At 39.6% G+C, this 44,189-nt stretch carries 41 protein-coding genes and 1 pseudogene; 28 read left to right on the forward strand and 14 right to left on the reverse strand.

What is annotated here, in order from left to right; genetic code table 11:
- The 9 genes from ABJD71_RS09720 to ABJD71_RS09760 form a co-directional block, all read left to right on the forward strand.
- A partial coding sequence (locus tag ABJD71_RS09720) for an IS3 family transposase (protein WP_348165344.1) occupies positions 1–105 on the forward strand: 105 nt, incomplete at its 5' end.
- Positions 106–293: 188 nt separating this feature from the next.
- The gene (locus ABJD71_RS09725; RefSeq protein WP_348168122.1) at positions 294–1,274 is read left to right on the forward strand and encodes a transposase; all 981 of its coding nucleotides are present in this window, start codon (positions 294–296) and stop codon (positions 1,272–1,274) included.
- 574 nt (positions 1,275–1,848) lie between these two features.
- Entirely contained in the window at positions 1,849–2,142 is a 294-nt protein-coding gene (locus ABJD71_RS09730; RefSeq protein WP_348168125.1) for a hypothetical protein, read from the forward strand.
- Between the two features lie 498 nt (positions 2,143–2,640).
- Entirely contained in the window at positions 2,641–2,886 is a 246-nt protein-coding gene (locus ABJD71_RS09735; protein ID WP_348168128.1) for a glutamate synthase-related protein, read from the forward strand.
- 47 nt (positions 2,887–2,933) lie between these two features.
- Entirely contained in the window at positions 2,934–3,845 is a 912-nt protein-coding gene (locus tag ABJD71_RS09740) for a YeeE/YedE thiosulfate transporter family protein (RefSeq protein WP_348168131.1), read from the forward strand.
- A gap of 36 nt (positions 3,846–3,881) precedes the next feature.
- The gene (locus ABJD71_RS09745) at positions 3,882–5,084 is read left to right on the forward strand and encodes a bifunctional alpha/beta hydrolase/OsmC family protein (RefSeq protein WP_348168134.1); all 1,203 of its coding nucleotides are present in this window, start codon (positions 3,882–3,884) and stop codon (positions 5,082–5,084) included.
- A 415-nt stretch (positions 5,085–5,499) separates the two neighbouring features.
- Positions 5,500–6,051 carry an NADPH-dependent FMN reductase gene (locus tag ABJD71_RS09750; RefSeq protein ID WP_348168137.1) on the forward strand — a complete coding sequence of 184 codons (552 nt, stop codon included), beginning with the start codon at positions 5,500–5,502 and terminating at the stop codon, positions 6,049–6,051.
- A 215-nt stretch (positions 6,052–6,266) separates the two neighbouring features.
- Positions 6,267–6,776: an arsinothricin resistance N-acetyltransferase ArsN1 family B gene (locus ABJD71_RS09755; protein ID WP_348168140.1), complete on the forward strand. Its 510-nt coding sequence runs from the start codon at positions 6,267–6,269 to the stop codon at positions 6,774–6,776.
- A gap of 45 nt (positions 6,777–6,821) precedes the next feature.
- A complete protein-coding gene (locus ABJD71_RS09760) occupies positions 6,822–7,226 on the forward strand; it encodes an NUDIX domain-containing protein (protein WP_348168143.1) in 405 nt (134 codons plus the stop codon).
- A 115-nt stretch (positions 7,227–7,341) separates the two neighbouring features.
- Here the strand turns inward: ABJD71_RS09760 and ABJD71_RS09765 are convergent, their stop codons facing one another.
- The 5 genes from ABJD71_RS09765 to ABJD71_RS09785 form a co-directional block, all read right to left on the reverse strand.
- Positions 7,342–9,426 carry a TonB-dependent siderophore receptor gene (locus ABJD71_RS09765; protein ID WP_348168146.1) on the reverse strand — a complete coding sequence of 695 codons (2,085 nt, stop codon included), beginning with the start codon at positions 9,424–9,426 and terminating at the stop codon, positions 7,342–7,344.
- 279 nt (positions 9,427–9,705) lie between these two features.
- On the reverse strand, positions 9,706–10,824 hold the full coding sequence (locus ABJD71_RS09770) for a phosphoserine transaminase (RefSeq protein ID WP_348168149.1): 1,119 nt from the start codon (positions 10,822–10,824) through the stop codon (positions 9,706–9,708).
- Between the two features lie 143 nt (positions 10,825–10,967).
- Positions 10,968–12,035 (reverse strand): transporter, encoded by a 1,068-nt coding sequence (locus ABJD71_RS09775; protein ID WP_348168152.1) that lies wholly within the window; start codon positions 12,033–12,035, stop codon positions 10,968–10,970.
- Between the two features lie 62 nt (positions 12,036–12,097).
- Complete coding sequence (locus tag ABJD71_RS09780) at positions 12,098–12,532, reverse strand: hypothetical protein (protein WP_348168155.1); 435 nt, start codon at positions 12,530–12,532, stop codon at positions 12,098–12,100.
- 115 nt (positions 12,533–12,647) lie between these two features.
- Positions 12,648–13,100 carry an Lrp/AsnC family transcriptional regulator gene (locus ABJD71_RS09785; protein WP_348168230.1) on the reverse strand — a complete coding sequence of 151 codons (453 nt, stop codon included), beginning with the start codon at positions 13,098–13,100 and terminating at the stop codon, positions 12,648–12,650.
- Between the two features lie 104 nt (positions 13,101–13,204).
- Between ABJD71_RS09785 and ABJD71_RS09790 the strand changes: the two genes are divergently transcribed.
- Positions 13,205–13,801, forward strand: a complete 597-nt coding sequence (locus ABJD71_RS09790; protein ID WP_348168158.1) for a LysE family translocator — start codon at positions 13,205–13,207, stop codon at positions 13,799–13,801.
- A gap of 14 nt (positions 13,802–13,815) precedes the next feature.
- On the opposite strand, the gene ABJD71_RS09795 is transcribed toward ABJD71_RS09790, so the two are convergent.
- The 5 genes from ABJD71_RS09795 to ABJD71_RS09815 form a co-directional block, all read right to left on the reverse strand.
- A complete protein-coding gene (locus tag ABJD71_RS09795) occupies positions 13,816–16,512 on the reverse strand; it encodes an ATP-binding protein (RefSeq protein ID WP_348168161.1) in 2,697 nt (898 codons plus the stop codon).
- Positions 16,513–16,676: 164 nt separating this feature from the next.
- A complete protein-coding gene (locus ABJD71_RS09800) occupies positions 16,677–17,096 on the reverse strand; it encodes a DUF4426 domain-containing protein (RefSeq protein ID WP_348168234.1) in 420 nt (139 codons plus the stop codon).
- A 19-nt stretch (positions 17,097–17,115) separates the two neighbouring features.
- Positions 17,116–17,658: a YggT family protein gene (locus tag ABJD71_RS09805; RefSeq protein ID WP_348168164.1), complete on the reverse strand. Its 543-nt coding sequence runs from the start codon at positions 17,656–17,658 to the stop codon at positions 17,116–17,118.
- 23 nt (positions 17,659–17,681) lie between these two features.
- The gene (proC, locus tag ABJD71_RS09810; protein WP_348168167.1) at positions 17,682–18,503 is read right to left on the reverse strand and encodes a pyrroline-5-carboxylate reductase; all 822 of its coding nucleotides are present in this window, start codon (positions 18,501–18,503) and stop codon (positions 17,682–17,684) included.
- A complete protein-coding gene (locus ABJD71_RS09815) occupies positions 18,493–19,200 on the reverse strand; it encodes a YggS family pyridoxal phosphate-dependent enzyme (protein ID WP_348168170.1) in 708 nt (235 codons plus the stop codon). The genes proC and ABJD71_RS09815 overlap by 11 nt, the downstream gene beginning before the upstream one ends.
- Positions 19,201–19,230: 30 nt before the next feature.
- Here ABJD71_RS09815 and ABJD71_RS09820 point away from each other — a divergent pair, with 30 nt between their 5' ends.
- From ABJD71_RS09820 to ABJD71_RS09880, 13 genes are all read left to right on the forward strand, one after another.
- Positions 19,231–20,274 carry a type IV pilus twitching motility protein PilT gene (locus ABJD71_RS09820; protein ID WP_348168173.1) on the forward strand — a complete coding sequence of 348 codons (1,044 nt, stop codon included), beginning with the start codon at positions 19,231–19,233 and terminating at the stop codon, positions 20,272–20,274.
- Positions 20,275–20,283: 9 nt separating this feature from the next.
- On the forward strand, positions 20,284–21,396 hold the full coding sequence (locus tag ABJD71_RS09825; RefSeq protein WP_348168176.1) for a PilT/PilU family type 4a pilus ATPase: 1,113 nt from the start codon (positions 20,284–20,286) through the stop codon (positions 21,394–21,396).
- 31 nt (positions 21,397–21,427) lie between these two features.
- A complete protein-coding gene (locus ABJD71_RS09830; protein WP_348168179.1) occupies positions 21,428–21,742 on the forward strand; it encodes a DUF2007 domain-containing protein in 315 nt (104 codons plus the stop codon).
- Positions 21,732–22,646 (forward strand): site-specific tyrosine recombinase XerD, encoded by a 915-nt coding sequence (gene xerD / locus ABJD71_RS09835; protein ID WP_348168237.1) that lies wholly within the window; start codon positions 21,732–21,734, stop codon positions 22,644–22,646. Before ABJD71_RS09830 ends, xerD begins: the two co-directional genes overlap by 11 nt.
- Before the next feature lie 139 nt (positions 22,647–22,785).
- Positions 22,786–23,517: a bifunctional protein-disulfide isomerase/oxidoreductase DsbC gene (gene dsbC, locus ABJD71_RS09840; RefSeq protein WP_348168182.1), complete on the forward strand. Its 732-nt coding sequence runs from the start codon at positions 22,786–22,788 to the stop codon at positions 23,515–23,517.
- Positions 23,518–23,602: 85 nt separating this feature from the next.
- Positions 23,603–25,321 carry a single-stranded-DNA-specific exonuclease RecJ gene (gene recJ / locus ABJD71_RS09845; RefSeq protein WP_348168240.1) on the forward strand — a complete coding sequence of 573 codons (1,719 nt, stop codon included), beginning with the start codon at positions 23,603–23,605 and terminating at the stop codon, positions 25,319–25,321.
- 80 nt (positions 25,322–25,401) lie between these two features.
- A complete protein-coding gene (locus ABJD71_RS09850) occupies positions 25,402–25,683 on the forward strand; it encodes a hypothetical protein (RefSeq protein WP_348168185.1) in 282 nt (93 codons plus the stop codon).
- 38 nt (positions 25,684–25,721) lie between these two features.
- Positions 25,722–26,459 (forward strand): DNA repair protein RecO, encoded by a 738-nt coding sequence (gene recO, locus ABJD71_RS09855; RefSeq protein ID WP_348168188.1) that lies wholly within the window; start codon positions 25,722–25,724, stop codon positions 26,457–26,459.
- On the forward strand, positions 26,456–27,187 hold the full coding sequence (pdxJ, locus tag ABJD71_RS09860; RefSeq protein WP_348168191.1) for a pyridoxine 5'-phosphate synthase: 732 nt from the start codon (positions 26,456–26,458) through the stop codon (positions 27,185–27,187). The genes recO and pdxJ overlap by 4 nt, the downstream gene beginning before the upstream one ends.
- A gap of 7 nt (positions 27,188–27,194) precedes the next feature.
- Positions 27,195–27,575, forward strand: coding sequence for a holo-ACP synthase (gene acpS, locus ABJD71_RS09865; RefSeq protein WP_348168194.1), 381 nt, complete (start codon positions 27,195–27,197; stop codon positions 27,573–27,575).
- Between the two features lie 168 nt (positions 27,576–27,743).
- Positions 27,744–29,909, forward strand: coding sequence for a GTP diphosphokinase (gene relA / locus ABJD71_RS09870; RefSeq protein WP_348168197.1), 2,166 nt, complete (start codon positions 27,744–27,746; stop codon positions 29,907–29,909).
- A 6-nt stretch (positions 29,910–29,915) separates the two neighbouring features.
- Positions 29,916–30,713 (forward strand): nucleoside triphosphate pyrophosphohydrolase, encoded by a 798-nt coding sequence (gene mazG, locus ABJD71_RS09875; protein ID WP_348168200.1) that lies wholly within the window; start codon positions 29,916–29,918, stop codon positions 30,711–30,713.
- Positions 30,714–30,808: 95 nt separating this feature from the next.
- Positions 30,809–31,903: a methyl-accepting chemotaxis protein gene (locus ABJD71_RS09880; protein ID WP_348168203.1), complete on the forward strand. Its 1,095-nt coding sequence runs from the start codon at positions 30,809–30,811 to the stop codon at positions 31,901–31,903.
- Between the two features lie 339 nt (positions 31,904–32,242).
- On the opposite strand, the gene ABJD71_RS09885 is transcribed toward ABJD71_RS09880, so the two are convergent.
- The gene (locus tag ABJD71_RS09885; protein WP_348168206.1) at positions 32,243–34,345 is read right to left on the reverse strand and encodes a trypsin-like serine protease; all 2,103 of its coding nucleotides are present in this window, start codon (positions 34,343–34,345) and stop codon (positions 32,243–32,245) included.
- A 214-nt stretch (positions 34,346–34,559) separates the two neighbouring features.
- Here ABJD71_RS09885 and ABJD71_RS09890 point away from each other — a divergent pair, with 214 nt between their 5' ends.
- The gene (locus ABJD71_RS09890; RefSeq protein WP_348168209.1) at positions 34,560–35,060 is read left to right on the forward strand and encodes a VC2046/SO_2500 family protein; all 501 of its coding nucleotides are present in this window, start codon (positions 34,560–34,562) and stop codon (positions 35,058–35,060) included.
- A 39-nt stretch (positions 35,061–35,099) separates the two neighbouring features.
- Here ABJD71_RS09890 and ABJD71_RS09895 read toward each other — a convergent pair whose 3' ends face one another.
- Together ABJD71_RS09895 and ABJD71_RS09900 are read right to left on the reverse strand one after the other, a co-directional pair.
- Positions 35,100–35,363: an RNA-binding protein gene (locus ABJD71_RS09895; protein WP_348168212.1), complete on the reverse strand. Its 264-nt coding sequence runs from the start codon at positions 35,361–35,363 to the stop codon at positions 35,100–35,102.
- Between the two features lie 404 nt (positions 35,364–35,767).
- Positions 35,768–37,786 carry a hypothetical protein gene (locus ABJD71_RS09900; RefSeq protein ID WP_348168215.1) on the reverse strand — a complete coding sequence of 673 codons (2,019 nt, stop codon included), beginning with the start codon at positions 37,784–37,786 and terminating at the stop codon, positions 35,768–35,770.
- Between the two features lie 628 nt (positions 37,787–38,414).
- Between ABJD71_RS09900 and ABJD71_RS09905 the strand changes: the two genes are divergently transcribed.
- On the forward strand, positions 38,415–40,127 hold the full coding sequence (locus tag ABJD71_RS09905) for a pseudouridine synthase (protein WP_348168218.1): 1,713 nt from the start codon (positions 38,415–38,417) through the stop codon (positions 40,125–40,127).
- Positions 40,128–40,174: 47 nt separating this feature from the next.
- On the forward strand, positions 40,175–40,909 hold the full coding sequence (locus ABJD71_RS09910) for an HAD family hydrolase (protein ID WP_348168221.1): 735 nt from the start codon (positions 40,175–40,177) through the stop codon (positions 40,907–40,909).
- 65 nt (positions 40,910–40,974) lie between these two features.
- Here ABJD71_RS09910 and ABJD71_RS09915 read toward each other — a convergent pair whose 3' ends face one another.
- Positions 40,975–42,723 carry a CocE/NonD family hydrolase gene (locus tag ABJD71_RS09915; protein WP_348168224.1) on the reverse strand — a complete coding sequence of 583 codons (1,749 nt, stop codon included), beginning with the start codon at positions 42,721–42,723 and terminating at the stop codon, positions 40,975–40,977.
- Between the two features lie 83 nt (positions 42,724–42,806).
- Between ABJD71_RS09915 and ABJD71_RS09920 the strand changes: the two are divergent.
- Together ABJD71_RS09920 and ABJD71_RS09925 are read left to right on the forward strand one after the other, a co-directional pair.
- Positions 42,807–43,037: pseudogene (locus ABJD71_RS09920) on the forward strand (transposase); the annotation flags it as partial.
- A 225-nt stretch (positions 43,038–43,262) separates the two neighbouring features.
- The gene (locus tag ABJD71_RS09925) at positions 43,263–43,952 is read left to right on the forward strand and encodes a hypothetical protein (protein ID WP_348168227.1); all 690 of its coding nucleotides are present in this window, start codon (positions 43,263–43,265) and stop codon (positions 43,950–43,952) included.
- Positions 43,953–44,189 lie beyond the last annotated feature (237 nt).

Consider the following 44,189-nt stretch of genomic DNA (forward strand, 5'->3'; position numbering starts at 1 on the left):
CATTCAAAATTAAAGGGTTACCTAAACTATTTTTACAATAGACAGAGATTGCATTCGAGTTTAGGATATAAATCACCTGCTGAGTTTGAATCGGCAGTTATTTGAAACGTGGAAGGTGTCCATTTTATCGGGTGAAGATCATAAAAACAGTTGGCCATCGCTTCGCGATTATAGCCAACCATTTTTATCCGCTTAACGAGGAAGCAATAACCGAGACACCCATTTTTAAAGTTAGCTAAATCACAGCTTTGTTCTAAGCTTTAGGTTATTCAAACAACCAAGGATGGTGTGTTATGCCTCAGTCCCGTAAAAGCCAAATTAGTCTTGTCGATACCCCTTATTATCATTGTATTTCTCGCTGTGTTCGTCGCTCTTTTTTGTGCGGTGAAGACAAGGTTACAGGCCAAAACTATGAACATAGACGTGGCTGGGTGGAAGATAGACTCTTATTCTTAGCCTCCGTTTTTTCTATAGACATAGCAGCTTATGCGGTGATGAGTAACCACACTCATGTGGTTTTGTATGTGGATAAACCCCAAGCTGAAGGTTGGACGCAAGAAGAGGTCTTAACAAGGTGGTGCAAGCTGCATAAAGGCACGTTAATTACACAAAAACATATGAGAGGCGAGGACTTAACGAACAGTGAGCGTATAGCCTTTGATGAAACGATTCATGTATACCGCCAGCGTTTATATGACATAAGTTGGCTGATGCGAAACCTGAATGAACATATAGCCCGTGAGGCAAACAAGGAAGACGGTTGCACGGGTAGATTCTGGGAAGGGCGTTTTAAGTCCCAAGCCTTGCTGGATGAAAGTGCCGTGTTAGCCTGCATGGCCTATGTTGATTTAAATCCCATTCGAGCGAAAATGGATACGAGGCCCGAAACCTCCAAACACACCAGTATCCAATATCGCATTCAGTCCTTAATCAAAGGTGAGCAACCTAAAAAGCTCATGCCGTTTGTGGGTAATCACAGGCAAGACATGCCCAAAGGCATTGCGTATAACGTAATAGATTATTGTGAATTAGTCGATTGTACAGGTAGATGTCTTCGCGAAGACAAAGCGGGCCATATTTCAAACCAACACAGCCCTATTTTAGAACGACTAGGATTAAACGATGAACAATGGTTAACCCTTACCACTGAGTTCGAACAGCACTTTTCAACCGCAGTAGGCAGCGAACATATGCTGCAACAATTTAAACACCATACAGAGCATCGACGAATAAGAGGTATGGCAAAGTCTAGAGTGTTATTACAACACGGCTAATACAACATAAACTCTTTTCCTCTTTTCCAGTTCATTGGCTAAGTTATGCTGCCCGAAGTTTACCTAATGTCACCAATTTAAGTAAATTTAAACCATACCCGCCAAATTATTCTCAAACCCAAATGTAGAAAACCACGACAGAGCTTACTCAAACCATTTTATGCTTGTTGATTGGAGAGTATTTAAGTAGCTTATTATTTTGGGTGTCTATGTAAATTATACCCGCCAAATTATTCTCAAACCCAAATGTAGAAAATCATCAAAGAACTTATTCAAATCACTTTATGCTTGTTGATTGGAAAGTATTTAAGTAGGTTATTAATTTGGGTGTCTATGTAAGCTATGTAAGCTTATGCAATTCAGACAGGTGACTTTATCAACGATTATGCGGCCATAAGGGGGCGTGAGCAGCAATTGCTAGACTTTTTTGGTGGTATCAACTCCCCTCATGTTGCTAATAGGGTAAATGGAGTGAGTAGGGGTAATACTGCTGGGATTTACTACTATCAGAAAAGAGTCCAATGGTTTGGCCAAATTTCTCCATTTAGACCATTATAGAGATAAGAAATACATTATGAATAGTCAAAATATTGAAGAATTGTATCTACAATCGAAAATAATTGTGGAGCATTTTCATCAATTTAATGTTCAACGCTTTGAATCTGGGAAGTCAAAAGTATTGAGTGATTCGGCAATGGAATTTAAATCTATTATTGAAGAAACTTATGGGAATAAGGACTTTAGAGGTATTAAGCACTTGAGAAAGGATCTGAATCAAATGATTAGTTCATTGCCGAAGGATTCTAAAAATGAACTTAAGAAAAAATTAGACTTGCTCCAACAAGGAGAACTTTCGGGGTCAGATTGAACCTGCTACAGTTTAACGGACACCTAAACTATCGGGGTCAGATGAACATCATAGAATAAACAAGACACCCATTTTTAAAGTTAGCTAAACCACAGCTTTGTTCTAAGCTTTAGGTTATTCAAACCACCTAGGATGGTGTGTTATGACTCAGTCACGAAAACGCTAAATTATTCTCAAACCCAACTTTAGACAACCTCGAAAGAGCTTATCCCAATCATTTTATGCTTGTTGATTGGAAAGTATTTAAGTAGGTTATTATTTTGAGTGTCTATGTAAGTTCTTGCGTTAATGTCTATTTTTTAAAATCTATCAAACTTTCTATTATTCACTAATTTGAAATTTTAATAGCCAATCATCAATCCACTATTATAGAAGACTAAAACAAACTACAGGATTTCATGGTATGACATTGCGTCAGGCTATTACTTTATTCACAGTTGCATCAACTACTTTAATCCCGAGACTTTCAAAGAAAACGCCTCGAAAGATGAAGTGAAGATGATAGAAATTAAACTGTCGCAAGGTGCCAAACTAGGCAATGTTGGAATTTTACCTGCAGCTAAATTAAGAAAAGCAATTGCTACTATTCGCCATGTCCCCATGGGAGCAGATGTTGTTTCACCACTTGCACACAGTGCTTTTTCAACTCCAACTGAATTATTGGGTTTTGTTAAACAGTTAAGAGAATTATCTGGTGGTACACCTATCGGGTTTAAATTTTGTGTAGTTCGCCATGATGAGTGAGAAAACAAACACCTCATGCCATTTTATGTAAATCAGCAGGATAATCTATGTTGTTTGCAAGCGTTTTGATTTGTATTTGTTTTTTGGGTTATTTAGCTCAATCAACGGGTTTGTGCATGGTAAGGGGTGTAAATGAATGGAAAGCGGGTAACAAAGAGTTTTTATTAGCCATTTTATTCAGTGGAATTTTGATTTGGGTGGCCGCCTTATTTTCACATTTAGCAGAGTTTCCCGTTCATTTTAGAACTTACCCCATAAGTATTTGGTTGATCTTTGGTGGGTTTATATTTGGGTTAGGCACAGCCTTTAATGGAAGCTGCGGTGTTTCAACATTAAGTAGGCTAACTCGTGGTGATTCTAAGATGACAGCCACTATTTTAGGTTGGCTAGTGGGTTGGACCTTACTTGCCTATTGCTCCGTTAACCTAAATTTAGTGAGAAGTTCGTCCCCAATCCATATAAATTACTTGTTACTCATCATTGGCTCTTTAGTCATCACAATTTGGGCCCTCTGGGGAGACAAAGAAAGAAAAAAACTGTGGTTTGGAATGATGGGAATCGGACTTCTCTCAGGGTTTATTTATCTATATCAGCCTAAATGGCCACCCAGTGCTTTATTCAATCATCTAAGCAGTGCTTTGATTAACCAACCAAATAATTGGCCTTTGTTAGAACAATATATTTATTTCGTTTCATTACTTATAGGTATGTTTTTGGCTGCATGGCGGTCAAAAAGATTTCTATTTGTACCTGCAAATATAAAACATTGGGTTGCACACTTATTGGCAGGCATTCTTATGGGAACAGGAGCCTCATTGGCAATGGGAGGTAACAGCGTTCAGCTACTATTAGCACTTCCCATACTTTCTCCTGCTGGTTTTGGAGCCATAGCGGGCATGTTGTTGGGAATTTGGTCTGGGCTTTACGCTCGACAATATTTTAAAGCTATTTTTCATTAAGTTAAAAATAAACTAACTAATTTAGGGGGATACACTATGCGTCAAAAAGTAGAGTTTATTAGCGGTAGTCACACGCTCAGCGGACTGTTAGAAACACCAGAATCCAACGTAAAGTTCTACGCGTTGTTTGCCCATTGTTTTACCTGCGGTAAAGACGTAGCAGCTGCATCCCGTATAAGTAGAGCATTAACAGCGAGGGGTATTGCCGTTTTACGTTTTGATTTTACCGGTTTAGGGAATAGCGATGGTGATTTTTCCAACACTAATTTTTCATCAAATATCCAAGATTTAATTGCCGCTGCCAATTTCTTGCGTACAGAACATAGTGCCCCAAAATTGCTTATAGGCCATAGTTTGGGTGGTGCAGCAGTGCTAGGTGTAGCTCAAAAAGTAGCTGAATCTGTAGCAGTCGTAACTATCGGCTCACCTTCAGACGCCGCACATGTGGCCCATAACTTCGCGGCGGAAATTGACGATATCGAATCCAATGGTGAAGCTGAAGTAAACCTCGCTGGACGTAAGTTTAAGATAAAAAAACAGTTCTTAGATGATATCAACAGCTACGATACCAGGCATATCAGTAAACTCAAAAAAGCACTGTTAGTGATGCATTCACCAGTCGATACAATTGTTAAAATTACTGAAGCTGAAAAAATTTACCAAACTGCGTTACACCCCAAAAGCTTTGTAAGCTTAGACAACGCAGATCATTTATTAACAGATAAAAATGACTCTGAATATGCTGCAACTGTCATCGCCGCATGGGCAAGTAGATATGTACCAAGTGAAGCGGCAACCTATCACAGCACGGTTGCTCAAGGGCATGTTTTAGTAGAAGAAAAAGACCATAAGTTCTCTCAGCATGTGAGTACCACAAGTCATTACTGGTTGGCAGATGAGCCCGTCAAAGTTGGCGGCAAAAATACCGGGCCAGACCCTTACGACCATGTACTTGCTGGCTTGGGTGCATGTACCTCTATGACATTGAGAATGTACGCTGAGCGTAAAAAATTACCAATAGAACACATTAAGGTTGAGTTGACCCACACTCGTGATTACAAAGATGATTGCGACAATTGTGAACAACAAAACGGTATGGAAGCAATAGTACGTAACATCAGTTATGTGGGTAATTTGGATCAGCAACAGCAGCAACGCTTTTTGGAAATTGCCGATAAATGCCCAGTTCACAAAACTTTACACAACAATGTAGCTGTAGTGAGCAAACTAGTGGGGTAGACGTCATTAACCTGTCTATTTTTAAGCAGTGTAGTGAAGTCTTGTCTGTCATATTATGACAGCTTGTTGTGGTTGAATTAGCTGGACACTTCAATAAAGGAATATAATCAATGGGGTCAGAGACGTTGATTTTCTGATTTAGCCCTCTCTGCTGGTTTTATTCCAATCCTTTAGACATTCAAACAACCAAGGATGATGCGTTATGCCTCAGTCTCGAAAAAGCTAAATTATTATTCACCCCATATACAGAAACTCACCAAAGAGTTATCCCAATCACTTTATGCTTGTTGATTGGAAAGTATTTAAGTAAATTATTATTTGGGGTGTCTATGTAAGTTGCCGTTAGGTTTAGCTGCATCTAGTAAATAGGTATAAGGTGGTGTTGAGTTTATCCTACTCGGAAGTATCAGACTGAATGAAAAAGTTACAAATTCTGGCTATATCGGGAAGCCTTCGCAAGGCGTCATATAATTCTGCAGCAATAAACGCGCTAAAGATCTTAGCGCCCAGTGATGTCGAAATAGTTATTGGGGAAATTGGAGACTTACCTTTATTTAACCCTGATCGTGAAAGTGAGCATATTCCACCTTTATTAAAACTTAAGAACGCTCTAGATAAATCTTCTGGGTTAATTTTAGCTACGCCTGAATACGCCCATGGCATTAGCGGCCCCCTAAAAAATGCTCTGGATTGGCTTGTCAGTGGGAAAGAGTTTCCTTATAAGCCGATAATGCTAATAAATACGTCACCACGTGCATCTCATGCGCAGGCATCCCTAAAAGAAGTCCTGATAACCATGTCGGGTAACTTAATTGAAAATGCTCATGTTTCTGTTCCGTTGCTGAGCAGTAAACTAGATTCGGACGGCATTATTAAAAGCGAAAAAATCGCCAATATATTGAGTATAGGCCTGAGTGAATTTTGCAGTGAAATTAAAGCTCAAAAACTTAACTCAACAAGCAATTAAAAGCAGCCGGTGTTGGCACTTTAGGAGCTAGATGTTAAGCAAAATCATATGCAATAATGTCAAAACATGAAAAATCGGCACTTGTTAATCAGCTCAATCGGACACACTTTGTTTATCACTTGAATGCATACTAGGGAGCGCCTTGTGTAATTATAACCCTATCTTTTAGCTCAAAACTGAGTGTTATAGATGGTATTCATTATTAGGAATTGATTATGATGATTAGAGATGCGACGTTAGAAGACTCCCCACACCTTGCCAATATTTATAATTTTTATGTGAAAAATAGCTGCGCTACCTTTGAAGAAACGCCAGTTTCAAGCGAAGACATGTCTACTAGGTTGACAAAGGTATCGGATGCGAATTTACCATGGATAGTTGCCGTTAAAAACGGCGCTGTGATTGGGTATGCGTATGCAACAAAATGGAAAGAAAGAACTGCTTACCGGTTTTCGGTAGAGTCAACTATTTACCTCGATAATGACGCTCAAGGAGAAGGAGTGGGCACTCGTTTATACGAGATGCTTTTGAGTAGGCTTAAATCCCTAGATATTAACAATGTAATCGGTGGTATAACGTTACCTAATCCAGCTAGCATTGCCTTACACGAAAAACTGGGTATGAAAAAAGTCGCACACTTCTCTAATGTCGGCTTCAAATTTGATAAATGGTTAGATGTAGGGTATTGGCAATTAAGCCTACGTACTGAAGCTATTACAGAATAGTTGTTTTAAATTTGGCTGATAGTCACAAACAATAGGAGCAAATATTTGGCATACGATGATAAATATCGGTTGAGTAGCCATGGGGTCATTTTGAATGAAATGGGACAGGTGCTATTACTTAAGGCTAATTATGGTAATCGCGCTTGGGGGCTTCCTGGGGGAGCCTTAGATGCTGGTGAAACCATTCACGATGCACTTGTCCGTGAATGCGCTGAGGAGCTGGGCTGTGAAATCGAAATCGAGTATTTGAGCGGTGTGTATTATCACTCGCAGCATGGTTCACAGGCATTTATTTTTAGGTGCAATATAAAAGATAAGGCCAGTATTACCCTGAGTGAAGAGCATTTGGAGTATCATTATTTTAATGTTGATGAGCTGTCAGATATTCAAAAACAAAGAGTTCAGGAGTGTTTGTCTTTTGATAGATACGTGCAAAGCGCTCGTTTTTAAACCTTTAAAAGGCATCTAAGCTGTTTGTGGCTACATGATTATAGAAGCGCCAGCTATACCAATAAAATATCTTGGTTTAGCCGGCGTTTTGCCTAATTTAGACTACCTAGAAAGGTTAAAATTTACCTGATAGAGATAAAGTGGCATTTAATGGTGCACCTACTGTTACTTGATGGGTGGCATGGGCATTAGGGTAGTATTGTGTATCCCCTAAATTTTCAATATTAAGCAAAACTCGCATCTCTGGAGATACTTGATAATACACAGCTGCATCAACGCGGGTGTAGCTGGGTAATACTGCTGTATTGCCATTATCGATATAACTTTCATCTTGGTAGGTTGCTCCAATTGCAACACCTAAAAGTTCAGTGATTTGGATTTTATTCCATACAGAAAAGGTATGAGCTGGTACTTCCCGTGGGGTAAGGTCAGTACTGCCATTCGTTCCATCTAAGTAGCTATAGTTTGTATTCAACGCCCAGCTTTCTGTTAACTGAGTCGTTAACTGTAACTCAACTCCTGAAATCTCTGATTCTGTAACGTCAAAGCGCTCAGCGTCAGTATCTGAAACCGAAAGTGATGTTTGTTCGCTTTCAAATATTGCGGCGGTTAGGCTCATTCCTGATTCTAAATCCCATTTCATTCCTAGTTCGCTATTCTTGTAAGTATCGGGATCTAACTGATTGTTGTCACCGTTGATATTGGCAAATTGCTCACCGCTTCGAGGCAAGAAGGATTCGCTGTAGCTTGCGTAAAATGAAACGTTTTCTTGTGGCTTATATATTGCGCCAAAACGAGGTGATACTTCACTGTCTTTTCTGGTGCGGCGTTCTAATGAATCAGGATCGGCGTTAAATACGTCTATATCAAAACTGTCAAAACGAGCACCAATTACAAGGTCAAAATGCTCAGACAGAGCAATTTCATCTTGAATATAGGCTGAATAAACATCTAAGGTTACGCGAGTGTCGTCATTTAAGTCGGTAAAGGCTGCCGTTGTTAGTTCACCTTCGGCATTTACCCCTTTAAAACCTGAAAAGTCGATTGGACGTTGAACTGTGAATTGTTCTGTGTCGTCGTCAGAAGTAGAAAATACTGGGTTGAAACGGTTTTGATCAGATGATGTGTGGATCCACTCTGCACCAAACATTAACGTGTGAGCAATATTACCAGTGACAAATTCGTTCACTAAATTACTCGTTACAATAACGTTGTCGCGTACTGTGTTATCGATGTAACCATCTAGGGTGACTAAGGCATTTTCTTGGTCATAGTCAGCGGCATAAAAGTTCGAGTACACCTTGTCATAGTTTCCATAGAAAACACTAAAATTACCTTTTAAGTTATCGCTAAACTGATGTTGTACTGCAGTACGAAAAATATGAGCTTCAGTTTCTAGATAATTGTTATCTTTGTCACCAAATACAATGTTTTCTAGGGCTTCATTAGGTTTGCCATTGGTGCCTGTTGGAATACCACGATCTATAAATCTTTGGTGATCAACATATTCATAAGATACGTCTATTGAAGTATCTTCACTAAGTACAGCGTGGAGTGTGGGGTTAATACCAATACGCTCACCGTCGTAAAAGTCTCTATGGTTATCTAGTTGTTCGTACATAGCGTTAACACGGAAGGCGACGTCTTCTGATAATGAAGTGTTACTATCGATCGCGCCACGATAACCACCAAAGGTGTTTAATGATGCGGTATAAGACGCAAAGTCGCTGCTTGTTGTTGCTTTTTTAGTTACACGGTTAAGTACACCGCCAGTACCGCCACGTCCAAATAGTAATGCATTTGGGCCACGTAAAATTTCGACTTGATCAATATTGTAAAGCGCTCTGTAATATTGAACGTCATCTCTTGTGCCGTCTAAATAGAAATCTGCAGTAGAACGCACACCTCGAAAGACCACAGCATCACGGTGACCTTCTCCCTGAGACGTGTTAACGCCTGGAGTATAATCAATGAGTTGCCCAACACTTACAATGTTACGTTGAAGAATTTCTTCAGCACCGAAAATAGATAAACTTTGTGGTACATCGAGAATAGGAGTCGGAGTTTTTATTGAGTTTGATTGATTACTAGACAGGTAATTACCTGTCACTTCAATGGTTTCGATTTCGTCATTGGCATTAGCATGCTGAGTAAATGATAGGGTAACTATTGCAGCTATGGTGGTCATTCTCAGGTTCATTTTGTGTGTCTCCAAAATAGTATTTAATGGTGTAAATGCCTTAAACTTCACAGCACATAATTCCCTGTATGAATGTTTTTATATTAAGTTAAAAGGTAAAGTCGACAGGATGTTAATATTAACGATAATGATTATCAATGAAGAAAAATGGATTGCTTAGATTTTACTTTTATATGGAAGTTACTGCTTAACGACAGTCTTGTAGCACTCATGACTGCAGTTAGTTTTTAAAACTAGCTGCAGTCATGGACCACTCCAAAAGTGGCGACTTTGAGAAGGTTAGGTGTTGTTTACTTCTTTATAAGCCCATTCAAGCCAAGGTAGCAAGGCGACTAAATTACTGTTTTCGATCGTGGCTCCACACCAAATGCGCAAGCCAGCCGGAGCGTCACGATAAGCGCCTATGTCATAAGCAACGGCGTTATCATCAAGTAGTTTGATAACCGATTTAACTTGTTCGGGGGATAAATCAAGGGTTAAGCATACGCTGGTGTTTGAGCGAACAGTTTTGTCTTTGGCTAAAAACTCAATCCATTCATGTTTAGCAACAAAGTCTTCAATTGTGGATAGATTGTTGTTGGCTCGTGCAATGGTTTCGTTAACACCGCCAATAGATTCAACCCAATTTAATGCGTCTAGATAATCTACCACGCATAGCATAGAAGGCGTATTAATTGTGGCCCCTGTGAACAGGCTTTCAAGCAATTTACCGCCTTTGGTCATGCGGAATATTTTAGGCAGTGGCCAACTTGGGGCGTAGCTTTCAAGCCTGGCGACGGCCTTAGGGCTAAGAATTAGCATGCCGTGGCCGCCTTCGCCACCTAAGACTTTCTGCCAGCTGTAGGTGATTACGTCTAGTTTTTGCCATTGTATGTCTTGGGCAAATACGGCTGAGGTTGCATCGCAAAAGGTTAGGCCTTCGCGGTTTGCATCTATCCAATCAGCATTAGGTACGCGGGCACCTGATGTGGTGCCGTTCCATGTGAATACCACATCATGATCACAGTTTACCTTTGAAAAGTCTGGTAATTGACCATAATCAGCACTGTGAATATTGACATCTTTCAGTTGTAATTGCTTAGTTATGTCTGTAGCCCAACCTTGGCCAAATGATTCCCAATAAAGTACGTCAACGGGGCGCTCGCCTAGCATTGACCACATAGCCATTTCCATGGCACCTGTATCAGAGGCAGGGACCACTGCCACGCGATAACCTTCTGGTAGCTCTAATATTCTAGCGGTATCTAAGCAGGCACTTTTAAGGGCTTTTTTTCCTATCGGTGCGCGGTGTGATCGACCTAATACCGTTAAATCTAAGGAGCCAACATCATAACCAGGACGCTTAGCACATGGGCCAGAAGAAAAGTTAGGGTTAGCGGGTTTTTGGCTAGGGAGCATGAGTTTTCCAAGGTTTAGAGCAGTCATAATTAGATGTGTAGAATACAAGTGATTGCTTGGCTCTGCTAGTGTCCAATCGCTATGAAGTATGCCAATACAGCCTTACCAAGGTATTGTTAAGGCTGTGATTGTGGGCTGAGTACCTAAAACGCCAGTTGGTATCCAAGAGTGAGCATGTTATCCATTTCCATTTGTACGCCATTTACGTCTTGGGTGATGGGGATTTGATATTCAAAAGCAACTCTATGCTTGTTTGCAATCACAGAGTTTACGCCAACTGCAGCCAAAAACGTGGTACCACCGTAGTTAGCTGGGTTTGCTGTGGTAACTGGAGCGGTGAGGTTTTCGTCTTCGCCAACAATTTCTTGGCTTTTGATATAGGTTAGCCGTGTGGTTGCGCTAATTTCATCTGAAAAACCATAATTAGCCCATGCAGTGATTTGCAGGGATTTTCCGGTTTCGTAGTCTTCATCATTTTCTGAAAATGCTAGGTTATATAAACCTTGTGCGCCCCAGCTTATGTTTTCGTCATTACCATTGTAGGTTAAACCAAACTCTCCTCTATGGCTGCCACCACCTAATTGCATACTGTAGGGTAAACGGAGGTTACTGGTCATGTTCATGGGGGTAAGCACATCATCGACTTCTTCAATTGAGCCTGTTGGTAACACCCAACCAAGGTTCACATGAAACTTGTGTTCTGGTGTGTCTATTAAGCTGTATAACATGCTTAACTTGGTGTCGCCTAAGCCAGAGCTTGCAGTGTTAAAGTTACTTAATACTGTCGTGCCAGATGAGCCCGAGTATGTGGTGAGCGTCATATCGTTGTCTATGTAGTTCAGCATGGCCATTAGCGTGATTGAATCTGTAGGAGCATACATAAACCCTAGCATATGCATGTTTTTGGTCATGGTTTGAGGTACCACTCTTACATAGTTCATTGAGCTATTGGGGGCGGTAACTGATGTGACGATTTCGTCATTTGATATGCTGTCGCTTCCTTGCAAATTACCCGACATAGACATTTGCATGAATCGATACGAAAACATGAATTCACCTTTATGGTGTAGGTGATCGCCCATCACGCCTATAGGGGCATGATTAATGGCTTTCGCGGTCACTGGGAGGTCCTCATCAGCTATTGCCTGTAAAGGGGTGGTCATTAATGCAGCGCAAAGTGCGCTAAGTTTTAACATATTAGGTTTAAGCATTACAATTTCTCTAAATTTAAATCAATATTTTGAACGTTATGGATAACGTAAGAATGAAGTTTTTAAACAGGCAGACCTACAGGAGGGCCTCGAGTTAGAGAAAGTTGATGCTTTGCATTGGGGTATAATGCTTCGAAATACCTAATGTTGAAGTTTACATCAATAGGGGTGACTAAGTGGCCAACGTTGTTGATAGCTAAGTCGTGGTAATTTGCATCGCTTAGATATCCATAAACACATCTAATATCTTGCGAGTTATGTGGGGTATTCTCTGGTGGCTCAATATATTCGACTTTACCTGTTAGTTCATATACCGAAAGCGACATCCATTTGTAGCTGGTGCCCGTGCAAATTAGCACGCTATCCTCACCTGCAAAATCTTTAGTATGATTAAGTATAGAAGCAGATACATATAGACTGGCTATAGCGTTAAATAACAAAGCAAATATTACTGTTAAGGTGATATCTAAACGGTGTTTTTTAACGATTTGTATCAAAGAGTAAAGCCTTATTTTGGTGGGTGTAATATTCTACGCACCTCGGCTGGCTGGGTGCAAACCTTTTTGCTACTGATGTCATTTTTTTGCTTAATTCGTTTTTTGTTAAAAAGTATTAAGCTCGGTCGTCTTTTGCTGATTCCATCACCACGTGTGTACTGATTGTGCTAACTTGTGGCAAGGTACCGAGTACATCGGTATGAAAGATTTTGTAGGTTTTCAAACTTTGTGTTTCTACTCGTAATATGTATTCAAACGACCCAGTAACATTGTGGCATTCTTTAACTTCAGTGGCTTTGATAATGGCTTGTTCGAAAGCCGACTGAGAGCTTTTTGTATGCTCTCCTAGTCCAACTGTTACATAAGCGACAAATCCGTGCCCTAGTAACTCTTTATCTAGAATGACGCGGTAGCCTTTGATGACTCCGCTATTTTCTAACTCTTGAACACGCCTTAAACAAGCTGAGGGCGAAAGGCCAATGTTATCGGCAAGTTCAGTGTTAGATATTCGGCCGTTGTTTGAAAGCTCTTGCAATATTCTGTTGTTAAGGTTGTCATTTTTGATCATATGTTGTTTGGCTGCTGCTTTTTGTGAATGTATTTGCACGAAATTTAATAATAACATCGTTTATAATTGCAGTGATTAAAACAACTGAGAATTTAAGACTTTACATGACCTACGAGATTTTGACTGCATTATTACTTTTTACTTTGGCTTCGTCAGTCACCCCAGGGCCAAACAACCTTATGTTAATGACCTCTGGTGCTAATTTTGGTTTTAAGCAGACCTTGCCTCATCTGTTCGGAGTGAATCTAGGGTTTACCTTCATGGTGATATTGGTTGGTTTAGGTTTGACCCAAATATTTGATACTTATCCAATAAGCTACAATATTTTAAAAGTGTTGAGTGTGATTTATCTATTGTATTTGGCATGTAAAATAGCTACATCAGACGTGTCTATGGCAAGTAAACAGAGCAAGTCAAAACCTATGACCTTTATGCAGGCGGTTATTTTCCAGTGGGTTAACCCAAAAGCTTGGACAATGGCATTAACTTCTATCAGTGTTTATGCACCATCTAAAGACTTGCATGCAGTATTGTTTGTGGCGTTAGTCTTTGGTTTAGTGAACTTGCCGAGCATTACTGTATGGACAGTACTAGGAAAAAACATTCGTCACTTTTTAACTAGTGCCAAGCGTTTAAAGACGTTTAATTACCTGATGGCGTGCCTGTTAGTGATGTCTTTGTATCCCATTTTTTTTACTTGAAACGCTGCTAGTTGCTATGTATTTACAGATAAGTATTTCGCAATCATATTCTCTAAGGTGACGTGATTAATAGGTTTGGTCAGGTAGTCATTCATACCTGCGGAGTTTGCTTTGTCGTAGTCTTGTTGCATGGCATTAGCTGACAAGCCGCATATAATTAGGTCTTTGTATCCTAGCTCTCTGATTTTTCTAGTCGCCTCGTAACCATCCATTAATGGCATTTGTATGTCCATAAATATCATGTCGTAGTGGCGCGATTTTAGTACTTCTGATACAGCTTGATTGCCGTCATGGGCAATATCGTAGTGGATACCCATAGACGTTAACATTTCACAGGTTACTGCTAGGTTAATCTCATTATCTTCTACTATTAAAACATGCCCAGAGTATTGAGTGGTTGCTTCGCGTTGCCTCTCTAGCATCTTAGGAAAAGAAACAACTTTCCGATGGCAAAATAGTGTCATCAAAAACTGGCTACATTGTTCTGGTACAAATGGGTGATAAAGAAACTCTACATCCCAAAACTGTTTGATTTGATCCGATAAATTCTTGGAATGAGAGTGAGAAACAAACCCTACGTTGATATAGCGGTTGTGAAGGTAGTCAATTGCCTCGAAAAAAGATTTTAAAGCGCTTTTTTCATCTACGTCTAAAACAACTATGTCTCCCTTTTTTATCTCATCAACCATAGAAGTTAGTTGTGTGATGGGCAAGTGGTGATAATCTATCCCTAGCTTATCTAAATAACTGTGATGTAAAAAGCTCTGCCTACTGATACTAAAATAATACAATTTAGCTTTTTGGTTAGGTGCTTTTGATAAAACCTGCTCTCGATGGGCCGTTGTTTTAAGGGGTAGGGCCACTGTAAATGTACTTCCGACTCCTTTTTCGGAACGAACATTTATATGACCTGACATTAATTCAACTAGCTGCTTTACGATAGACAAACCTAAGCCGGTTCCTCCAAACTCTCTACTTGTTGAGCCATCTGCTTGAGAAAACTTATCAAAGACTCTGTCAACTTGCTTTTGGAGCATGCCAATCCCCGTGTCTTTTACGTCAATAATAACTTTAATATCAGAGTCATTTTTATATGAAAAATCAATATTGATTAAAACGGAACCATGTCGAGTGAACTTAACGGCATTGCTACATAGGTTCAGTAATATTTGAGCAATACGCAGGGGGTCGCCAATTAGGATGTTAGGTAAGTCCGGGTTAATATAAATGCGTATATTTAATTTTTTGTGCTGTGCACTACTTTCTATATTTGCGAGTATATTACTGAACATAGTGTTGGCATTAAACTCTATATTCTCAATATCTAATCTACCCGCTTCAATCTTAGAAAAATCTAAAATACTATCAATTAAGTGAAGTAATATTTGTCCCGAGTAAGAGACTTTTGTCAGCTTATCCATTTGCTCTGCTGAAAGCGAGGAACGCTTGAGCACTTCAATCAGACCTATTATGCCGTTGATTGGGGTACGAATTTCATGGCTCATATTCGCTAAAAACATACTTTTAGATGCGGTTGCATGTTCGGCTTTTCTATTGATTTCGATGAGTTCTTGATTCAGTAACTCTTGTTGCTCATTTAACCGTTGGGATTGTTCTAATAATGCTGTGGTTTGTTTGTTTTTCTTATGAAAAACATTTGCTGCTTGGGCCAACTCACCAATTTCATCTGTGCGCTTTAGACCAGGGATGCTTTCTATACTCTTATCCTTTGCCAGCATTCTAAATATCTTGGTAATGGTGTTAACTGGTAACATTATTTTGTAAATTAAAAACAATGTAGTGACTATAGCCAAAATACTACCTAAAAGAGAAAATACAATTGAGCTTAAACGAGATGTATCGATTGATTTTTTAACACTTCGATTGGTGGCTTTGAGGCTTTCTGTAACTAGATTATTTAAATCTCGAGCAAGCATTAGAAACTCATTTGCTGAGCCTGTCATAACGACGTTGGCGATAAACAAATAGCCTCGGGTAATTTGTGTGAGTCGACTAAACTCAGTTTCAACGTTACTTAACGTTTGCAATGCAGATTGAATTTGATTTACATCTGTATTGATGAGTTTAATATCATTTTTTACAGCTGATATGAGTTGATTAAAGGGCTCTACAATAGATTGATCGGGTGCTAATAAGTATTGTAATAAAAGGGTTTCTGCTTGGGCCAGATGAAATTTAGCAGATTGGTAGTTTCGTTCGTTCATTTGGGTAGATTGGGTTATGAAATTAAACCCTTCAAATGCTGACTCTAGATTATTTAACACCCCTTCTTCATATAATTGATTTCGTTTGGTTCTTCCTACAATGACGCTATTAAAGTTTTCTTGGTAATTATTAAGGTGTGCACGCATGCGTTTAATGTAATCAAGATACGTTTTTCGGTTTTCTTCTTTGGCTGTGAGGTCTGCTATTGAGTTGAGGTTTGCTAAACTCTTAGTCATTAAAATATTGAAATGCTTTATTGAGGTATCGTTGGCTAAATTTTTATATATTAAAACATTACGTTGTAAGTCTATGACGTCTCTTTCTAACTCTCTCACTAAACTCGCTTTAACAGCCATTTTTTGGGTGACATCTAACCCTTTTATAAAAGTGGATTGAATATTTCTAGATAAAAATACTTGAGAGAGCATTAATGTTACTAATATGGTTAATACTAGTAGCATTTGTGATTTTATAGTTCTAAACATTGGGCAAGCTAGCCTCGTTTAGAAAGTAGAACAAGGAAGGGGAGGCTATATTTGATAAAATGGTTCATGGTTCATCCTTAAAACAAGTTTAAAACACTAATACAAAGTTAAATACCCTTCCATTGTTCTTTAGTCTATATAAGCAATTTTTATTTTATTTTGGCTTACTCAGCATAAAACTTATGTTGAAATTTTAACGTTTGTTGTTGAGTTCCGTCAGTAAGATAAATAGTGATGCGGTATTGCTCTAAATCGCTAAAAGAGAGTGGAGCTAAATAATAAATCGCATCACCTTCGGTAACTTGTTTAAACGATAGCTTCTTTACGACCCCAAGTAAATTTTTAGCTTCCCCAGTTAAGATAACAGATTGAGCCGTTTTAGCTTGTCGGTCAAGTACCGAAATATTGATTAGACCGTTATATTTGCTTCGCACTATGCCATATTGCTTAGCTACTTCTGGGGTTAAAAACGTACTGTTCAAAGTAATGTAGTGAACCTCCCAACTACCTAAATCGACCTTTTGCTCAGCTTTAACCAGCGAAGTAAATAAACCTAATGCGCATATTAAAAGTACACGCCCCATAAATAGCTGGTGCTCGTTTTTAGTAGATACCAAACCATTCACCTAACAAGTTTTGTACAAAGAATAAAAAGAGTATTACTACCATAACAGACAGATCTAAGCCGCCTAAATCAGGCATACGTTTACGTATAGGCGCAAGAAGTGGTTCTGTAAGTTGCCCCATAACTAATTCAATTGGATTTCGCCCTTGGCTTACCCAGCTTAATATGGCTCTGAGTATTAACACATAAATAAGCAAGCTGAGTGCTTCTTTGAACACTGTAATTACAGATAAAATGGTTATTTGCAGTGGATTAATTTCAACGCCACCCACCACTAAACGTATGACAACCAACTTAACAGCTGCTACGAGTAGTGCCAGTATTAACGTTGCTGTATCTAGTCTTCCTATTGAAGGTAAGACTCTGCGTAAAGGCCGTATCAATGGGTGGGTGACTTTCACGACAAATTGACTAAATGGGTTATAAAAGTCGGCTCTTGCAAATTGTAGCCATAATCGCAGTAATACTACCATTAGGTACAAGTTAAAAAGTGTATCAATAAGTATTAAAACTGAATTCATTGCGTGTAGTGTTCCTAAATTTATTAAAACTGAATAGACATTTCTTGGGCGCGTTTAACTGCCGCTTGCATTGCTTTGGCAACTAGCTGCTCTAGGCCTTGTTCTTGAAATGCTTCAACGGCTTTGGCAGTGGTGCCTCCCTTAGAGGTTACTTGGGTGCGTAGTTCACTTAATTCAAGGTGAGGGTTGTGACAAACCATTTCGGCGGCACCTAACATAGCTTGTTGCACAAGTAAGCGTGCTGTTTCTTTTGTAAAGCCCGTGGCCATTGCTTCTTTTTCCATTGCTTCTAAAAATAAGAAAAAATAGGCTGGGCTACTTCCCGCAGCTGCAATAACGTTGTCCATCATGGGTTCTTCTTCAACCCAAGCTATTTTTCCCACCTGAGATAGTAAATTACCAGCGAAATCTTTATCAACAGCGAGTATTTTCCTGTCGGCGAATAGGCCTGTCATGCCTAGTGTTAATGCACTAGGAGTGTTTGGCATGGTACGAATAACGGCATAGTCACCGCCTAGCATTTCTTTTAGCCTAGTGGTGGTAATACCCGCTGCAATTGAGATAAATAACTTGCCTGACAAATCTATGTTTTTATCAAACGCGCCGCCAACATGCTCCATTAGTTGTGGTTTTACGGCTAAAACGATGGCCTGTGCAAACTCAACTGCTTGGTTGTTATTTTGGGTTGTTTTTATGCCATATTCAGCTTTAATTATATCTAGTTTGGCCACTGATGGATTACTGGCAATGATTAAATCAGCAGGGTAACCGTTTTTAATGAGTCCACCTATGATGCTTTTAGTCATGTTACCCGCACCGATGAAGGCTATTTTTCTATGTTGCATTAGATTCCTTAGTTTGATTTCGTGTTCCAAATATAGCCGTACCCACTCTTATCATGGTGCTTTCATTTTCAACCGCTACTTGCATATCACCTGACATGCCCATCGAAAGGGTATCTATATCTGGATATATATTTTTTAAGGCTGTAAATAAATCAGCCATTTTTTGAAAACTGTGTTGCTGCTGTGTTGTTGTTTGCTGCCCTTTGGGGATTGTCATTAGCCCACGGAACCGTAGATTTGGCATTTTAACAATGGCTTCAATAAACTCATTGAGTTCATTCGATTTGATGCCTGCCTTATTTGGGTCGTCATCAATATTTATTTGAACACATATGTTTAATTTTTTATGAAGTGGACACTGGTCATTTAAACGTTGTGCTATTTTGATTCGATCAATACTTTGGACCCAATCAAAATGCGTCGCCACTACCCGAGTTTTATTCGACTGCAATGGACCAATAAAGTGCCATTCTATATCAGTTAAATTTTGGAGTGTTTGTATTTTATCAATACCCTCCTGTACATAATTTTCACCGAACAAACGTTGTCCAACTTCATACGCTTGGACAATATCAGATACGGGTTTAGTCTTACTGACGGCTAGTAATTTTACACTATTTGAAGCACGATGGGCCCCTAACGTTGATTGCTTAATCGTGGTTTGTACGCTTTTAAGTCGTTCTGCTATTGTTTCCATACTGCAACATAATATACGGAGAATATTGCTTTGGATATTACCGAACTTTTAGCCTTTAGTGTTAAAAATAAAGCTTCTGATTTACATCTTTCTGCTGGATTACCACCAATTATTCGTGTTGATGGCGAAATGCGTCGTCTAAATATTCCTGCCTTAGAGCACAAAGAGGTTCATGGCCTAATTTATGAAATCATGAATGATAAGCAACGCAAGGAATATGAAGAAAACTTAGAAACGGATTTTTCATTCGAGGTCAAAGACCTATCCCGTTTCAGGGTGAACGCTTTTATGCAAAATCGTGGGGCAGCCGCCGTACTTAGGACAATCCCTAGTGAAATATTGAGCTTGGATGACTTAGGTGCGCCCGATATATTCAAAGATATCATCAATCAACCTACAGGTATTGTGTTGGTTACAGGCGCTACCGGTTCAGGTAAAAGTACCACTTTGGCGGCTATGATTGATCACATCAACAAGACTAAGCGCGAACATATTCTTACAATTGAAGACCCTATCGAATTTGTGCACGAAAACAAAATGTGTGTTCTCAACCAGCGTGAAGTTCATCGTGACACCCATAGTTTTAACAATGCACTACGTTCTGCCCTGCGGGAAGATCCAGATATTATTCTAGTGGGTGAGTTACGGGATTTAGAAACCATCAGGTTAGCTATTTCGGCTGCGGAAACGGGCCACTTAGTATTTGGTACTTTGCACACCAACTCAGCGCCTAAAACTATCGATCGATTAATTGACGTATTCCCTGCGGCTGAAAAGTCCATGATACGTTCAATGTTGTCTGAATCTCTTCGTGCCGTTATCTCGCAAACCTTATTGAAGAAAAATGGTGGAGGACGAGTCGCCGCCCATGAAATCATGTTGGGTATTCCGGCTATTCGTAACCTGATCCGTGAAGACAAAGTGCCGCAGATGTATTCGGTGATTCAAACTGGTCAATCTCACGGTATGCAAACTATGGATCAGTGTTTACAAAAGCTGGTGGCTCAAGGACTTATTTCTCCACAAGACGCAGCAGCAAAGTCTGTTGATAAAAAAATCTCTCCCGGTTTTTAAGGATTTATTATGGAACTCACCCCTTATCTTGAAGCAATGCAAGACTTAGGCGCATCAGATTTATTTGTCACTGTTGGTTTCCCTGTTAGTGCTAAAGTCAATGGACAAATGACACCCGTTGGCAGCAGTAATCTGTCAGAAGAAGAAGCATTGGCTTTAGTTCATGACGCTATGAACGACAAGCAACGAGAAGAGTTTGAGCGAACCAAAGAGTGTAACTTTGCCATTGCCCGAGATGACATTGGTCGTTTTCGTTGTAGTGCTTTTTGGCAAAGGGACATGGCCGGTATGGTTGTCAGGCGTATTGTGACGCAGATCCCTCAGGTTGAAGCTTTAGGGCTGCCTGATACATTAAAAGACGTCATCATGTCTAAAAGAGGCTTGTTGTTGTTTGTTGGTGCCACAGGTACGGGTAAATCAACCTCATTGGCTGCTTTGATGGGACATAGAAATCAGCATTCTCGTGGGCATATTTTAACTATAGAAGACCCTATTGAATTTGTGCATGAACACGGCAATTGCGTAGTCACTCAGCGAGAGGTTGGTATAGATACTCAATCTTTCGATGATGCGTTAAAAAGTTCATTACGTCAGGCCCCTGATGTCATTCTGATTGGTGAAATTCGCTCTATGGAAACCATGGAATATGCCATGTCATTTGCTGATACGGGGCATTTATGTGTGGCAACACTGCATGCTAATAATGCGAATCAGGCTATTGAACGTATCATGCATTTAGCGCCCCCTGAACAACATGAAAAACTCAGATTTGATTTGAGTTTAAATATGCGGGCGATAGTGGCGCAACAATTGGTGCCTACACCAGATGGTAATGGCCGAGTCGCTGCCATTGAAATCCTTCTAAATTCCCCCTTAGTGACTGACCTTATTCAACGTAATGAAATTGGTGGCCTAAAAGAAGCCATGAAAAAAGGTAAAGAGATGGGGATGCAGAGTTTTGACATGGCTCTGTACGAATTATACAAGGCCGGTAAAGTGACACTCGAACATGCGATCCATCATGCTGATTCACCGAATGACCTCCGATTAATGATTAAGTTGGATTCTGATGAAGGAAATCAGCTAGGATCACTGTCTAATGTATCTATTGATATGGATTAATAGATAACTTCAGACATTAATTGGTGGCAGAGTGAAGAAAGTATATACCCATACCGACCGTTTTATGGTGTTTCAAATTAAGCAACTGTTGGATGACAAAGGCATTGATTGCTTTATTAAAAACGAATTTGCAATTGGTGCTGTAGGCGAATTATCTGCAGTTGATGCAACGCCAGAGGTGTGGATTGTTGATGAGGAGTGGTTGCCCAAAGTTGAACAGTTTATTCGACGCTTTGAGGAGCTGCCTGAGAGTTCTGAACCTTGGCTTTGTAAAACATGTAATGAACTAAATGAGCCTAACTTTGAAGTTTGCTGGCAATGTGGTACCGACAGCTATGCCAACTAGCCAAGCTGATAAGGAGCAAATTGAATCCTTTATTGAGGCTATGTGGTTAGAAAAAGGCTTGAGTGAAAATACCTTGAGTGCTTATCGTGCAGACCTAACTAAATTTGCAGTGTATTTGCAGCAATCATCGGCACAAGTTTCTGAAATTCAATTGAGTAACTTTGCACAAGATACCCTAAGTCAATACTTGGCCACTCGTTATGATGGCGGGTTATCAGAAAGAAGTACCTCAAGACTTTTAAGCAGTATACGTAGCTTATGCCAATACATGTTACGGCAAAAAATCCGTTCGGATGATCCCATTAGTTTAATGCAAAATCCCAAACTCCCGCAGACATTACCAAAAACCTTAAGTGAATCTCAGGTTGATGATTTACTCAACGCACCGCAAACAGATGAACCTATACAGCTTAGAGATAAGGCTATGTTAGAGGTGTTGTATGCCACTGGATTGCGAGTTACTGAATTGATTAGCCTAAGACTTGACCAAGTCAGTTTAGTACAAGGAGTCGTTAGGGTGACTGGGAAAGGAAATAAAGAACGTTTAGTGCCATTAGGTGAAGAAGCCATTGAATGGATTACACGGTTCTTAAAAGAGGGTAGAACTTTATTGCTGAAATCTGAAAGCGATATAGTGTTTCCCAGCAAGCGAGGGGTTGCTATGACCCGACAAACTTTTTGGCATAGAGTTAAAATATACAGTCAAATAGCGGGTATAAAAACCGAGTTATCTCCTCATACCTTACGCCACGCATTCGCTACTCATTTGTTGAATCATGGTGCCGACTTAAGGGTAGTGCAAATGTTGTTGGGACACAGTGATTTGTCTACTACTCAAATTTATACCCATGTGGCAACAGAACGGTTACAAAAGTTAGTAGCTGAGCATCATCCAAGAGGCTAATGTGTTAAAAATGCGTATTCTGCTCTTGGGTTAAGTGTTTGATTCGGCTAAACTTGGCCTTTACAATTTATCGTCTTTAATTTGAAATTATTTTTCTTTATTAGGGTCATATAAATATTGAAATTACTTGGGAAACCTAATGAAAAAGCGGACAAAAATTAGCAACATCATAGCTGGCTTGATATTAAGCATTAGTTTTACTGCTTCGGCGGCCGATGAGACCGAAACATATGAACAAGTGAAGTCTAAAATTGAGAAAAATTTAAGGATGCAAGTCAGCTCTATTGGTGATGCACCAGTGTCTGGCTTGTTACAAGTTTTGACCGAGCGAGGCCTATTCTACACGAGCACTGACGGAAAATATTTATTGCAAGCTCGTATTTTTGATGTTGAAGATGGTATGCGTAATATCACTGAAGATACTTTAGGTAAGGTTCGTATTGATGGCTTAAAGACGTTCGAAAACGACATAATCGAATATAAAGCCAAAGATGAAAAATATGTTGTGAATGTGTTTACAGATATCACCTGTGGATATTGCCGTAAATTGCATAATCAAATGGACGAATATAATAACTTGGGTATCACAGTACGATACTTGGCTTTTCCTAGATCAGGTATAAATAGTGCGTCATACAACGACATGGTATCTGTTTGGTGTGCTGATAACCCCCAAGAAGCTATGAATAATGCAAAAGCAGGGTCAAATGTTACTAGCAAAAGCTGTAGTACCAAAGTTGCTGAGCAGTATGTTTTTGGTCAGCAAATTGGAGTAGGCGGTACGCCAAATATTATTTTGCCTGATGGGTCAGTTATCCCCGGATACCAACCACCAAGCAAATTAGAAGAAGCCCTTAAAGCTACCCTGTAAGCCTTCTTTCACGTTTTGTATCAAGCCCGTTATATACGGGCTTTTGTTTTTGTCCTTCAAAATATAGATAGCCCTTATGCCTAATGTGCAAATACGCCGCAGAGAACAACAAGGTAGTAGCCACTTGCCAAATACTCTGCACCCAAGAATCAAACAAATTTACGCTGACCGTGGAATTGAAAGTGAGTCAGAGCTGCAGAGAAATGTTCAATCTTTACTGCATTACCAAGATTTAACTGGTGTAAATAAAGCGGTTAAGTTACTTGCAGACGCCATTATGACTGAGCGCAGGATCATGGTCATAGGGGACTTTGATGCAGATGGCGCAACCAGCACCGCCTTGAGTATGCTGTCATTAGCGTGGATGGGCTCAAAGCATCACGATTATCTAGTACCTAACCGCTTTGACTTTGGTTATGGCTTAAGCCCAGAAATTGTAGAAATAGCTCACCAACAAAAAGCACAGTTAATTATGACTGTAGATAATGGTATTGCCTGTTTTGCTGGCGTAGAAAAAGCTAAGTTATTAGGGATGAACGTGGTGATCACTGACCATCATTTAGCGGCAGAATCTCTACCCAATGCAGATGCAATTGTTAACCCCAACCAACCAGGATGTGAATTTTTATCTAAGAACTTAGCAGGTGTTGGGGTCGCATTTTACCTCATGCTAGCCTTAAGGGCTGAGCTAAAACAAATTGGGTGGTTTCAGCAAAAAGGAATACCCATACCAAATTTGGCAGACTTACTTGACGTTGTAGCCTTGGGAACAGTTGCAGATGTAGTACCTCTTGATGCGAATAATCGAATTTTAGTTCATCAAGGTCTGCAACGAATTCGAGGTAATAAATGTCGACCCGGTATTAAAGCCATTATGGAGGTTGCCTCTCGGGATAAGCGTCGTATGCAAGCATCAGATTTGGGATTTGTGATTGGTCCACGCTTAAATGCTGCTGGGCGTTTAGATGATATGTCACTAGGTATTGAGTGCTTGTTGACTGACTCTGATGCCAAAGCAAGGGAAATTGCCGTACAACTTGATGGCCTTAATCGAGAGCGTCGAGAAATTGAAGGTTCGATGCAGCAAGAAGCCATAAAGGCCTTAGATAACTTAGATTTAGAAACTGATACGCTTCCTTTTGGTTTGGTGTTGTACGAAGAGACCTATCATCAAGGTGTGATTGGCATTTTAGCTGGGCGTATCAAAGAAAAGTATTATCGTCCTACTATCGCTTTTGCACATCATGACGATGACAATCTAAAGGGATCTGCTCGTTCAATACCTGGTTTACACATTCGAGATTTATTAGAAGAACTGAATAGCCGTTATCCAGATATTATCGGTAAATTTGGCGGCCATGCAATGGCGGCTGGATTAAGTCTACCTTTGAAAAATTTACATGTATTCAAGCAGGTTTTTAATCAGCTTGCAGAAGAGGCGTTAGCGGGTAAACCCCTCGCTGGAGAATTAGTCACTGATGGTGATTTAGCTGCTGCAGATTTCACCTTGGATTTTGCACAGCAAATAAAAGATGCCGGACCTTGGGGGCAACAGTTTCCAGAGCCACTATTTGATGGAGAGTTTCAATTAGTTGAGCAACGCCTAGTTGGTAGTAAGCATTTAAAAATGATGCTTAAACACCCTAGTGGAATGCTTATAGATGCCATCGCTTTTAATGTGGATTTGGCTTTATGGCCAAACCTTGATTGCCGTCATGTATGCGTGGCATACAAACTAGATATTAACGAGTTTCGTGGTAAAACTAGTTTACAATTGATGGTTGATGGGTTGATCGCTATATAAAGCGGTCGTTTGGGTCTTAAGCATTTATGAAATATCCTAAAAGTGATAGACTAGTTTCTTTATCGAATTAAAAAAATGTTATGGCAAAAAAATCTGATGTAGAAAAGCTACTAGACAAGCACGATAACCTCACCCACTCAGAAGACATGTCTGTTGTTTCTCATGTTCAAAGAAAAGATGATGATTGGTTTGCAAATACGTTAATGATTGACGGTACTGATGTTCCTTTCAAATTTCGTCGTAGAAAAATGTACAAAAATCTAACGGGTGCCAGAGTTAATCTCACATACTATCCTATCACAGAAGAAATCGCTGGAATGGAATTTGAAGCCATGAAAGTGGTGCGAATTAAAGTTAGTTAACTTACCGCTATTTAATCTTTGGCCTAAGGTGAAATCTGTTGGTTTCTGAATCGCTACATGGTTTTGTTTTACATAGACGTGCTTACAGAGAAACCAGCTTCCTGACTGATCTTTTTACTTTAGAAATGGGTAAAGTAAGTGCGGTGATTAAGGGCGTTAGAGGAAACAAAAATGACAAAAAAAGCTTGCTGCAACCCTTTCAGCCATTATTGTTTAGTCTCTCTGGTAAACATGAATTACGCAATCTAAACCAATTAGAGTCAGCGGGTAAAACGCTAAAGTTAAGTGGGCATCCGTTATTTTGCGCTATGTATTTAAATGAGTTACTGAATAGGTTATTACCTAAAGAAGTCCCCCATCCTGAGCTTTTTGAATATTACAAAGCCAGCTTAACAGCGCTACAAAGTGAATGTGAAATAGAGCCATGTTTGCGCCAGTTTGAGCTGCTGTTATTGGATGAGTTGGGGTACGGTATGGATTTAAATCATGATTTTGAAACTGGCCAAAGTATTGAAGCGCATGTCGATTACTGTTTGGTTTTAGAGCAAGGTATTAAAGTTATAGGGCCTGAATCAATTGGCTCTAATCGTTTTTCAGGTGAATCTTTAATTGCTATTAGCAATAATATCTGGACAACAAATAGTTTAAAATGTGCGAAGTATATTACACGTACTGCACTGGCTCATTTGTTAGGCTCTAAACCGTTGAAAAGTAGAGAGCTTTTTCAGCAAAATTGGGCCTCAAATAGCATAACAAGAGGTGATAAGCTTAAATGAAAGAAATTTTGCTTGGTGTTAACATTGACCATATTGCAACCCTCCGTAATGCAAGGGGGACTCATTACCCAGATCCTGTTCATGCGGCAGAGATTGCAGAGCGTGCCGGAGCTGATGGGATTACTATTCATCTAAGAGAAGATAGACGGCATATCGTCGACAGAGATGTCCAAATTTTAAAACAAACTATTCAAACCCGTATGAATTTGGAAATGGCAGTCACAGATGAGATGTTATTGATTGCAGAGCAGACTCAGCCAGAGTTTTGTTGTTTAGTGCCTGAGAAAAGAGAAGAGTTAACCACCGAAGGTGGTTTGGATGTTGCTGGCCATCTTTCTAAAATGACAGCTGCATGTGAACGTTTGGCTGCGGCAGGTATATTGGTTTCGTTGTTTATTGATGCGGATAAAACGCAAATTGATGCCGCTATAGCAGCAGGTGCGCCATATATTGAAATTCATACTGGGCAATACGCTGAAGCTAACAATGAACTAGAACAGCAGAAAGAGCTGGCTGTGTTAGTAGAGGGTATTAAGTATGCTCATTCTAAAGGCTTAAAGGTTAATGCTGGTCATGGTTTGCATTATCACAATGTGAAACCCATCGCAGCTATAGAGGAGTTATACGAGTTAAATATTGGTCATGCCATTATAGCTCGGGCTGCTTTTGATGGTTTGGCAAAGGCAGTAAGCGATATGCGCAAGCTTATGCAAGAAGCCAGGGTGTAGCGAATCTATGGCGATAGCAGGTTTAGGCACCGACATAGTGGAAATTGTACGTATGGAGCATCTTATTAGTCACTCTACCCGTATAGCTGAGCGTATTTTAACTACTGCAGAGTTGCAGATATTTGAAAGTCATAAGTTTCCTGCACAGTTTTTAGCTAAGCGATTTGCCGCGAAAGAAGCTGCTGTAAAAGCCCTAGGCACAGGTATTGCTAACGGAGTAGGCTTTAAAGATGTTGAAGTTGTAAATCTTCCATCAGGTCAGCCCAGTCTGGTGTTTACTGGTAAATTTGCTGAAATTTGTGAACAAAAACAGATTAATAATAGTTTTATATCGATTTCTGATGAGAAGCACTACGCCGTTGTTACTGTGGTCTTAGAGTCACTTTAATAATATGCACTCGATTGGTGCTGATTTTATCCTGTTTGTGGCAAGACATAGTGGTTGATTGATAGTTTTAATACCTAGCCCGGTGAGACAGACTCACGAAATAGTTGTGGATTGTGAACATCCCAATTTACATATCGAAGCAGATATACCTGAAGTAAGGCTTGTTTTATGGTTTCAATTCGTAAAGTACATGAAGAAAAGCGCCCTCCATTTTCAGAATGGTTAGCAGGTCTCAACTTGCCGGAGTCAAGCAAGCAGAAGATTCGTGACGTTTCGGATACCCCAGAAATATTACTCACCGGCCAAGAAATGGTGGAAATTCTCCATGAGTTACATATGGATGATGAAACTCTACAAGCCGCTCTTATCTATCCTTATTGTGAAGTTCATCAATTAAACGAAGATGAGATAACCGAGCAGTTTGGTGAAGGAATTCAAAAGTTAATTGTCGGTGTAAGGCGCATGGATGCCATCAAATCTCTGCATACACGGGCTAACAGTTCCCGCAAAAATGATGAGGCACAAATCGATAACGTTAGGCGTATGTTGCTCGCCATGGTTGAAGATGTTCGAGCCGTGGTGCTTAAGCTTGCAGAACGTATTTGTGCCTTACAAACAGCAAAAAAAGAGGATGAAGAAACTCGAGTATTAGTGGCCCGTGAATGTTCAAATATCTATGCCCCATTAGCCAATAGGTTAGGTATTGGGCAATTAAAGTGGGAGCTCGAAGATCACTCTTTTCGTTATTTACATCCTCAGTCTTACAAACAGATTGCTAAGTTATTAGATGAACGCCGAACTGATAGAGAGGTGTACATCGTTGATTTTGTGGAAGAGTTGCAATCTATTCTTGATACGCAAAAAATAAAAGCTAAGGTTTACGGTCGGCCTAAACATATTTATAGCATCTGGAAAAAGATGCAGAAAAAAGACCTCAGTTTTGAACAGCTGTATGATATTCGTGCTGTTAGAATTATTGCTGAACGACTACAAGACTGTTATGCCGCATTGGGTGTAGTGCATGCCAATTGGCATCATTTACCACAAGAGTTTGATGACTATATTGCGACGCCAAAATCTAATGGATACCAGTCAATTCATACTGTGACTTTAGGTAAGCAAGGCAAGACTATAGAGATACAAATCCGTACCGATAAAATGCATCAAGACGCAGAGTTGGGTGTAGCTGCTCATTGGCGTTACAAAGAAGGCACTGCATCTGGGCGCACAGGATACGAAGAACGAATCAATTGGCTCCGCAAAATTTTGCAGTGGCAAGATGAAGTGTCGGATTCTGGTGATTTAGTAGAAGAGCTCCGAAGCCAAGTATTTGATGATAGGGTATATGTATTTACGCCTAATGGTGATGTGGTTGACTTGCCTCTAGGTTCTACTCCCTTGGACTTTGCTTATTACATTCATAGTAATGTTGGCCATAGGTGCAACGGTGCAAAAGTAGGGGGCCGAATTGTGCCTTTTACCTATCAATTGCAAACGGGTGATCAAGTCGAAGTCTTAACGGGTAAACATTCTAATCCTAGTCGTGATTGGATGCACCCAGGACTAGGCTATGTGTACTCTTCACGAGCGCGAGCAAAAATTCAAACCTACTTCAAAAGACAAGACAAGAGTAAAAATGCGGTAGCTGGAAAAGAATTATTAGATAGAGAATTAGGTAAATTAGGCATAGACGGTAAAGTGGCCACTGATGCTATTGAGCGTTTCAATATGCAAAGCCTAGAAGATTTGTATGCTGCTTTAGGTGCTGGCGATATTCGTATTATGCAAGTTGTACATTATCTACAACAAAAGCATGCACCAGAGCCAGAGCCTGAGTTAGATCTGAAAGTCGTACCACGAAAACCTTCAAACCATAAAAAAGATACTATAGTAGTAGAAGGTGTAGGTAATTTACTTCATCAAATTGCAAGGTGTTGTCAGCCTCTGCCAGGTGAACCAATACAAGGTTATATTACGCAAGGCCGTGGGGTGAGTGTTCACCGGCAAGACTGTGAACAATTAGCACATTTACTCGAGACTCATCCAGAAAGGCAGATAGATGTAAATTGGGCCAGCGATATACAAGGAGCATTTCAAACTAAGGTGGTGGTGCAGAGTACCGATAGGGCTGGTGTGCTTAGAGATGTTACTACAGTTTTAACTAACGAAAGAGTGAGTTTACTTGGGGTGAATAGCTCCAGTGATACTAAACTTAATACAGCCAAAATTGAGCTAAGTATTGAAGTTAAAGACCTAACTACCTTGCTAAAAACCATAGCAAGATTGCAGTCAGTGAAAGGTGTAACTAATGTTTATAAAACGGATAATGGTTAACCCTTGGTGAAGCAAAATAGCGCGGCTATAGAGCAACTTCTACACATTATGAAACGTTTGCGTGATCCTGTTACTGGTTGCCCTTGGGATCTAAAACAAACGTTTGAAACGCTTGTGCCATATACAATTGAGGAAACGTATGAAGTAGTCGACGCCATATCCCGCAAAGATATGGGCGATATAAAAGATGAACTTGGCGATTTATTGTTTCAAGTGGTGTTTTATGGCCAATTAGGGGAAGAGCAACAAGTCTTTACCTTTGACGATATTGTCCAAGGCATAAGTGATAAATTAATACGACGCCACCCTCATGTTTTTGGGGATAGTCAAATTCAAAATGATCAAGAACTGTCTCAGCAATGGGATGATATTAAAACGCAAGAACGCATTAAAGCAGGCAAGAATGACGACCTGAGTGTGTTAGCGAATATTCCTAGCGGCGTGACTCCTTTAACAAAGGCCCATAAGTTGCAAAAACAGTGTGCTAAAGTAGGATTTGACTGGCCCACAATTGAACCTGTTGTAGGCAAAGTTAAAGAAGAAATCCAAGAAGTAATGGAAGAAGTCCAAGTAGAAACTCCAAATCAACAAAGAATAGAAGAGGAAATCGGTGATTTGTTGTTTTCAGTGGTTAACCTTGCAAGACACCTCAATGTAAATGCCGAAAGCGCTTTAATTAAGGCTAATCACAAATTTGAACAGCGGTTTAGGCAAGTAGAAGTAACACTAGAAAATCATGAGTCTTCAATTTATTCTGCAAGTTTAGATGAAATGGAAGCAGCATGGCAACGGGTGAAAAACTAAAGTAGTAGTTTTTCAATATTTCGAGTTTGGATTGTTTAAGATCTAAACTTTTATGTCGATACTAATCTGATGAAATTAGTAAATAAAGGATCTATATGTTTGTCTTATCTTCACAGTACAAAGAAGTAGAATCACAGAAAAAAGAATTACAGCAAACCGTCGTTGAATTATCGCAGCAAATCGATGCTTTACAAGCAGAAAATACAGAGCTTAAGGCTGACGCAGAGGCTAAATCTTTAGCCGCGTTATCACCTAATAGTTACGAAAAAGTATTAATCAAGTGTACCTTAGACTCAATGGGCCAAGTTGAAGGTATTAGGCAAACAGTACTTGAGTCATTTCAACGCATTGAAAAGCAAAGTGAGTCCATTGCAGATATTAATCATTTATTTGACAGTTCAACCGAATCTTTAGACACAATAGCTACATCTATGGATGGCTTAAGCTCAAAAATGGTTGCTATGACGAGTAATATTTCCGGGCTTTCAGATAAAGCAGATAATATTAATACATTCGTAACAACTATCACTAATATCTCTGATCAAACTAATTTATTAGCCTTAAATGCAGCAATTGAAGCAGCAAGGGCAGGTGATGCTGGACGGGGGTTTAGTGTGGTTGCAGACGAAGTGCGCTCTTTGGCCAATGAAACAAATAAATCAGCTAGCGAAGTCGCAGATTTAGTGGGTGATATTATTTCATCTACTAAAAGTGCAGTGGATTCGGTGGATGAAATCAAAACTAACAACGATACATTATCTATTGGTGTTGGTGAGTTAAACAATAATTTTAGTTCAATTATTGCTTGTTGTAATACCATGAAAGATGCAATAACAACAGGCTCTCACCGCTCCTTTATCCAAACCGTTAAGTTAGACCACATTGTTTGGAAGAGTGAAGTTTATGCCGTTATCTATGGGATGAAAAATAAAAACATTAATGATTTTACAGATCATAAAATGAGTCGTTTAGGGATATGGTATCACGCAGAAGGAAAACAAAAATATTCTGATAATGCGTCTTTCAGAAGTCTAGAACGTCCCTATGAAGAAGTGCATTCAAATGGATTAAAAGCGATTCAGCTTTTTGTTGATGATAATAAAGATGATGCGGTGAAATACCTAGTGAAAATGGAACAATCCAGTAATCAAGTCATGTCTTGCTTGAGTGACTTGAAAGATTTGTTTTAATCTTATTGTTAAGAGAACCGCTCGCACATTTCAAAGGTCATAAACTGCCTCTTTACAACAAAGAAGCAGTTTATAGCCTAACGTCAATCCTTAACGGGGCGTTTAGGTTAATTCTATCTCAGTGCTATTAACCAGAGTTCTGGATAAGAAGCATCATTAAAACTTATTTTAACGATATATTTCAATAACTTGCTACTATCCACCCAAATATATTCACTTAAAGGCTCACTCGATGAAGAAATTTTGAGTGTATAGCAAGGCGGATTGTCGTAGGTAAAAACGTGTTATTGCTAGACAATCCGACGTAGGCACAAAAAGAGCGTTAGCGAGAGGTTCGGCTTATCCATTATTCAGGTTTATTAGTCTACTACGTGAAACTAATCCAGCAAATATCACTAGTAGGGTTAGCCAGGTTAAGCTTCCCCCTCCTGATGAATTACCAGACGTATCTGGTGTCGGTAGGAAGGTAGTCTCGGGAACTGAGAAGTTAACATTACGAATAAACCCTTTGTCATTCCCTGCTCTCGTATTTAAATCTTTACTGTATGTCCAAGTAATGATGTTTTCACCTGCTGATAATTCAATGCTGTATTCACTAAACTCAACTTCTCCTGATATAAAATCGAGTAATTCATCGTTTAAGTACACGAAGAGTGCATCGTAGGGTTCATAGTCTGCATCTGTAATTTCTAAATCTGTGTTTTCTTCTGATGATACGGCCCACTCGAAGGTAAAGGTACCTTCTCCATCTACTACAGCGACGACAGTACTTTCTTGTAAGTCGCTAATGGCTCCGCTTTCAATACCTTGCTGGGCATTCGAAACCCAACCGAGTGTTTCTGAGCCTCCACTAAACCAATTGACAGCTGTTTCTCCTACTAAGGCGCCAATTGAGTTGGACGTACCTAATGCTAGTGCGGTTAGATTTAAGCTGTTTGATGGTATATTTTCGTCATCAGTTACAATATTAATAATTGCGTTCAAGTCTTCACTAATAGTTGGAGAGTAACTGACTGTGATGTCACAGCTTTCAGTAGCTTCAAGAGTAGAGCAATTCGAATTTTCTATACTGATCGCTGTGCTACCACTCAGGTCAAAGCTAAATGACACCGTTGATACACTATTGTTGGATACTGTAAAGTCTTCTGTGTAAGCTCTGCCCTCTAAGACACTTCCAAAGTCGAATCGAGCTTCGATTGCTACACCACCGGTTATGCTATTTATCCAATCTATATATTGAGATACTCGGGTATACACTCCAGGGTAGCCTTCTGCTGCGCAGCCAAATCCAAAGCTCACTATGCCAACCTGTTGCACTCCAGAACCCGTATTAATAACTAAAGGTCCACCACTGTCACCTTGACAAGAACCTTTTCCTCCGTCAGCAATAGCGGCACAAATCATATTGTTGGTTATATCTGAGTCATCAACAAATACATTTTCATTTAATCTGTTTATGCATTGCTCATTAGTCATTAACTGCAAGTCGACTTCACGTAAGACGTCAGGGAAACCTGAAGTAGGGCCCTCTCCAGGTTCATAACCAGTTGTTCCTCCCCAACCCGCTACTGTCGCTATACTGTTTTCTATAGCATATTGAGAGGTAACCTCTGAAGTCGCAATAGTTACTGTTGTTGTGTTAACAGATTCTGTTAGTTCAATGATTGCAATATCATTTTCAAATGTGCTGCCATTATAGGAAGGGTGTATATAAACGTTAGCTATGTCTATGGCGTTATCTGCGCCGTCTGATAAGTCGTACTCACCAATATTCATTTGAAGAAAGCTAGCGCTACCATCATCAACACAATGGGCCGCTGTTATTACCCACTTGTCACCAATAAAAGAGCCTCCGCAAACAATTTCCTGAGCGACAGCATCAGCATCACTTACGCTTAATGAAGCTTCGCTACCCACTAGTTCTAATAAGGCTAATCCATCGATTCTAGTGACTGCAACGACAGGAATTGAGCCTGTGTAATCGGAGCCTAAGGTGCCAGAAATGTTCCCCTCTTCTTCATTATTATAAATGATTGCGCCTACACCACCCGCAGTTTCACAATTATTAGCTTTTTCAGAAAAATTGACTTCGCCTCGTTCGATGAGACAAACTTTTGCATCAGCATCTACACATATATCGTCTGCAATTCCACAGGACACTAGTTCAGCACTTGCTGAGCCAGATACACCGAAAGTAAAGTAGTCACTAATATAACTAACATTATTAACTTCTAAGCTGGTGGTAATAACATTGGTAGTGTTTACATACGCTGCTATCCATGGCCAATCATTCGTGTCGGCTACCTCACCCCCAACGATTCGAGATTCTATTAAAGAGTCCTTGTTTTTAGTATTTAATAAATTGCTGTCACTAGCGGAAAATACATAGGGAGAAATAGTAAGTATCACCCAAGAGAAAATGGCAGTAAGCAGTCTATTCATTAAATAAATTCCTAAATAATACAAGTAGTAGTCATAAGTTAAAGAGATAGCTTGTTGTAACTATACAATATAGCGACTAAAAGTCAGACCAGCCATTTTGGTGATTTAATTTCAAATGTCAAAGAATAGGCAACGAATATGCAGATTTACCTAAAGTCTTTGGTGCCAAACGCGATAAATAAAGTAGTAAGCATTCTATTGGCGTAAATCTCATTTGCTAAGTTCTGAAAGTACACTTGATGCTAGCTCTAGGCAATTCATTTTATCCAGTGATTTTGAGCTAAATGGAGACCTAAATAGAGCATCACAACAAGGAGCCAATTTTGCGCTATTGATGGCAATGTTAGAGCCAAATAGCTTGCACCGTCCTAGGTTTGAACAGTCTGATTCAGCGCAAACTTTGTTAGTTGATAACTCTGAGCTTTGTCATTATAGAAGCTCACAATTAGAAGCTAGCCAAGAATACTGGCAAGGCTGCAACAATGCTGCGAAATTGATAACAAGTGGTTCTTTGGCTTCAGCTCAGTTGTGGTTAGCTATGCACCCAGAGCCTTTGTCGCATTACAATAACGCACTTAGACTAGATGATGATGTTCTCGCCAATACCAGTATGTATACGCAAAGTCGAATGAAAAGCCAAACAGATAAAGGTATTAAAGTCGATGAAACAGGATTATTTGATATTTTGGATGAACTAACTCCGTCAGCAACTTAGCTTACTTAATAATACTTTGTATTTTTGTTCGAAATTGAGTTAATCAGTAGGGTTCTCAGCTGTTTTATCTTCTGCTTTTTTCACGCGTATTTTATTATCCCCAAGTACTTTGTAATTTAAATTTTTAATTGCCGCTTTGGCTTCCCCCGTCTTTGGCATTTCAACAAACCCAAACCCCTTTGACTTGCCACTGGCAGAATCTACAACTAAATTGCAAGATTGCACGGCTCCATACTCAGCAAACAATAACATGAGCTCATCTTCTGTGGTTGCGCGATCTAAGTTACGAATTAGTATTTTCATAAAATGCTCCTATGTGTAAAAAGTGATTGAGCTAATTTCAAGGTTAACCCTTTTTTAATAGCGCTACTATGCCACATGCGCTAGTCCAAAAGTGACTATTACTTAAATATGCATTTAAACAATGGCTAAATGCTTAAAAATTGACTCATTAATTATACTTTAATGGGTATTTGGAGAATCAGGAGACTGATGAAAAGCAACAAAGATGATATTTTTTAATAGGAATAACGTACTTTTTAGCCCGAAATGCTAATTGCCCGCTTAGCAATGGTCTTAATAATCTTACTCAAGTTGCTAGAAACATAGAATAACGTTGTAATTTTGATTATGAGCAATACATGTGAAGTTGAAGTTATTTGTCTTGAAGTAAATAATAATCTACTCTCGTTTAGTGCTTTCACTTTTTAGCTTGGGAGCATGACGAATGCTACAACATCGTTATTGTAGTCACCGGTTGTTTTGTACTCTCTGTAGCCTTTGGATGCTGATATTCCTACAGCATAGTTAACTCCCTTGTAATTAAGCAATAATGAATCTTGTTGGCCATTGCCCAGCATTAATAATGATTTGTCTAAATCAAGAATTTCACCTACTTTCTGTGGCGAATTTTCGGTATGAGAAATTATCATGCCGTCTCTTTGGCAATAGAACGCAAAACAACCTTGCAAAGCGATACCTTGTTCGTCAGTCGGTAAGGTGTCACTTAGCATTTCTTTGAATTCAGGTGTGCTATCGAACACGATTCCAATACCCCCAATAACTGTTGGCTGGCCTATGCTAGTAATGGATGCATTGTAGATATATGTATAATTGCCCTGATATTGGTTACTCGGAGTAAAGCTTGATACCGTATATGTCTGAGAGTCTGTATTTTGTAACGCCTCTTGTGCACCGCTATGCTGCTCCGTGAGTTGGCCTATCATGTCCGCTTGTTCTTTGTTTGACACTGCGATAATAATGCCATTTTTATCGTATACATATAGGTTGGTATACACAGTGTATAAGTCGTTAATGTAATACAAAATGTCAGTGATTTCTTGTTTCGCTAAGTCTGTTAGTTTAGCTTCTTGTAAATGCTCTCTAAAAACAGTGGTTAATGCCCACCATCTGCAGTCATTGGCCCTTTCGTAGAGGTTACGATCCATTATATCTATGGCTAGACTGGCGAAAAACCTTACGTCACTTAACCTTGCGCTTAACACTGTGTCTTGCAGGTTATCTATAGAGTCTGAAAAAATTGACGTGATACCTTGACCCGTTTTTTTGATTTCCGAAAGTACAGGCATAAATTCAACTGCGTCATTTCTAGCTGCCGCAATAATACCGTTTAACACCACTAAGCTAAGATCGTCATTAATTAACCTAGAGCTTCTGTATATTTCTTTCAGATCATCAGAAAATAACTCGGACTCCAATAAAGTAAAGGCATTTTCTTTTGACTCTTGGGTCTCTGTAGAGTGTTTAAATGCCTCTTTTAGCGGTGTCATAACCTGACCACACCAAGATAATCCCATAAAGCCTTGATACCCTTTGGTATTAGACTGTGTTGACAAATATTCTTGTTTATTAAATTTTAATAAGATGGGTGCGTCATGTTTTGGGAGTTTATCATCTAGAGGTATCTTTTCTGGATGGTTAGTGGCAATGACTGTGCCTCTGTTGTCTACAATTGTAATTATACTGGCGGCGCTTTCTGACTGTAAGTTGTTAAAAATCCCTTGCATTTCATCATCAAACCGAAAACACAAACATAATACACCTAATATTTCAGCGTCTTGTTGGTTGTTGCTTCTAATAACACAAGAGTAGATCAATGAATGGTCAAGCTGTGGCTGAAGACCACTCTTACGAAAGGTTTCTAAGTAGTCTTCGTTAGTGTTCAATGTGTTAGCTATTATCGGGTCGTCACTGTGGGTGATTTGGTTGTTAGGGTCTAAGTTAACCTGAACATTTCCTTGGGGATCCAAAATTATGATTTCATCATAAACACTATATTTTTTAACATATTCCTGCAAACGTGCTTGAAGTGCTATGACATCATTTGCATCTTTGTTTGGCTTTAATAAAAACGCTCTAATGTCATCGTCAGTAGCCAAAAATCCTACATCCGCCGTACGTTCAAATAAATTCCTAATGAGAATGTCGATGGCCACTTGAGATTTGTTGTGGTCGTCTGCAATACGCTTTTGTAAGTGAGCCCTTAACAAGTTTTCAATTAGCCTGCCTTGCAATTTAGAAAACTTCTCTCTTGTATAATGCATTTCTTCGAGAATACTGTCTGACACATTCTGACTATTAATCTTACCTATTAATGATATCTTTCCCCACCAATGATTAAGCGCTTGTAGACGTTCATCATAGGTTTTAATTAGAGGAATAACAGACTTTAACTGTTGTTCATTATTAGAAAGTAAAGTATTCAAAATGCTGTCGCCTATTTATTATTATTGTTATTAAACAGACGTCCTTATCTATTTGAATCATCGACCATAACTTGGTTAGCTTTAGTATTAAAATCAAAAATTGCTTGCTATGCAATGACTATTTTTATGAATAAGATGGTGTGTAACTATCTGAATGTCATAAATAAATTTTGAGTGGCCAATGTATCTACGACTTTAGTATTAATTTTGGTCTGTGTTGCTATGTTTGATGCTAGCGTTTATTATTTTTTTTCAAATAGCTTTTCTATGTCTAAAAGAAATAATAATGAAAATATTTACAGCCTGTGCTTTAGCTGCTTTTTATTGTGTTTATGCCCTGAGTAATTCAACATTTACGCTAGGCCAGCCAAGTGAAGCGAAGTCATGAACCGTTTTGCTGAGTTAGCCCTTGAATGCCTTCATAAAGAGGCCGGCATAAACTCTGTTATTCACGAGATGCATTACATGGGAAGCCATTGGTTAGGTAGCTTTGCCACCTATTAGAAACACAAGCTGGTTTACAATAAGCCAACACTCCGATTACTTGTAATTTTTAGGTGACAGGATTTGTCATTTTCACCAAAAAATTATGAGTTCAATAAAAACTATCATTGCGACATTTTAAATATTGAATATTAGCTCCCACCAATTAAAAGATTTTGAAAACACATGTTTTACTGACTTCACTGTGCCTATTGAAGGCTATGACGTACCAGAGCGTTTTACATTCCCATTTTATTATGAGCCACATCCTTTGTGCATGCTTGCTGCAGAGCAATTGCAAGGCTATCTGCAAAGTCAAAAAAGTTGGTATCACAATTTTGGTTTGTCTGATGACCCCAACCTCATTATTGGCAAGATGTTTGGTGTGCTACTGGTACGAAATACACGAGGTGAGTTAGGCTTTATTTCTGCTTTTTCAGGTAAGTTAGCTAAAAAAAGTCATATTAATGGCTTTGTCCCGCCTGTATTTGATTTGTTAGCTAAAGATAGTTTTTTTCTGGCTGAACAGGTCGCGATTAACCAATTAAATGAGCAAATAGAAATCAAAGAAAATGCCCCTAATTTAATTGTTTTAACACAGCATTTAGAGCAGGTTAAAGCTGATTGTGAGCAGCAATTAGCAGCACTTAGAGAAGAATTAATAGCTAACCGTAAAGCGCGAAAGGCCAAGCGAAAAACGCTAACAAACCAAGAAGATAATGATAGCCGCGAAGACGCTCTTAAAGAGTTAGCGGTGCAAAGTGTTTATGACAAGTGGCGTTTAAAAGACCTAACCAACGAGACGCAAAGCGCGATAGAAAAAGCGCAGCAGCAGCTTGCAGAGTTGACTGAAGATATCGCTACGTTAAAGGGACAACGAAAAACCTTATCTGCCAACTTACAAAAAAAGATATTTTCTCAATATCAGTTTTTAAACCAAGAGTTAGTGCCTAAAAGCCTACTAGACATATTTGCAGAAACAGCACTTAAAACACCTCCTGCAGGAGCAGGAGAATGCGCCGCACCTAAATTGTTACATTACGCCTTTGAACATCAGCTTACGCCTTTGGCTATGGCCGAGTTTTGGTGGGGGGCGTCACCTAAGTCCGAAATCAGGCAACACAAACAATATTACCCAGCTTGCATGGGAAAATGTCACCCTATTTTAAATCACATGCTAATTGGTTTAGAGGTTGAGGATAACCCTCTTATTCAAAATTGTTGTGAGGATAAAACCTTAGAAATCATCCACCAAGATGAAGATATCGTTATTGTTAATAAGCCCACAGAGTTTTTATCTGTGCCCGGTAAAGAAATCTCTGACTCAGTGTATTTGCGCATTAAGAAGCAGTTTCCTGATGCTACTGGCCCTTTAATTGTGCACCGGTTAGATATGTCTACATCTGGATTAATGGTGTTAGCACTTAACCCTAAAGCGAATAAATTTTTGCAAAAGCAATTTATACAGCGGGATGTCTATAAAGAATATGTCGCCTTAATATCAGGGCTACCAGAGCAAGAACAAGGTGAAATAAACCTGCCAATGCGGGGCGACTATTTCGACAGGCCTAGGCAGATTATTTGCCAGAAAGACGGCAAGCCTGCAAAAACGTATTGGCAAGTGCTCAAGCGTTACCCGGATACCAACCAAGCTAAAGTATTGCTTACTCCGCATACGGGTCGTACTCACCAATTAAGGTTGCACTGTGCCCACGCAGAAGGGTTAAATATGCCCATAGTAGGAGATGATTTATACGGCGTTCGCACTAATCGTTTACACCTACATGCCCAAAGCCTGACGATTAGGCACCCAAAAAGTAACGAGCTAATGACCTTTAAAGTTGAATCAGAGTTTTAAGGTTTCAATTGGCTTTTAAGAACTAACCTTTAAGGAGAGTAATAACGATGACAACCCGAATTGCTATGTGGTCTGGCCCTCGTAATATTTCAACCGCTATGATGCGAAGTTGGGAAAACCGCAGCGATTGTGAGGTGATAGATGAGCCTTTTTATGGTTTTTATTTAAAGCAAACCCAAAGTCCTCACCCTTGTTTTGAAGACATTCTTGCTGAGCAAAGTACCTCTTACCCAGAGGTCGTGACAAATTTGACCCAAACACACTGTAAAACTCAATTTCAATACCAAAAACATATGACTCATCACATGTTAGACGGGGTAGACCTTTCGTGGACCAAAAATCTTAAACATTGCTTTTTAATTCGTGACCCTGCTCAAGTCGTTAATTCATACACAAACAGCATGGGGCAATGCCGTGCTCAAGATATAGGTATTGTCAGACAAGCAGAGTTGTACCATGAGATAACGCAAATTACTGGACAGAGTATTCCTGTTATTGACTCAAATGATGTTCTTAAAAACCCTGAGTATATCTTGTCTGAAGTGTGTAAGGCGTTGGCGATACCCTTTGATATGGGAATGTTAGCTTGGCCAAAAGGCCCTCGAGAGTCTGACGGAGTTTGGGCCAAACATTGGTATCACAGTGTTGAGAAATCTACAGGGTTTGCACCCTATGGGCAGCGACAGCTTGCACTCAATGAACAACAGTTAAAAGTGGTAGAAGAAGTACAGCCTTACTACGAACAAATGGCAAAATTGCAGATCGTTTTACCCGATGCTTAAATGAGTAAAAATCAGCGGTAGTCAAAGCGGCTACCGCTACTTAGCTTGTTATTTTTTAACTTATGTTACTCGCTTGGGATCATCGGCAATAAAATACTAGAAGGATATTGCTTGCTCATGTGTATGGTTTGATTGGCTACCTTCATTTGTGAGGTTTTTGCAAAGTCTGCCCCAGTGTTAAGGTTTCGTGCCAATCTTGGATAATTACTGCTAGTTACATCAATACGAATACGGTCACCGGGCGACAACATATAACTGCTGGCCCACATGTCGACTTTATACTTATAGACCTTTCCGGGTTCGATTAACTTAGGCGTATCAAAACCTTCTCTGTACCTTGCTCTAATTACACCATCAACCAAATTAAAGGCAGTGCCGTCAGGCTTCACAATTATGAGTTTTGCCATAAAGTCAGTGTCGGGTGCACTGCTAGACGCATAAATTTCAGCACTAATTGGGCCGGTAAACTCTGTCGCTTTAGTAAAAGGCTTTGTCACAAATCTAAGAATATCTTTGCGACCATCAAGGGGCTTTTGATCGTATGGGCCCCGTAATTTAGGCATCATAATATTGCCGCCAAGGGTAGGAACTGGGTCGGCAGGATCATAATCATACTTCAGTGTGCCAGATGTTGCGGTAGGCGCTTTATCAGAAAGCGACTTATCTGCATGCAGGTAATAGGGGCGGTACTCGGTTCTGGCTAATGGCCACTCTTGTTCGTCGCGCCATACGTTTTCACCCATAATAAATAGGCGTACAGGGGCTTTGCCCGATACTAAATTTGAATTGGCATCACTGCCTTTCATCCAGTAGTCAAACCACTCAATTAACATGTCGGGCGTATCAATCAGTGAGGTTTCACCAAACTCTACGTCACCTAATTTTGAAGACCTGTTCCAGCCATGTGACCATGGGCCAATGATTAAACGCTGACCGTTTCTAGAGGTGGCCGACGCCGACTCTTTCGCCATTGTTTGGTAACTGCCTATGGTGCTGCGTAAAAATACATCAAACCAACCGCCAATATTGAGCGCAGGAACTGCCATTTCTGTGGCACGGGCTTCTAAATTTAAAGGTTTCCAATAATCATCATATGAAGGATGGTTAAGCCAATCTTGAAAGTGCGGGACCTTAAAACCAACATTTTCGGCCAAGTTCTCTAAAGGTAAGTGGCTAATACCATTGACCCAATCAATAGGGAACGACATATTGGTTCTGCTGCCCGCTAGGCCTATTCCCCAACTTGCTCGTGATAATAGAGAAAACGCGCCACCTGGATAAGCTACATCTCGATAATAATTGCCCGGGCTAACCGCCGGCGCAATGGCAACCAACGCAGGGTTTTTGTTGATGGCGGCCAACCACTGCACTGATGCAAGGTACGACGAGCCAAACATGCCCACTTTACCGTCAGACCACGACTGCTTTGCAATCCAAGTAAGGGTGTCATCGCCATCGTTTATTTCTTGAAAATAAGGATACCATTTACCTTCTGAGTCATACCTGCCACGAACAGATTGAAACACCAAGGCATAGCCGTTAGCGGTCGCAAATTTGGCATATTTTTGTCTACCCGCGCTTGAGCCATTGGTATACATGTCACGTATGAGTAGGGTGGGGTACTTGCCGTCTGAGGTAGGTAAATAAATGTCGGTGGTAAGGTTAACCCCATCGCGCATGGCAACAGGCACGTGGTACATCACCTTAAGGGTGTCTGGGAACGCTTGTTTAAAATCTGGAAAACTTTGCCCGTGGCTTATTGACGATAACGATAACGTTATAATTAGCCCAAACACTAGTTGTCGCATACTCATAAAATCCTCACATGTTTTATTGTTATTAGAATGAATGTCGTGGATACGTCAACACTACTGCTTTATTAATTTTAAGTAAACAAGGGCGAGTTATCAGAAAAGATAAAGCAGGATATATGGACCATTACCAAAGTCCTATTTTATAAAGGTTAGGACTAGACAGTGAACAATGGATAACCCTCACAACTGAGTTCGAACAACACTTTTACTATGCAGCAGGCAGTGAGCATGTGATGCGAGTATTTGCAGGCCACACGAACCACAAACGCATACGAGGGATAGGCAAGGCTAAAACCTTACTCAAACGAGCTTAGCTTCAAACACTCTGCTAATATATCCCCCATCAAGCCTTCGCTTGCCTGAAATTCAGGTAACTAGCCCCATTTTATCAACTTAAAAGAAGTGTTTGTAATATCCATCCAAAATCTCAACCCAGAGTCAAAAAATAGCTCATTTACTGTTAATTAAATGGACGAATTTATGTAAGTATTTTATCTTGTGTGTCTAGTTTGAGACTCAGTCATGGAGAAAAATTGAACATGGATGTAATTGTAAATATTGTTTGTTTTGGCGCTGGCGCACTATCGATTTATTTGACTGCATACCTAAAAGTGAAAGGGAAGAATAAAGCGCTAATTGAAGACAACCAAAAACTAGAAGAAGAAAAACAAAAAATCATCGCAAAATATCGCGCTGAGACAGAAGAAATAAAAAAACAACACTCACTAGATATTGAAAAAAGAAAATATCAATATGAGGATAAAAGAGCACAATTTTCAAAATACTTTGCGCTATTAGACGAATTTCATGGAAAATGTAATTCTATTTTTTTAGAAAAGTTTCAACCAATAATGACAGAGTTTTTATCTGGTTGTTTAGAAGAAGATGAATCAGTTAAAAATCAGGCTATCGTCAAATATAACAAAGATGTTCAAGCTTTAGTGTTCGAATTGAACGAAGAGCACCTAAAAGTAAAATCCGAACAAAATAGCATTCGTTTAATAGCATCCTCTAAAGTTGATACCTTGTTGGATAACTTAGAAATTGCGGTTAAAAATGCTACTGACTCTTCAACAGAAATGCTTAGAGTTATGTCTACTTCTGAATTCCGGGCAGATCAGTCAATAATTGCACCTTACCAAGAAAAGTCTGCAAATTATGGGCTGAAGGTTCAAAGTAGCCATAGTGCTTTAAAAAAGCAAATGAAACTGGAGTTAAACGAGATTTAACAGCTTATTTTATCTTGGCTGTCTAGTTTGAGAATCTTAAATACTAAAGGATTAATTTATGATTGAAGCAGTAGTAGAAGGTTTCTTTTATACGCTAGGTGAAATATTAGCGTATACATTATGGCCTTTACTTTATTATTCTGGTTGGCTTGTCTTAAAAGTTATAACCTTTGGTAGTTATCCTCCTAAATCCGATCCAATGTCATTTAATCCAAACAATCATTCAAAGGTTTTTGT

The organism is Paraglaciecola sp. (genome assembly GCF_039943935.1).
Lineage (GTDB): Bacteria > Pseudomonadota > Gammaproteobacteria > Enterobacterales > Alteromonadaceae > Paraglaciecola.

Excerpts from the sequence above, each read along its gene's own strand:
- ABJD71_RS09725 (WP_348168122.1), top strand. The coding sequence starts at position 294 with ATGCCTCAGTCCCGTAAAAGCCAAATTAGTCTTGTCGATACCCCTTAT.
- ABJD71_RS09730 (WP_348168125.1), top strand. The coding sequence starts at position 1,849 with ATGAATAGTCAAAATATTGAAGAATTGTATCTACAATCGAAAATAATT.
- ABJD71_RS09735 (WP_348168128.1), top strand. The coding sequence starts at position 2,641 with ATGATAGAAATTAAACTGTCGCAAGGTGCCAAACTAGGCAATGTTGGA.
- ABJD71_RS09740 (WP_348168131.1), top strand. The coding sequence starts at position 2,934 with ATGTTGTTTGCAAGCGTTTTGATTTGTATTTGTTTTTTGGGTTATTTA.
- ABJD71_RS09745 (WP_348168134.1), top strand. The coding sequence starts at position 3,882 with ATGCGTCAAAAAGTAGAGTTTATTAGCGGTAGTCACACGCTCAGCGGA.
- ABJD71_RS09750 (WP_348168137.1), top strand. The coding sequence starts at position 5,500 with ATGAAAAAGTTACAAATTCTGGCTATATCGGGAAGCCTTCGCAAGGCG.
- ABJD71_RS09755 (WP_348168140.1), top strand. The coding sequence starts at position 6,267 with ATGATGATTAGAGATGCGACGTTAGAAGACTCCCCACACCTTGCCAAT.
- ABJD71_RS09765 (WP_348168146.1), bottom strand. The coding sequence starts at position 9,426 with ATGAACCTGAGAATGACCACCATAGCTGCAATAGTTACCCTATCATTT.
- ABJD71_RS09770 (WP_348168149.1), bottom strand. The coding sequence starts at position 10,824 with ATGCTCCCTAGCCAAAAACCCGCTAACCCTAACTTTTCTTCTGGCCCA.
- ABJD71_RS09775 (WP_348168152.1), bottom strand. The coding sequence starts at position 12,035 with ATGCTTAAACCTAATATGTTAAAACTTAGCGCACTTTGCGCTGCATTA.
- ABJD71_RS09785 (WP_348168230.1), bottom strand. The coding sequence starts at position 13,100 with ATGATCAAAAATGACAACCTTAACAACAGAATATTGCAAGAGCTTTCA.
- ABJD71_RS09790 (WP_348168158.1), top strand. The coding sequence starts at position 13,205 with ATGACCTACGAGATTTTGACTGCATTATTACTTTTTACTTTGGCTTCG.
- ABJD71_RS09795 (WP_348168161.1), bottom strand. The coding sequence starts at position 16,512 with ATGTTTAGAACTATAAAATCACAAATGCTACTAGTATTAACCATATTA.
- ABJD71_RS09800 (WP_348168234.1), bottom strand. The coding sequence starts at position 17,096 with ATGGGGCGTGTACTTTTAATATGCGCATTAGGTTTATTTACTTCGCTG.
- ABJD71_RS09805 (WP_348168164.1), bottom strand. The coding sequence starts at position 17,658 with ATGAATTCAGTTTTAATACTTATTGATACACTTTTTAACTTGTACCTA.
- proC (WP_348168167.1), bottom strand. The coding sequence starts at position 18,503 with ATGCAACATAGAAAAATAGCCTTCATCGGTGCGGGTAACATGACTAAA.
- ABJD71_RS09815 (WP_348168170.1), bottom strand. The coding sequence starts at position 19,200 with ATGGAAACAATAGCAGAACGACTTAAAAGCGTACAAACCACGATTAAG.
- ABJD71_RS09825 (WP_348168176.1), top strand. The coding sequence starts at position 20,284 with ATGGAACTCACCCCTTATCTTGAAGCAATGCAAGACTTAGGCGCATCA.
- xerD (WP_348168237.1), top strand. The coding sequence starts at position 21,732 with ATGCCAACTAGCCAAGCTGATAAGGAGCAAATTGAATCCTTTATTGAG.
- dsbC (WP_348168182.1), top strand. The coding sequence starts at position 22,786 with ATGAAAAAGCGGACAAAAATTAGCAACATCATAGCTGGCTTGATATTA.
- ABJD71_RS09850 (WP_348168185.1), top strand. The coding sequence starts at position 25,402 with ATGGCAAAAAAATCTGATGTAGAAAAGCTACTAGACAAGCACGATAAC.
- pdxJ (WP_348168191.1), top strand. The coding sequence starts at position 26,456 with ATGAAAGAAATTTTGCTTGGTGTTAACATTGACCATATTGCAACCCTC.
- acpS (WP_348168194.1), top strand. The coding sequence starts at position 27,195 with ATGGCGATAGCAGGTTTAGGCACCGACATAGTGGAAATTGTACGTATG.
- relA (WP_348168197.1), top strand. The coding sequence starts at position 27,744 with ATGGTTTCAATTCGTAAAGTACATGAAGAAAAGCGCCCTCCATTTTCA.
- ABJD71_RS09880 (WP_348168203.1), top strand. The coding sequence starts at position 30,809 with ATGTTTGTCTTATCTTCACAGTACAAAGAAGTAGAATCACAGAAAAAA.
- ABJD71_RS09885 (WP_348168206.1), bottom strand. The coding sequence starts at position 34,345 with ATGAATAGACTGCTTACTGCCATTTTCTCTTGGGTGATACTTACTATT.
- ABJD71_RS09895 (WP_348168212.1), bottom strand. The coding sequence starts at position 35,363 with ATGAAAATACTAATTCGTAACTTAGATCGCGCAACCACAGAAGATGAG.
- ABJD71_RS09910 (WP_348168221.1), top strand. The coding sequence starts at position 40,175 with ATGACAACCCGAATTGCTATGTGGTCTGGCCCTCGTAATATTTCAACC.
- ABJD71_RS09915 (WP_348168224.1), bottom strand. The coding sequence starts at position 42,723 with ATGAGTATGCGACAACTAGTGTTTGGGCTAATTATAACGTTATCGTTA.
- ABJD71_RS09925 (WP_348168227.1), top strand. The coding sequence starts at position 43,263 with ATGGATGTAATTGTAAATATTGTTTGTTTTGGCGCTGGCGCACTATCG.